We start from the raw sequence: 57,671 nt of genomic DNA on the forward strand, positions 1-57,671 counted from the left end.
AGCCGCGCTGGCAATTTTGGCGCGGCGGGATCACTCCAGAGCCGAGCTAAAATCAAAACTGCTCGGCAAAGGATTTGATTCTCCCGATGCAGATATAGCCATGGACTATTGTGAGTCCATGGGATATCTCGACGATGAAAGGTTTGCTGGACTGCTGATGCGCAGTCATATTGCCAAGGGCCACGGCCCGGCTCGTATAAAGCAGGCCTTTATCCAAAAGGGCGTACCCAGGGAGATCATGTCATCTGTGATTGATGGCAGCGATTGCGACTGGTACGAACTGGCAAAAGAGAAGGCCTGCCGCAAATATGGTGAGCCTGAAAAACTTGAGCATAAAGAAAAGGCCCGTCGTATCAGATACCTGATTGGCCAGGGCTTTAGTTATGACCAGGTAGCCTATGCGCTGGACTATGATCCCTATGTTGATGACTGAGTGGATAACTTAAGTCATCTCCGCCTGTTAATTCTCTCTCTTCCTCTATTCTTTTCCCTTGCTGCAGCAAATGTTAAACAAGGCTGGTTGTTGGCCTAATGTCTGCTTTATAATGCTGGGCATTTGTGGGCGAGTGTGTACACTTACTCATTTGCATTTTTCTAGATACCTATTCAGGAAGATTTCATGTACAAAACCACTGCAGAGCTGAGAAGCGCATTCTTGGCGTTCTTCGCCAAAAATGGTCATCAGGTTGTCGACAGCAGTTCGCTGGTTCCGGGCAATGATCCAACTTTGTTGTTCACCAACGCCGGTATGAACCAGTTTAAAGATGTGTTCCTGGGATTAGACAAGCGTAGCTACACCCGAGCGACCACTTCTCAGCGCTGCGTGCGCGCAGGTGGTAAGCATAATGATCTGGACAACGTAGGTTATACCGCGCGTCACCATACCTTCTTTGAAATGCTGGGTAACTTCAGCTTTGGCGACTATTTCAAGCATGACGCCATTCGCTTTGCATGGACCTTCCTGACTGAAGATCTGAAACTGCCAAAAGAGCGCCTGTGCGTCACTATTTATGAAACTGACGACGAAGCCTACAACATCTGGAAAGATGAAATTGGCGTTCCTGAAGATTGCATCATCCGCATTGGTGACAATAAAGGTGCACCTTATGCGTCTGACAACTTCTGGCAGATGGGTGACACAGGCCCTTGTGGTCCTTGTACCGAAATCTTCTACGATCACGGTGATCACATCTGGGGTGGTCGTCCAGGCACGCCTGAAGAAGATGGTGACCGTTTCATCGAGATCTGGAACATCGTATTTATGCAGTTCAACCGTCAGGCCGACGGTGCTATGGACCCGCTGCCAAAGCCTTCTGTGGATACAGGTATGGGCCTGGAGCGTATTGCCGCAATTCTGCAGGGCGTTCACTCCAACTATCAAATTGATATCTTCACCAAGCTGATCGCAAAAGCGGCTGAAACCATTGGTGTGGAAGATCTGAGCAACAACTCGCTGAAAGTGATTGCCGACCACATTCGTTCATGTGCCTTCCTGGTTGCCGATGGTGTGATGCCATCCAATGAGGGCCGTGGTTATGTACTGCGTCGTATTATCCGTCGTGCAGTACGTCACGGTAATAAGCTGGGTGCAACCGATACCTTTTTCTACAAACTGGTTCCGACTCTGATTGAAGTCATGGGTGATGCCGCCAAAGAGCTGAAAGCTTCTCAGGAGATTGTAGAGAAAGCGCTGAAAGCTGAAGAAGAGCAGTTTGCCCGTACTCTGGAGCGTGGCCTGGGTATGCTGGATCAGGCACTGGAAACCCTGAAGGGTGACACTCTGGATGGCGAAACCGTATTTAAGCTTTACGACACCTACGGCTTCCCAGTGGATTTGACCGCTGACGTTTGCCGCGAGCGAAATATCAATGTCGATGAAGCTGGTTTTGAGACCGCAATGGCTGAGCAGCGTCGTCGCGCCCAGGAAGCCGGTAAGTTTGGTACTGACTACAACGCAGTACTTAAAATTGATGGCGAAACTGAATTCAGTGGTTATGACAACCTGACCGGCAACAGCTCTGTTGTGGCTATCTATAAAGATGGCGAAGCGGTTGAAGTGATTCAGGCGGGTGACAAGGCGGTAGTCGTACTGGAAACCACACCGTTTTATGGTGAGTCCGGTGGCCAGGTAGGTGACAAAGGTCAGCTGCTGGCTGAAGGTATCGAGTTTGAAGTGACTGATACTCAGAAGTACGGTCAGGCGACCGGTCATCAGGGTGTACTGCACACTGGTGAGCTGAAAGTTGGCCAGTCTCTGATCACTGCCGTAGACAAGAAGCTGCGTCACCGCACTCAACTTAACCACTCTGTAACCCACCTGCTTCACGCTGCACTGCGTCAGGTTCTGGGTGCTCATGTGACTCAGAAAGGTTCTTTGGTTGACCCTGAGCGTCTGCGTTTTGACTTCTCCCATGTTGAAGCGGTTAAAAGTGCCGAACTGAAAGAGATTGAAGAGCTGGTTAACACGCAAATCCGTCGTAACCATGAGCTGAAAACAGAAGTGATGGATATCGATACCGCCAAAGAAAAAGGTGCCATGGCACTGTTTGGTGAGAAGTACGATAGCGATGTTCGCGTAGTCACCATGGGTGACTTCTCTATCGAACTGTGTGGTGGTACTCACGTAGGTCGTACCGGCGATATCGGCTTGTTCAAGATCACCTCTGAAGGTGGTATCGCAGCGGGTATCCGCCGTATTGAAGCGGTAACCGGTGCTGCAGCTATGGATTATGTAGCTCAGGAAGAGGCTGAACTGCGCGAAGCAGCAGGTCTGCTTAAAGCCGACGCCATGTCTCTGGTTGCCAAGCTGAAAGCTCAGCTGGACAAAGCTAAGCAGCTGGAAAAAGAAAATGCTCAGCTTAAAGACAAACTTGCAGCTGCTGCCAGTGCCGATCTGGCCGGTGACGCCGTAGAAGTTAATGGTGTGAAAGTACTGGTTAAGAAGCTGGAAGGCGTTGAGCCTGGTGCACTGCGTGGCTTACAGGATGAGCTGAAGCAGAAGCTAGGCAGTGGCGTTGTGGTACTGGGTATCGCAGGCGATGCCAAGGTTAACCTGATTGCCGGTGTGACCAAAGACCTGGTGGGTAAAGTCAAAGCCGGTGAGCTGGTTGCCATGGTAGCCGCTCAGGTCGGTGGTAAGGGCGGTGGTCGTCCAGATATGGCTCAGGCCGGTGGCAGTCAGCCAGAACATCTGGACAAAGCACTGTCTGACGTTATGCCTTGGCTGACCGAGCGTCTGTAAGAGGTCGTCAGTGCCAGAAGAGCAAAAGCTTAGCCAGTCTCTTTGTAAGAGTAAGCTTTACGTTAAAAAGTTTGGTGGCACTTCGGTGGGCTCAATCGAGCGCATCGAGGCGCTTGCCGAGCGTATAGCCAAGGCTTATCAGGCCGGTGAAAGGCAGGTGATTGTATGCTCCGCGATGGCGGGGGAGACCAATCGCCTGATCGCACTGGGCGGACAGGTCACTGCTTATGGTGATCCCCGTGAAATGGATATGCTTATCTCTACCGGTGAGCAGATCAGTATCGCCCTGATGGCCATGGCACTGCAAAAGCGTGGCATTCCAGCCCGATCCCTTACAGGTGATCAGGTACAAATCCATACCAACAGTCAGTTTGGCCGTGCAGCTATTGAACAGGTAGATACCGACTATCTGGAGCAATTGCTGGAGCAAGGCATTATCCCCGTCGTCGCAGGCTTTCAGGGACGTAACCCCAATGGGGATGTGACTACGCTGGGACGCGGCGGTTCAGACACCACGGCAGTGGCGCTGGCAGCGGCATTAAGTGCCGATGAGTGCCAGATTTTTACCGATGTTACCGGTGTATTCACCACAGACCCCAATCTGGAACCTGCTGCCAAACGTCTCGACAGTATCAGCTTCAGCTCAATGTTTGAGATGGCCCGCCTGGGTGCCAAGGTGCTGCACCCTGATTCTGTTGCTTACGCCGAAAGATATCGGGTACCACTGAGGGTGCTGTCCAGTTTTGAGAATGGCGAGGGCACTTTGATCTGTTTTGATGGTCAATATCATCAGGCAGGTAAAGTAGTCGGGATTGCCGTCAGTGCTGATTTGGCCATGGTCTCTTTCGATGAATTGGATGAATCCAGCGATAGATTGGCTGTTCTGTTCAAGCGCCTTGCCGAAATGGGAATTGAAACTGATCTGCTGAGCAAAACCCGTAGCAGTGCATCAACTGTCAGCTTTACTATTGCTCAATCCTGGTTGGAAAGAGTACTTGCCGAGCTGGACAGTGTTAGTCAAACTCTCAATATAGGTCCGGTTTACTTTGAACAGGATCTGGTCAGAGTCTCCCTGGTTGGGAACAATAATCTGGCTAAAACAGAGGTTGCTGCCAAGGTTTTCGATGTCTTGGGCAAACACGGAATACATGTTAAGTTGGTTTCTTCATCTGCAATAAAACTTGCATTGGTGATTCCGCAGAACCATCTAAGATCTGCAGTTTGCGCGCTACATCACGCTTTTGAGCTAAACGAGCTGTAAGTAAATAACCGATTTGGTAATGACTACTGTTAATTTGTACTATGCTGACCTTATAATAAGCATAAGTACCGGGTGTGTACCGAGTTATTGCTGAATTGGGAACTAAAGGAGCAAAAGAATGCTGATTTTGACTCGTCGTGTTGGTGAAACACTGATGATTGGTGACGAAGTCACCGTAACAGTGCTGGGTGTGAAAGGAAATCAAGTGCGTATCGGTGTAAATGCGCCGAAAGAAGTTTCTGTACACCGTGAAGAGATTTATCAGAGAATCCAATCTGAAAAATCTGGTTCAGGTAACGAGAGTGGCAATTTCTAATAGTTTTGACTATTGGTAATCAAGCGCAGTTGCCGCACTCATAATAAGAGAGTCAGTTGTCCACTGACTTTTTTATTGCCCAAAACCCTCGCATAAGCGGGGGTTTTTGTTTTAGTGCGGTTCTTTCTCAGTTGTTTTGCCACCTCACCAATTATTCCTCTCTGTAGCTCTGAACTATTGCCCTGAGCTGTTTCCTGAACTTTTGCCCGAACCGCAGCCTCCATCCACTCTGCTTACTCAATCCGGATATCACTTAGCCGTGATTGAATTCGTTTGCGACCCCAACTCCCTTCCATTTGACGGGATACCTAGCACATCTACTTAATATAGTGCTGCTGGTTATCTGCTGACGCTTAGGTTTTGCCCATCCATATAAGAGTTTGTCCTGGCTAAGCTGCTCGCTCCTGCCCAATACAGTCAGAGTACATCTGAAATTTTGCACTCAGGTGACACTCATTCAATTTGCCAAACCAGCTTAGCCGGCCAAATTGTCGTCAACTATATGAATGCTGCCATTTATTGCGCCTGATTTTGCCTCAGAGCTGCGAGGGCGACGTTAAGCTCTGATCGAAATAAAAGACCAGGAAGTGTGTAAAAACAGAGCGATAGGGGGCTTTATCAAGGCGGATTTGATGTATATCAGCGCAATTTGATTAAAATCAGCTCAAACGAATTTTCCTTTCCAAAAAGCGTTTGACTTATTTTCTTCAAACAGTAATATGTGCGCCAAGAAACACGGAGAGGTGGCCGAGTGGCCGAAGGCGCTCCCCTGCTAAGGGAGTATGGGCTTTATCTCCCATCGAGGGTTCGAATCCCTCCTTCTCCGCCATTTCTTACTAAAGCAAATAGATGTGCGCGTGTAGCTCAGCTGGATAGAGTACCTGGCTACGAACCAGGCGGTCGGAGGTTCGACTCCTTCCACGCGCACCAGCTTTTTGTTTTTTGCAGTACCGATACAATTCTATGCGCGTGTAGCTCAGCTGGATAGAGTACCTGGCTACGAACCAGGCGGTCGGAGGTTCGACTCCTTCCACGCGCACCATCTGCTTTAACGCCTTATCGCTTTATCGCTTTATTAAATTGTACCGACTTTTTTGATCCGCGCATGTAGCTCAGCTGGATAGAGTACCTGGCTACGAACCAGGCGGTCGGAGGTTCGACTCCTTCCATGCGCGCCAAAAAAAGTACTGCTGTTTTTCTTTGAACTGCGCGTGTAGCTCAGCTGGATAGAGTACCTGGCTACGAACCAGGCGGTCGGAGGTTCGACTCCTTCCACGCGCACCAAGAAAAACCTGTTATATTATTTTGAACTGCGCGTGTAGCTCAGCTGGATAGAGTACCTGGCTACGAACCAGGCGGTCGGAGGTTCGACTCCTTCCACGCGCACCAAAATAACGATAGACTAGATTTAAAAGCGCGTGTAGCTCAGCTGGATAGAGTACCTGGCTACGAACCAGGCGGTCGGAGGTTCGACTCCTTCCACGCGCACCATTTTAAGTCGGAGAGGTGGCCGAGTGGCCGAAGGCGCTCCCCTGCTAAGGGAGTATGGGCTTTATCTCCCATCGAGGGTTCGAATCCCTCCTTCTCCGCCATTTATTTCAAAGATACCGCGCGTGTAGCTCAGCTGGATAGAGTACCTGGCTACGAACCAGGCGGTCGGAGGTTCGACTCCTTCCACGCGCACCATCTTTCTTTGAAATCAATGAACAAAAAGCGCATGTAGCTCAGCTGGATAGAGTACCTGGCTACGAACCAGGCGGTCGGAGGTTCGACTCCTTCCATGCGCACCATATTGAAAAGCCACGGACGTCAAACTCCGGGGCTTTTTCATTTCCGTTATCCTGCTGTATTTACCCTTTGTCATTTCCTTTATCGGATCCAGGAGTCTCTCTGGCCTGTTCCGTCATCCCTTCGTTTATCGCCCTACTGCAGTATCCTTTACCTGGACCTTTGATCCCCACGAGTAAAAGCAGTAATCGGCAACTCCCGCTGATGCTCCTTTGAATGGCGGCTCCCCTTCCTGTTTGATTCATCCAGGGCTGGATTGTCGACAAATGCTCCAAATGGTAGATGTCGGCAGACACCTATTAGATATTCTTGATATGCATAACTAGTCAGTTATTAGCGTGTGTATCGGCCAGATCTCATTTTGGCTTCTTACAAAAGCAGAGGCTTAAAATGCTAATTTAACACTTTCTGAATTGAGTGTTTTCTACAATATTGGCTTTGTTGTTGATGAAATCTTAAAAATTGCGGCTCAATATTTTTATTTTCTCTGTTAGCAAGGTTTGATTTTACCAATATTGGTCAGACCAATTTACAATGGATTGGCTTTCTTGTTATAGATTGGTTATGGTCGTTAGCGGTTTTGTGATCATATTTATGCGATAACCGTTTTTCGCTTCAGATTGTGCCGGGTTGAATGGAGTACTTGAGTTCCCGGCGACAGAGTATGCGCAGTGATTGAATATCATAAGAGGACAAGATGGAAACCATTACTGAATCCTTGACGGTAGCGTTTGGCATTATGGCTATGGGGATGGTCATGGTGTTTGTATTTTTGGGAATTCTGATTGCCGGAGTCAATTTTGTGGCCTCCCGATATGGTCCCAAACCTGCTCTGGACATTGGGGAGCCTCAACCAGACTCGGCGCACGCCAATGTCGATCCCAAAGTATTGGCAGCTATCACTGCTGCTATCCATCAGTACCGTACCAAAGCCTGAATCCGATAACGGGCAAAGATATAACAAAGGGAGATAATTATGAGCCGAGCCTTAGCATTGACAGATGTTGCGCTCCGGGACGCCCATCAATCCATTCTGGCGACCCGACTTCGAATTGAAGATATGCTGCCCATTGCAGCCAAGCTGGATAAAGTTGGGTATTGGTCGCTGGAATCCTGGGGCGGCGCCACATTCGATGCCTGCATCCGCTACCTTGGGGAAGATCCCTGGGAGCGCATCCGTTTGCTGAAGCAAGCCATGCCAAATACTCCCCAACAGATGTTACTGCGTGGTCAGAACCTGTTGGGCTATCGTCATTATGCTGATGATGTTGTGACCCGGTTTGTCGAGCGTGCGAAAACCAATGGGGTTGATGTCTTCCGAATCTTCGATGCCATGAACGATGTGCGTAACCTGGAAACGGCTATCAAAGCAGTTAAAGCGGTGGAAGGCCATGCTCAGGGTACTATCTCCTATACAACCAGCCCGGTTCATACTCTGGATAACTGGGTAGATATGGCCAAGCGTCTTGAAGATATGGGTTGTGACTCTATCTGTATTAAGGATATGGCCGGTCTGCTGAAGCCCATGGAGGCCTATGAGCTGATCTCCCGTCTCAAGCAACAAACTGATCTTGTGGTTGCTATGCACTGCCATGCCACCACAGGGTTGAGTACCGCCACTTACCAAAAGGCTATTGAAGCCGGTATTGATGTGCTGGATACTGCTATCTCATCAATGAGCCAGACCTATGGTCATACGGCCACAGAAACCGTGGTTGCCATGGCAGAAGGTACCGAGCGTGATACAGGTTATGACCTGGGCGCCCTGGAAGACATTGCGGCCTATTTCCGTGAAGTGCGTAAGAAGTACGCTAAGTTCGAAGGCTCACTCAAGGGCATCGATTCCCGCATTCTCAAGGCTCAGGTGCCTGGCGGCATGCTGACCAATATGGAGAACCAGCTCAGAGAGCAGGGCGCGACCGATAAGCTGGATCTGGTATTGGAAGAGATCCCGCGGGTGCGTGAGGATTTGGGCTTCCTGCCACTGGTTACCCCAACGTCGCAAATTGTTGGCACTCAGGCAGTGATTAATGTGCTGACCGGCGAGCGTTACAAGTCGATGACCAAGGAAACCGAAGGTGTTCTCAAGGGCGAATATGGCGCCACGCCTGCTGCCGTGAATACCGAGCTTCAGGCTCGTGTGCTGAAGGGCGGCGAAGCGATCACCTGTCGTCCTGCTGATCTGCTGGCACCTGAATTTGATAAGCTGAAAGCCGAGTTGAGTGGTAAAGCCGGCAGTGAAGGCATCCAGCTGGCTCAGGCGGAAGGTCTGGATGACGATGTACTCACCTATGCTCTGTTCCCGCAAATTGGTCTGCAATTCCTGAAAAACCGCGGCAACCCTGATGCCTTTGAACCCGCTCCGGGCAATGAGCCTGAGCCGGTAGTTTCTGCGCCAGCCAAGTCTGCTGAGGCAGGTGAGACTTACACTGTCAACGTTCAGGGCCAGGCCTATGTGGTCCAGGTGACCCCGGGGGGGGATATCACTCAGGTCGCTCCGGTCGCTGCTCCCGCGCCGGCTGCTTCTGCTCCTGCGGTACAGGTTGCCGGTGGCGCAGTAAAGTCTGAAATGAGCGCACCTCTGTCCGGCAACATCTTCAAAGTGAATGTGGCACCGGGAGATACGGTGAAAGAGGGAGATGTTGTTATCATCCTGGAAGCCATGAAGATGGAAACTGAAGTGCGCGCCATTTGTGACGGTGTGATCGCCAAGCTGTTTGTTAAAGAGGGTGACAGCGTCAACGTTGGCTCTCAGTTGCTGGCACTGAGTTAAGGGGGCGTCGTGGAAGGATTAATGGCGTTTCTGGGTGAGACGGGCATAGCCCATTTCACCTGGCCTCAGGCGGCGATGATGGCCGTTGGCCTGCTGCTGATGTATCTGGCGATAGCCAAGAAGTTTGAACCTCTGTTGCTCTTGCCCATAGGGTTTGGTGCGATTTTGGCAAACATTCCCAATGCAGGGTTTAACGACCCCGGTGGATTGCTGTATTACATCTATGAAGTGGGTATCAAGACAGGTATTTTCCCTCTGTTGATCTTTATGGGTGTGGGGGCCATGACTGATTTTGGTGCCCTGATTGCCAACCCTAAGACCTTGCTGCTGGGAGCCGCGGCTCAGTTCGGTATCTTTGCCACCCTGCTGGGGGCAATCGGTCTGAATCTGGTTCCCGGTTTTGAGTTTACCCTGCAGGATGCGGCAGCCATCGCCATTATTGGTGGGGCTGATGGTCCAACGGCTATCTTTGTGGCCTCCATGCTGGCGCCTGAGTTACTCGGGGCGATCGCCGTGGCAGCATACTCCTATATGGCTTTGGTACCTATTATCCAGCCGCCCATTATGAAAGCACTGACCACAGAGGCAGAGCGTAAAATCAAGATGGAGCAGCTGCGTGAGGTGAGCAAGAAGGAGAAGATCCTGTTTCCGCTGATGGTGCTGGGGCTAACAATCCTGTTCCTGCCGGCCGCTTCACCCCTGGTGGGTATGTTCTGCCTGGGTAACCTGATGCGTGAATCCGGAGTGGTGGATCGCCTGTCTCAGACTGCACAGAATGAACTTATCAATATCGTCACTATCTTTCTGGGTCTGGCGGTAGGCTCCAAGCTGTCAGCAGAGGAGTTCCTGCAGATCCAGACTCTGGGTATTCTGGTACTGGGTGCGGTCGCCTTCGGTATCGGCACTGCCTCAGGCGTGCTGATGGCCAAGCTGATGTGCAAGCTGTCTGGTGGCAAGGTTAACCCGCTGATTGGCGCTGCCGGTGTATCCGCGGTGCCTATGGCTGCCAGGGTGGTCAACAAGGTGGGGCTGGATGCCAACTCCCAGAACTTCCTGCTGATGCACGCCATGGGGCCGAATGTGGCCGGTGTACTGGGCAGTGCGGTAGCAGCCGGTGTGCTGCTGGCGGTATTGGGTTAATCCAGTTCAGTTACTGCTGCGAATCACAGCTATTAAAACAGCTATCAAAAAAGCGCCGCTCGATAGTTATATAACAGGGGAGCGGCGCTTTTTTATTTGGAGTTTTTTGGGGACAGGAGATCAGGCGCTGGCAGTCTGAGGCTCAATTTCATCCTTGTTGAACTGGACTTCATCCAGCTGACCTTCCGACTTTCCTACCACCACGGCTGTCATCATATCGCCGGTGACATTGGTGCAGGTGCGGATCATATCAATCACACGGTCGATGGCAGCGATAAAGGCGATACCTTCCAGTGGCAGACCCACAGCCCCCAGAGTCACAGTCAGCATCACCATGGCGCTGCCCGGTACACCTGCGGTACCCACCGAGGCAACGGTGGCGGTAACCGCAATCAGCATATAGTCGGTCATATCCAGTGGGATGCCGTAAATCTGGGCGATAAAGATAGCCGCGATTGCCGGATAGATACCGCCACAACCATCCATATTCATGGTTGCCCCCATAGGCAGTACAAAGGCGCTGTACTGCTTGGATACCCCCATAGAGCTGGCGCAGCGGGTGGTTGCCGGCAGGGTACCAAAGCTGGAGGCGGTGGAGAAAGCGATCAGCTGGGCCGGCATTGCCTTGCGGAAGAACTTGAGCGGGCTCAGTTTGGCGGCAAACTTAATCAGGCCACCATAAACAAAGAGGATATGGATAAGTGCAGCCAGATAGATAGCGCCGATAAACTTGCTCAGCGGCAGCAGGGTTTCCAGACCGTATTTACCTATGACCCAGGCCATCAGACCAAATACGCCGATTGGGGTCAGTTTCAGTACCATGCGGGTTAACTGGAACATCACCTCAGCACCGGCTTCAATGGTTTTCTTCAGTGGCTCCGCTTTCTCACCCACAGTGTTGATCGCGATACCTACCAAAGCGGCAAAGACGATAATCTGCAGCACTTTACCTTCGGCCAGAGAGGCAAAAGGGTTGACCGGGATCATATCCAGCAATACCTGGGCAAAACCCGGTACATTGCGCTCACGTACTTCGGAGGTGACCAGTTCCATGGAGCCGCCCATATCGATCAGTGAGCCTATGGTCAGGCCGATCAGCGATGCTATGGTGCCGGTAAACATAAACATCCCCAACGTCTTTAGACTGAGGCGCTTAAGGTTGGCGCTGTTACCCAGAGAGGTAATGCTGACGACAATGGCGCAGAAAATCAGCGGTGCCACCAACATTTTAATGGCGGCGATAAACAGGTCGCCAAGAGGCTTGAGGCTGGCAGCATCCGGGCCGAAAATCAGGCCGACTATGGCACCCAGGCCAAAACCCGCAAGCACTTGCTGCCAGAACGGAATACGTTGAATCATCTTAATCATATCAGGTCACTTCCTGCTTTATAGACTGCCCCAACAAGGGCTTTTGGTGGCAAAACCCACCCTGAACAAAAAACTTCCGGACAGCACCAGAGGGCTGAAATTGCACGAAATATGCTCACAGAATAACTGCTGAGCATTGTATAGATAGACAGAGTTGGGAAACAAATCGTTTTTAATATAACTTATTGTAATAAGTGAGTTTGTTTTGATTATGTTAATGCATGTAAAGCGGGTGAGCAAACAAGCCCGTTTGAGGACAATAATGGAATGACCGAAAGTCTGTGGATCATGTTCAGTGGTGCCTTTCTGGCCGCGACACTGCTCCCCGGAGGTTCTGAGGTGCTGTTGGCTGGCTTATTGGCTGCAGAGCCCCAGGCCTGGCTGACACTCTGGCTGGCGGCCTCGGTGGGTAACACACTGGGGTCACTTACCAGTTTCTGGCTAGGCAGATTGGGACGGGTCGCCAAATCACCGGAAGAGCTTGCCAGCGGGGGTTATCGCAGGGCATTGGCGCTGGTGCAAAAGTATGGTGTTTGGAGTTTGCTGCTTGCCTGGACGCCGGTAATCGGTGATCTGCTTTGCGTGTTGGCCGGTTGGTTGCGTCTGCCAGTCCTTACCTCAACTCTGCTTATTCTGATCGGGAAAACTGTCCGATATCTGTTGATTGTGGCGGCTGTATTGCATTGGGCGATTTAATTACTTTTACTTGCCGTCTAAAAGATGAACAATTAACATCGCTCAAAAGTTAGCTAAATCAAATTGTTAGGAAAAGCTAAACTATCAGGGAGTGATGTATGAACCTGTTTCGTAAAGGTGGGCTGCTGCTGGCCGCCCTTGTCAGTTTCGTGTCTGTGGCAGCAACGCCGGATGTGAAAGATTTTGTCCGCCACAGTGAGTTTCATAATGTTAAAATATCCCCGGATGGAAAGCATCTGGCGGTACTGATGAACAACGACGGCGGTAAATCGCTGGCATTTCTGAATACCAAGACACTGCAGCCAGTATTTGCTTTGAAGGCGGACCGTAAAGATCTGCCGGAAAACTTCTATTGGGTGAATGATGAGAGGGTGGTGGTTCAGGTTGGCCGAAGCCATGGTTCTCTGGAAAAGCCTTTCGTTACCGGGGAGTTGTTTGCCATCAATTATGATGGTTCCAAAGCCAGAATGATTGCCGGTTATCGCTCCAAAGGCGGAATGGCCCTGTCGGCGGATGCCTACTTTTTGTTGGATAATCTGGATGGCGATGAAAAGCACATTCTGATGTATCGTCGAACCATAAACAAAAGTGGCGGAGCCTTACCGGAAGTGGTGAAGCTGAATGTATACAACGGGCGTGAGCGCAAAATTAAAAGAGCGCCCGTGCCATACGGCAGCTTTCTTATCGATAACCATGGCGTGCCCAGGTTTGCCACAGGCATGACCTCGGATGGTAAAACAAAACTCTATTACTCTCCTGCCAAAGGTGAAGACTGGGAGCTGTTTAAAGACGAGTTTGCCGGTGAGTTCGAGCCGCTGGGCTTCAGCTCAGACAACGACAGTGTTTATGTGCTGCAGAGTGAAGATGGCGGTACCAAAGGGCTTTACCAATATAATCTGAAAACCGGTAAGTCCTCAGAGCTGTATCGCAGCGAGATTGCCGACCCTACCTATGCTATCAGCTCCAACCTCAATGAAGTCTATGGTCTGCGAATGGATGAAGACTTCCCTACCTATCTGTTTATCAAGCCCGACACCAAAGAAGCTCAGGTTCATAAAGCTCTGGTGGGGGCCTTTAATGGCGATGCTGTGGAGATCACCAGCAAGACCCGGGATGGCAAACAGATGGTGGTTTGGGTTAACGGTGACCGCAACCCGGGAGCCTTTTATCTGGTAGACACAGATAAATTGAGCGCTCGCTTCCTGTTGGCAGCGCGCCCCTGGCTGAAAGCGGATCAACTGGCCATGACCGAACCCTTCAGGTTAAAAACCCCGGATGGTCTGCAGTTAAACGGTTATCTGACGCTACCTCAGGGCAAACAGAAAGATCTGCCGACTATTGTTATGCCCCATGGTGGCCCCCATGCCAGAGATTATTGGGGATTCCACCCCGATGCCCAGATGCTCGCCAGCCAGGGATATGCTGTGGTGCAGGTTAATTTCCGCGGTTCAACCGGTTATGGTCAGCGCTTCGAGCAGGCGGGCTGGGGAGAGTGGGGCAATAAGATCCAGGATGATATTACCCTGGCGACTCAATACGCCATTCAATCCGGTGTCGCAGATAAAGACAGGATCTGTATCTATGGCGCCAGCTTCGGGGGCTACAGTGCACTGCAAAGTGCTATCAGAGAGCCGGAACTCTACAAATGTGCCATAGGTTATGTCGGTGTATATGACCTGCCCATGCTGTATGACGAAGGGGATATTCGCAGCATCAAATGGGGAGATGCTTATCTTGATAAGACCCTGGGCACAGATGTCGCGTCCCAGCAAAGCCAGTCACCGGCCCGAAATGTTGATAAGCTCAAAGCCCCTGTGCTTATCGTGCACGGTGAGGATGACGAAAGAGCGCATATCGAACATGCCTATGCCTTGCGTGACGCGCTTGACAAGAAAGGCCACCCCTATGAGTGGCTGGTTAAAGATAAGGAAGGCCACGGTTTTTATAACGAAGAGAACATCCTTGAGATGTATCAAACCATGTTGCGCTTTCTTGATACCCATATAGGAAAGGGAACCCCGGCTAATTGAGCGGGTCTCAACAGAACAGAATTTTGACAAGGAGCTTTCAGTGAAGCGATTGTTATTGGCAGTAGCTGTATCTGCTGCATTGGCCGGGTGCGCCTCAGACACCCAAATATCCCGTCTGCCTGCGGGGGTAAAGCTGGTGGAGTCCAGTGTTACCCACAATGCAGGTATCAGTATTCCTTACAAGAAGTACCAGCTGGCCAATGGCCTGACAGTGGTGCTCCATGAAGACAAGTCAGATCCTCTGGTGCATGTGGACGTGACCTATCATGTGGGTTCCGGCAGAGAAGTACCTGGCAAGAGTGGTTTTGCTCATCTGTTTGAACACATGATGTTCCAGGGCTCAGAAAACGTTGCCGACGAAGAGCACTTTAAAATTATCACTGAGTCCGGTGGCACCTTGAATGGCACCACCAACACTGACCGCACCAACTACTTTGAGACTGTGCCGAGCAACCAGCTGGAAAAAGTACTCTGGTTGGAAGCCGACCGTATGGGGTACTTCCTGCCGGCGCTGACCGAAGAGAAGTTTGAAGTCCAGCGGGAAACCGTCAAAAACGAGCGTGCCCAGCGGGTTGATAACCGTCCTTATGGCCGCATGAATGAGCGTTTCTCAGAGGCGTTCTACCCCAAAGGCCACCCTTATTCCTGGCCCGTTATTGGCTGGCCGGAAGATCTGGAACGGGCAGATGTTGATGATGTTCGCGCCTTCTTTGCCCGCTGGTATGGTCCTAACAACGCCACTCTGACCATAGGCGGCAGCTTTGACCAGGCTCAAACCCTGGCCTGGGTGAATAAGTATTTTGGTGATATTCCCCGTGGGCCGGAAGTTGAGGATATGGCCAAGACGCCGGTGACCCTGGACAGGACACGTTATATCTCCATGGAAGATGCGGTGCACCTGCCATTGATACGAGTGGGTTTCCCGACCGTTTATGCCCGTCATGAAGATGAAGCTGCACTTGATCTGCTGGCCACTATTCTGGGTGGTGGTCAAACATCCCTGTTTTACAAGAATCTGGTGAAAGATGGCTTTGCCGTGCAGGCGGGTGTCAGTCACCCCTGTCAGGAACTGGCCTGTCAGATGTTTATGTATGCCCTGGCCAACCCCGCCAAAGGCGGCTCGCTGACAGATATAGAAAAGCGTATCAATGAGTCTATCGCTGAGTTTGAAACCCGTGGTGTGACCGACGAAGACCTGCAAAAAGCCAAGGTGCAGTCAGAGGCCAGAACCATATTTGGTCTGCAGAGTGTACGCGGCAAGGTGACGTCGCTGGCTTACAACCAAACCTTCTTCGGTAAGCCGGATATGATTGCCGAAGATCTTGAGCGATACTCCAGCGTCACCAAAGAAGATGTAATGCGGGTATTCAACAAGTACATCAAGGGCAAACCCAGTGTGGTGATGAGTGTTGTGCCCAAGGGACAGACTCAGTTGATTGCCCATGCAGATAACTATACGCCCGAGCGCGCCGAGCCTGTTGCCAGCACAGAGCAAACCGCGGCCGCCAAGCCAGCCAGTTCCAGCTTTGACCGTTCTGTTCGTCCTTCCGAAGGCGCTGCACCTGTGATGACAGTGCCTGAACTCTGGACTGGCGCGTTGGCCAACGGTATCCAAGTGATGGGTACTGAGAGTGATGAAACACCAACGGTTGAGCTGCTTATCTACCTCAATGGTGGCCATGAGCTGGTGCCGGTCGACAAATCAGGTCTGTCTGCGCTGACCGCTTCCATGATGAATGAGTCAACGGCAAAGCGCAGCACAGAGGAGCTTACTCAAGCGCTGGAGATGCTGGGTTCCTCCATCAGCTTTGGTTCCAGTGGCAACCAGAGCACCATCAAGGTGTCGGCGTTAACAGAAAACCTGCCACAGACCATGGCAATTCTTCAGGAAAAACTGTTTGAGCCTGGCTTTAAAGAGGCTGACTTCCAGCGTCAGAAACAGCAGATGCTGCAGGGGCTTCAGCACCAGCTCAATGAGCCTGATTATCTGGCCAGAACCAACTTTGCCAAACTGCTTTACGGTGACAAGAACCCCAAAGGAGTAGGCGCCAGCCTGGAAACCGTCTCCGGATTGACCCTTGACGATGTGAAAGCCTTCTATAAAGCACAGTACCGTGCCGGTAACGCTGAAGTCGTGGTGGTGTCGGATCTGGATAAAGCTCAGATACTGCCGCAGCTGGCGCCACTGGCTAAATGGCAGGGTAAGGCCACACCTATACCTGAGCAGGGTCCATTACCTGAGCTGCAGGGAGGCACTATATACATAGTTGATAAACCCGGCGCTGCCCAGTCAGTGATTATGCTGGGTAAAAGGGCGATGCCATTTGATGCCACAGGTGAGTACTTTAAGGCTGAGCTGATGAACTATCCTCTGGGGGGCGCGTTCAACAGCCGGATTAACCTCAACCTGAGGGAAGATAAGGGTTACACCTATGGTGCCCGCAGTGGCTTCAGTGGCAAACAGGATTCGGGCACTTTTGTCGCCAAAGCCAGTGTACGCAGCGATGTGACTGACAAGTCGCTGGTGGAGTTTATCAAGGAGATAAACCACTATCAGCAGCAGGGGATAACCGCAGAGGAGCTGGCCTTTATGCGCAGTTCAATCTCTCAGGGGAAGGCGCTGGATTATGAGACCCCTTATCAGAAAGCCGGCTTTATCCGCTCGATTCAAAAGTACGATCTCGCCGCTGATTACACCGCCAAACAGGCGAAGATTATCGACACTATAGGTAAGGCTGAGTTGGATAAACTGGCTAAAGATAATCTGAATCTGGATGAGATGGTGATGCTGGTGGTGGGTGACAAAGCCAGTATTCAGCCCGGACTGGAGGCGCTTGGGTACCCGGTTAAGGTGATTAAGTAAAAGTGAACCTATAACTAACTATCCGGGAATTTGTGATCCTGGATAAAAATTTGCGCCGGGCATTGTAATCATTATCATTGCCCTCATATATGCAAGACGGCGACAGTTAAGCACTGTCGCCGTCTGTTTTTGTAGGTGTCATCGTCAGTCGCTGATTTTCAGTAAAAGAGTTTTACGTTTTAGCTGAATAGAAATACTTGCTGGCCGTGTCTGATACTTATATTTTGAAGCATTGCGCAGGTTCATTGTCAGTCCGGGTTGGCCGAGCAGTCTATGAACCCAATTAGAGAGAAGGTTAACTTGAAGTCATTCAATGCGTTGATAGATTACCTGGCCACTGATGCCGGGCGTCGTGCTTTGGCAGGTATTCACAGAGGGATCGAGCGGGAAGCTCTGCGTGTTTTACCAGAGGGCGAGCTGGCACAGGATCCCCATCCAGTGGTGCTGGGCAGTGCCCTGACTCACTCGCGAATTACCACTGACTACAGTGAAGCTTTGCTGGAATTTATTACTCCGGTCAGTAAAAGCATTAATGAACTGCTGGATGGCCTGACTCAAACTCATGCATTTTCGGTACGTAACCTCAATGGCCAGCAACTGTGGCCGGTGAGCATGCCCTGTTTCGTTGGCGACGAGGCCGATATCCGCATTGCTCAATATGGCGACTCCAATATCGGTAAAATGAAGACCCTGTACCGTAAAGGGTTGACCTACCGCTATGGTGCCCTGATGCAGATCATCTCCGGGGTACATTTTAACTTTTCTGTGTCCGATGAACTGTGGACACTGCTGTACGAGAACAGTGACAAATCACTGAGCCGTGAAGATTTTATTTCAGAACGTTATTTCGGTCTGATCCGCAACTACCGCCGCAGTGTGTGGTTGCTGCCATACCTGTTCGGGGCGTCTCCTGCGCTGTGCAGCTCCTTTGTGAAGGGACGCGAGTCCGATATTCCTTTTAACAAAACGGATGACGGCACCCTGTATCTGCCCTATGCGACTTCGCTGCGCATGAGTGATTTGGGCTATACCAACCACGAACAGGATAAGCTGAATATCAGCTACAACTCCCTGGGCGAATACCTGACCGGTATGCGTGCGGCGATTCGTATGCGGTCGGATAAGTTTGCCCGTATTGGCGTGAAAGTGGATGGCGAATATCGCCAGCTTAACGACAATATTCTGCAGATTGAGAATGAGTTTTATGCCCCTATCCGTGCCAAGCGGGTTGCCGCCAGTGGTGAGAAACCCTCTGAAGCGCTGGAGCGTGGTGGCGTTGAATATATCGAAGTGCGGGCGCTGGATGTTAACCCATTCAGCCCGGTCGGTATTGAAGAAAGCCAGATCCGTATACTGGATCTGTTCCTGCTCTACTGTCTGCTGGCCTCATCAGAGCCCTTCGATAAGGTTGAAGAGCAGCAGGTATCACTGAACCTGAATGCTGTGGTACTGGAAGGCCGTAACCCTGAGCTAATGCTGAGCAACAAGGGCGAGGCGGTCAGTTTGCGCGACTGGGCCGGTGATATCTTCGATGCCATGGAGCGTCTGGCAACACTGCTGGACATTCAGGGCGATGAGTATCAACAAGCTGTTGCCCAGTGGCGACAGGCGGTTCAGGACCCGGACAAGACACTGTCAGGCAGAGTGATGCAGGCTTTGTCCGAGCCCGGCATGAACAATGGCCGTTGGGTGAAGGGGCTGGCCCGGGAATACACTCAGTATTTTACCAACTATCCGCTGACCCCTGAGCAGCTTGAGGATTATACTCAGGCCGCCGCTGAGTCGATTGCCCGCCAGCGGGATATCGAAGCTCAGGACAAAGTGGGCTTTGATGAGTTTCTCGCCGACTACTTCGGGGATATCAGAGATTGATGGCAGCAGGCAGAGTGAAAGGGTACCTGTTAGCCGGTGTCATGGCCGCAGTCCTGGCTGGCTGCGCCTCAGAGCCGAAGCAGGCTGAAGATTGCGGTCGCTTCTCTGCCTATCTTGAGCCGCCAGCCTCTGAAAACCTGTACCGGGCGCTGGTCACCCATATTGATGGCAAACCGGTTATCTCCCAGCCCAACTATAAACTGGCACCGGGGCGTTATACCCTGACGCTGGTGGAGTTGATCCATGCTCCTGGGATGGATGTTCCTCTTAATGCCCGTAAAACCAAGACCTTGTCGCTGGATTTGAAAACCGGTGAGCGACTGCATCTGGCGGCGAAATACCTGCCAGAAGGTCAGGGCGAAGGCTTCTGGGAGCCGGTTGTCTGGCAAACCGATAAAGCCAGATGTGTATTGCCCAAAGTACTGGTTAATCAATAGCAGAGTATTGCATCGCCCGATCGTGGCGGTGCTTCTGTATGCCAACCTTCTATGAGGATTGGTATTACCTCATCAAATTCAAGTATCTGCATTGCAACCTTGGCCCGGGTTTGTGACACTAACAATCAGTGTTAACCCTGATGACAAGCGATTGGTATATAACCATGAACTGGACCTTGCGTGCCATGATGGCATTGGCCTTACTGCAATTGGCTGGATGCGCCAATTCTCCCCCAAGAGAACCTGAAAATATCTGTGCGATTTTTACCGAGCACAGAGACTGGTATGACGCCGCCAAAAACACCCGTGAAAAGTGGGGCGTGCCTGTGCATGTGCCTATGGCCATGATGTATCAGGAAAGCTCTTTTAAGCATAATGCTGCGCCGCCGATGGAGTATTTCCTCGGTTTTATCCCTATCGGCCGGGCCAGCAGTGCTTACGGTTATGCCCAGGCCAAAACCATCACCTGGGACGATTACACCCGGGAGACAGGTAACTCCTGGTCCAGCCGCTCAAACTTCGACGATGCCATGGATTTTATGGGCTGGTTTATCTACAAGAGCCATAAGATCAACGGCGTATCAAAGTGGGATGCCAGAAACCAGTACCTGAATTATCACGAAGGCTGGGGCGGCTATAAGCGAGGCTCTTATAAGTCCAAGAAATGGCTGATCAATGTGGCCGCCAAGGTGGACGCCAGATCCCGTCGTTATGCTGCCCAGTACAATCAGTGTAAAGAGGATTTGGATAAGTCCTGGCTGTGGCGCCTGTTCTTTGGATAAATCACTTTGGGACAAGCCACAGAAAACAAAAAACCAGCCATTTGGCTGGTTTTTTTAGCTTTGGGCTCAGGCAATTTCTTGCGCCTTTAGCATTCGCTTCTGGGAGTACATGGCCCGATCAGCCTGTTTGAAGGCCTTGCTCCAGTTATTGACGAAGGGAGCCAGACCGGCACTGAACCTCACCGGATAGCCGGGTTGAGAGTCCAGACTGGCACGGATCTCACTGAGCTCCATGGTGACAGACAGGGGCGAACCATGGCGCAGCACAACAAATTCATCACCGCCAAAACGCGCCAGCAGTGCCTGCTCTCCCCAATACTGTTTGAGGGTGTCGGCCAGTTTAATCAGGGCTTTATCACCCGCCTGATGGCCGTGCTCATCGTTCAGGGATTTAAGATTATTCATATCGATCACCACCAACTGGCACTCCAGAGCATGGTCTTTGGACCAGGTCATCAACAGCTCCTGAAAGCGGGTGCGATTATAGAGCCCGGTCAGGCTGTCACGGCTGGCCAGCTCAGCGATTTGCCGTGACTTGTGATACAGGCTGATGGCGTTACTGGCCTCATGGGTCAGAATGCTGGCCAGACTCTGATCATAGCTGCCGTAGGCATCCAACTGGCTGCTGTCCAGATTCATCATGGCGTACAGCTTGCCGTTGACATAGATAGGGGAGGACAGGGTGGAGAGTATCGGCTTATGAGCCGCATTCATCAATGCATCCTGCTGGGCCTGGGTAAAGCTGGTTTCAGCATTCAGACCGCGCATATCATTGATGGTGACCACACGGTCGCACTTGCCCTCGGTCAATCGATAGGAGAATGAGTTGGCCAGCGGCAGCTGCAATGATTGCAGCAGGTCCAGATCCATACCTATGGCAGTCTGAAACTTCAGGGTTTGGGTCTCTTCATCCAGTATGATAATACAGCCCATCTCTGCACCGGGCACCAGATCCACCGATCGGCGCAGCAGAGCTTCCAGGAATTCAGGCTCATTTTCATAGTTACTGGACAGGCCCATGAGTTCATAGGTGGTTTGGTTCACCTGAACCACTTTTTCCAGGTGCTTGCACATGTCGTTCAACTTGCGTTGGCAAACCACATAATCCAGTCCCCAACACAACAGATAGCAGGCGATTGCTACACCCAGCAGTGTCCAGGGAATGTTTGTCGGGCCCAGTACCACCAAAAACAGGCCGACAAAAATCACCAACGGCATCACCAGATAAAACATATGGTGCCGCAGATCATTGTGCCTTAATTTGACCGGTTTGAGATTGTGCTTGTCCAACGAAAAAGTGCCCGCATAAGATAAAGGGAAATCGGGTGAATTATAGCGTCGACAAGGGGTTTTTCGGCTCGAGAGAAACATGATGTGCTGCACAGTTTCAGTCTGTGCGAACAAAAAAAAAGCAGCGCCCGGCGCTGCTTGTTCTGTGATGAATATCAATCCTGAAGTTCGTTCATAATCCAGGACAATGGTGCCTGATACTGCTCTGGCATCCAGGTTTGCAACGCCAGCAGTGCATCTATGACTTCAGCATTGTCAGATGCATCGAGATTCAGATGACCCACCTTACGGCCTGGACGAACCTCTTTGTTGTACCAGTAGAGTTCGGCACCGGGAATACTCAGCCAGTTGCTGTCATGGTCAACCCCAATCAGGTTCACCATGGCGATGGGCAGAGCTGGTTTAAGCTCAGGTATCGGCAGTTTCGCCAGTGCTCTCAGGTGCAGCTCGAACTGGCTGATATGACAACCCGCCTGAGTCCAGTGCCCTGAGTTGTGAACTCGTGGCGCCAGCTCATTAACCAGCAGCGTATCGCCCACACGGAAACACTCCATCGCCATCACGCCCACATAATTGAGGGCATCCATAATCCGGCTCAACATAGCTTCCGCTTTGGCTTGCAGAGGGCTTAAGCGGGTCAGGGGAGAGATAGAGGCCATCAGGATGCCATCCTGATGCAGGTTCAGCGCCAGTGGATAGAAGTGACACCTGCCATCTGCGCTGCGAGCGCCGACCAGAGACACCTCTTCATCAAAGTTGATAGCCTGCTCGGCAATGGCTTGATTGCGCCAGTCCGCGGGAATTGAGGTGTTTTCTGCCTGCTTCAGCCAGTGCTGACCTTTGCCATCATAGCCGCCGGTACGACGCTTCAGCAGGACCCGCTCACCATAGGCGTTATGCAGCTCGGCTTCCTCGGTCTGATCTTCAACCAGTTCCCAGGGCGCAGTGGCCACGGCCAGATCATCCAGCAGGCTCTTTTGGGTGTACCGGTCGGCCAGACGGCCAAATACCGGACCATTGATAAAGTTGGGGTGTTCACTGAGCTGGCGGCTCAGACAGGACTCAGGCCACTGCTCGCGCTCGGCGGTGATAATATCATCGGCGGCCAGCGGCAGCTTCTCTTCTGAGGGGGACATGATATCCACGGGGCGAACATCCAGTGCCAGGGGCATACCGGCATGACGCATCATAGCACCCAGCTGACCATCGCCCAGCACCCAAATCTTAGCTGTTGCCATCTGGATTACTCCTCCCGTGGGTCTGGATTGTCCAGGATGGTTTGGGTTTGCTCGGTGCGGAACACGTCTACACGGGCAGCCAGCTCCGAGTCGTTGTTGGCCAGCATCTGGCAGGCCAGCAAACCGGCATTGAAGGCACCGGCAGTACCAATGGCCAGGGTGCCTACCGCCACGCCTTTTGGCATCTGGACTATGGAAAGCAGGCTGTCCATACCGGACAGGGCCTTGCTTTGAACCGGTACGCCAAGCACTGGCAGGCGGGTTTTGGAGGCGATCATGCCTGGCAGGTGGGCTGCGCCGCCGGCGCCGCCAATAATCACCTGATAGCCTTTATCGGCGGCTGTTTCGGCAAAGCTCATCAGCTTATCCGGGGTGCGGTGGGCGGAGACCACTTCCACATGATAGGGGACCTGCAGCTTATCCATAATTTCTGCCGCGGCTTCCATGGTGGGCCAATCACTCTTTGATCCCATGACAACAGCTACCAAAGGTTGCATGTTCACTCCTTACTCAGGGTTTTTATATGTTTTTGGGGTACAGATGTTGGCATTGGCTGCAATGATTGCCTTCATTGCATCTCGCTTTGCTTTGGTGGCCGCAATGATAGTGCTTATTGCATGTCACCCAGCAGCGGCGTCGGCAATGCCCTGTTGGCGCGCAATAATATCATGTTGGTGATTTGATTTTGTTTTTTGCTGGAGAATAGAGTGTCCATATATTTGGACACTGACGTGTCGGTCTTGTTGTTGGTGCTGCGCACCAAGCTGCCTGCGGCAGGGGATGACCAAGCTTCGCTTGGCAGAACATCGTGGAGCTTCGCCCCAAACCCGACCAAGAGGGGATCAACAGCAATTCCCTCTTGGATCTCCCTTGCCGCCCCAACCGACACTGACGACTCCTCAGGCTCATTTCGAAAATTGGCTAACGCGACAAACGCTCGTCCATGATTCGATGTCGCTGCCTCGGCATCCATGCCTCGCTACGCCATTTTCTCAATCGCCTTCGGCAGTGTCGGACGGGGAATTGGTGTATTCCTTATCCTTTGAGTTACTTGTACTGAACTTTGGGTTGGGTGATTTCGTAAATGCAGAGGGAGTGGCGATAACAAGAATAACGGGGTCAGTATGAATCAGATAAATCCACGGAAGTTGCGTGGCAGCAAATGGACGGCGGTGACGCCGAGGAACAAAGAGAAGCACTTTTTGGTGTCTGATGTGGAGTACGACGAAGAGGGATCTGTTACTTCTTGCACTATCGAAGCTGTGATGTCGAAGAATGAATACCCCATCAACTGGCGCGAGCTGAAAAAACCCGAAATCTGGCGACAAGGGTGGAAGTAACTCATGCCCCAAAGTTACTTCTACGAGCCTGTTATCTCGTTAAACTGGAGATAACAGGAACAGCTCCTGTTATCCCAGAAAGACAGTTCACGGTTATCTGGCTGACAATCGATGAACCGTCGAATATTTAGCCTGTTAGTGGTAACGTTTATCCAATATGCGTGACTAGTGGCGCGAGATAACGAGTCGTCTCGATTTGCCTGTAAAGTTATCTATCCATAGAGACGTTAAGTGGCAGATTTTGTGACTAAGATTGAATTGATAGTATGGTCGCGCAGAAAGGGATAAACAGGCCGTCTCGTTATAAAAAGGTTATACGTCCGAAATGGAACAAGTTATCTTCAAACTTAAAAATAAAATATGGGAATGTGAAGTTGGTATTGACGACTATGGGAATATACCAATTAGAATCATGTCTCATGAAGAACGCCTAGATGAAGCCCTAGTCGTTGTTGCTGACGAAGTTATTAACAGAGTCAACATTCTGAGGAATGAAAGCGTAGAGTATGCAATGGAATCAAGGTATAGAGATGACATTGAAGAAAGCGGTGATCTATTTATCCAATCTATACATGTTGTAAATAAGACGCAATTTGATATTTGGTTTACTTTAGGGTTTACGGGAAGGTATTTGGCCGTAAAGTACAAAGAGGGAGTAATGTATGAAGTACACTGTGATGCTCCCTAAAACGTATAACAAAAGGTTCAAAGTAACTTATCCCCAAAGTTACTTATACGCGCCGGTTATCCCGTTAAATCACTGATAACCGGAGGGCTGTTCTCGGATAATCGGCTGAAGGTCAATAAATGACCGATTGTTCAGCCTGTTAGTGGTAGCGTTTATCCAATACGTGTGACCACTAGCGCGAGATAACGTGACGTCTCGTTTTGCTTCTCCTGGCTTCACAGCCGCAAGGTTTGCAGGCGGTTTTTCTCGCGGATTGAACCTTTGGCTGGGATGAGCGCTAAGAGTCCATTGGCAGGCAATCTCGCTATTATAAAATGTGACAACCGAAGAGGAAGTTTAGACTGTTATGGATGTACAGGAAGAATTGAGTGACGAGGCGAGGATTCAACTCAATTTCTGGTCAGAACCAAGCCGCAAAGCCAGCAAATTTATCAACACTTCAGAGCAGTAAAGTTTCTGCCGGAGCTTGCACCCGGCGACTTGGCAAGGTAATCGCCTTGCAGGCGATATATATCGAAGCATGTGCATCCATGCGCTTCGGACTGGGAATTGGTGTATTCCTCGAGCTCGGAGTTGCTCCATTCCTTCTTGGAGGGATACAGCTTGCGAGTTACCTGCAGGATTGCCTTACTTATCGAAGCCAGGATCTCGCTCCGGTCAAATCTTCAATTTCAACGTATTCAACGAACGGAATAATTTTCAGTCCATTCGGGTAATAAAGGTTTGCTCGTCATCCACAAAAGCCACAAAACCGCCGTGATAGATAAACACCCGACCACGCCCTTCAACCAGGCAAGCAAGCATTGGGTCCAAATCTTCTTCGTTATCCTGACTTTGAAAAGTGCCAGTGTCAGTGATTACGCCCCTGAGTGTGGGCAAATATCCATAAGAACGCCTGGCTTGGTCAATCAGGCTTAATTCGCTGGCGGTAGAGAAGCAAGAGGGGATCGTACCGGCTTCTTCAATAAAGATAGTTTTCAGTTCTTCAAAAGCTGTGATCACCAGCCAGTCGATGTCGTTAACATGATGGATAAACATAGAGTTTCTCGGTAATTCTGATGCGGAGATTTTATCACTATCAGGAAAGAAGGCAGTAATAGTTGAGATTCGGCGGTCAAAGGGGGGAACACTGTACCATTGGGATTAATAAATGAAGCATTCAAAATGCTTCATTTGAAATCGTTGCCTTGTGGTGGTTCAATGGTGTCAGCGAATCCCGTAGTTCCTTTAACCAGAGGATGGCATTATGCAAAAGATTCAAATTCCCGTCGGCTGGAAAATCCAACGCTCAACTCAGGTGTTCACCAAGAACAATGTCCCTTCAGCACTCTTGAGTCATCACAACACCGCAGAGGGGGTATATGGTCAAATCTGTGTACTCGAAGGCGTCGTCACTTACTTTGGTTTTAACAATGAACACGCTGACACGCCTGACACAGAAATCGTCATAAACGCAGGCCAGTTTGCCCTCAGCCCACCACAATACTGGCACAGAGTTGAACTCAGCGACGATGCTAGATTCAACATCAACTTCTGGTCAGAACCCGGCCGTAAAACCAGCAAATTTATCAACACCTCAGAACAGTAAAGTTTCTGCCGGAGCTTGCACCCGGCGACTTGGCGAGGTAATCGCCTTGCAGGCGATGAAAGTAATGGAGCACGAAAAAATTATTTTTAGGTGCTCCGTAATTGGATAGCTATTTAGTCATTTGCTACTGCGGTTAAATTAGGATCCGCATGCGTATGCTGTTGAGTTGTTATGCTCGGTTTATTTTTAAGTTTAGTGCGAGCAGCAAATGTACTTGCTTTGTCTGCTAAGTCTGGAACCATATCTAAAGCTTTTTTAAACGCTTCAGAGTCAATAAACTCATGCCAAGGGCTATTATAGTCTTTCCCCTCAACAAGGCGTAGAGGCATTTCATCAAGTCGATCTAAAGTAGAGTTAAATAGTCTTTCAGCTGTTTGTTCGTCGAATCTAGTTGCATGCTTACTGAAACCAGTATAAGACTTGGCGACTGTAGCTTTGTAGGCGTAGTCTTCAGATAGTTTGAATCTCTGGTTGATTTGTTGAGTAGCGAGCCACGCAAACCAAAGAGGTCCACCAATTGAAAATAATGCTAGAACGATATTTATTATAGCGAACCCTGCACCGACCTGCTGATTTGAATCTAATATTGCGGAAAGTTTTTGAACTTGTTCGCCACCAAAATAGGCTCCTGAACATAGTGCGGCTATTAAGCCAATCACCCAATACTTAATTGAACTTGAGAGTGACTGTGCTTTTTGGTCGAACCCAGCGGCCAGACCTTGAGTAGTAGTAATTTGAAGATTATCGTCACATTTTGCTCTTAGTGAATCAGTTTCCTCCGCATTGTTTCTGACTGTCTGTAGACACTGGCGGTTATCTTCTAAACTACTTTGTGCAAATCGCTCTGCGTCTTCAATTTTTTCTAGAATAGTTTTGGCTTCAGCTAGCTTAGCTTCAAGGTCTTTTTTACCATCATGAATTTCTTGTAGATATGTAGGTAAATTTTCAGCGGCATCATATGCGTCTTGAATTTTGATGATCTTACTTTCGATATCCTCGCTGACTAAATTTAGGTTGGCTATTCTAGCTTCAGTCGCTTTGACACGTCTGGATAACGACTGTGGGAGGAACTTTGTTCCTTGGAGTGCTTCCCATTTTAAGAACGTTTCTTTGAAATCCATGCTTAATGTTAACAATGTAACAATTGTATTCGAACCTGCATAAAGTAGGTTGTTAGCGTCGTCAACCAGATGTGCTTTAACGTTTTGGTTTAGTTTTTCAACATGTTTAGCCGTCGTTTGTAGATACTGCTGAAGTCTAGAGACCTGATCGTCGAAATGCTTATCCGTCACTATTTCAACGTCGTTTAAGAAGTTCTTCGCAAGATATTCTATATAATCCTTGTCTAAAGAAAGCTGATTCCAACCATGATCTTGGAATGAATCTCGTGTTACATTTGATGCTGAAATAGTATCAATTAAGGACTCAATATTTTCTTTTAATTGTTGTAAGTGGGTGTTCATTGTCTTCTCATAACTCTATGAATATTTTGATAATATGGTGTCTGGTTTGAAACTTTTCAATATGTCGATAGACATAGATAACAGAATGTTCAAAATAAATTTGTAGTACATTGGTATCTTTATTCCACGCTGGATTTAGTTGCGACTTTGCGTTGTTCAACACTTGGTAAAGGGCTACATGGAGTCTTTCCTAAAGCCAAAGTAACTCTTATCCCCATGTGGGCTACTGTGAAGCGGCAGATTACATCTATTCCCCATCCGAAGTTGCCGGAGGGAAATGGCTTCAATAGCAAGTCCCGTCATGGATGACGGGGCAGCCACCGCTGAACCATGGATGGTGAATCGGTGGCGGTTGCGTAATTGAAGTCATTTAACGATGGATAACAACTTCGGTTGGGGCGGCAAGGGAGATGCAAGAGGGAATTGCTGTTGATCCCCTCTTGCCCCGTGTGGGTGGAACCCACGACGTTTTGCCAAGCGAAGCTTGGCCATCAACACCGACTGTGGAATCGGAATCCACAAAACCACAAGTCCCCGCAGGGGCTCCAAGCAACCCAGCCATGCGCCAGCTTGACCTAAAGCAAATGCGCCAAAGGCGCCACCACCCGCCCCATCACTCCTTGTAACTTAGATATAGCAACACCATAATTGGTCATCGCCACACCCCGCCGTTCGCACTCCCGGATACGACGTATCATCTCGGTGCGATTGAGCATGCAGGCGCCGCAGTGGATCACCATGGCATACTTCTCCAAATCGTCCGGGAAGTCGTGGCCTGATACCACATCAAAAGTCAGTTGTTTACCGCTGACCTGACGAATCCAGTTTGGCAGTTTCACCCGGCCGATATCATCTTCCTGCACGTTATGACTGCAGCCTTCGGCAATCAGGATCTGGTCACCATCTTTGAGTTTATCCAACTGCTCAGCACCTTTGACCAGGGGGCCTATATCCCCTTTGAAGCGGGCGAACAGGGTGGAGAAGGTGGTGAGGGGAATCGACTCAGGCACTATTTCGGCCACCTGCTTGATCACCTGGGCGTCGGAGATGATCAGCGCCGGCGGCTGGCTGAATTTATCCAGAGCGGCGGGCAGCTCTGTCTCTTTGACCACCATGGCCATGGCATTGCAATCCAGCGCCTCCCTGAGTACCTGTACCTGTGGCAGGATTAACCGGCCCTTGGGGGCGGCGGCATCTATGGGTGTCACACAGATAATGGCGTCACCGGGCTGATACAGATCGCCCGCCAGTACAGGCTCAGCCTTCAGCTCTGCCGGGGCCAGTTCTACCATGATGCGCTTGAGCTCTTTGCCGCCCAGGCCTGAAGTGGAGGACACGGCAATACAGGGCAGTTTGCGGGCGCGGCAGAAGGCGATATCTTCCGCTTTGGGTGAACAGATATCGGCTTTGTTGAATACCACCAGAGTGGGCAGCTTCATCTGCTGCATCTCATCCATCAATTCGGTTTCGCAGGCGGTCAGGCCCTGCTCGTCAATCACCAGCAGCGCCATATCGGCGCGGATCATCACTTTGCGGGTGGCCTGAATGCGCAGGGCACCCAGCTCACCCTCATCATCAATCCCCGCGGTATCGTAAAAGGTGACCGGGCCAAGTGGCAGCAGCTCGTATGGTTTGGCCACCGCGTCTGTGGTGGTGCCTTTGGTGTCGGAGACGATGGAAATCTGCTGACCAGTAAGCATGTTCAGCAGAGACGATTTTCCGGCATTGCGGCGGCCCACCAGGACGATTTGATAACGCATGCCCCTGGGGGTTGAAGATAGGAGCGCTTGTGAGTTGTTTGCCTGCTCGGCAGGGTTAATACCTTGGCACATATGGGTTCCTCAAGGCATCACCCCGGGCATTGGATGCAACCAGCCCAAGGTGAGAGATTTGTTGTTTTAGCGCGCTCAGTCGTGCCTGCAGGGTATCGCTGGCGCTGTTCTTGCCCGGGTAGATGTTGTAACTGGCGTACACCTGCTGCGGGGTGAATGAGGGCATCACCACATTGCAGCCCCGTGTCAGCCCCTGCAGACGGGCGCCAGGTTGAATGGCATCCAGCGAGCTGGTGGCAGGAATATTGGCGTCCGGGTTCATGAGTCTGAGAATGGCGCTGACTCTGTGGCTTTTAAGGACATCACCATTGGGGCTCTGGTGCAGTGGGGTTTGCTGGTGGGCGACAAAGGGGCCACAGGCCAGCATGTCGAGTTGCATCCAGGTAAGGGTTAGCAGATCCCGGGCGAGGATCTCATCTGTCATGCCGGGCAGATCGGTAATTACGCCTGAGCCGGTTTGGTAGCCCAGTTGTTGAATGCGTTTAAGCCGGGCAAGGCGCTCGTCATAATCCGCACCGGTCCGGCTGTTGGCATCAGGACGGCTGGCGGTACCAGAACGGCTGGCGGCAAACAGCTCCCGGTCGAAGGTTTCCATCTTCAGCAGGTATCTGTCAGCCCCGGCTTCACGCCACAGCGCCAGCTCATCATGGTGTCGGTCTCCCAGCGACAGGGTAACAGCCAGCTGGTACCGGGACTTTATCTGACGGATCAGTCTGGCGATGATATCGGCTTTGTAAGTGAAGTCGTCACCGGACTGGAGCACCACAGTACCCATTCCCGATTCCGCTATCAGGGCAACGGCGCTGAGGATCTGTTCAGAGGTCAGTCGGTATCTTTCCACCTTACGGTTGGCGGCCCGCAGGCCGCAGTAATGGCAGTTGTTGCGGCAGAAGTTGGAAAACTCCACGATTCCCCGCAGATACACCTGGCGGTTAAAGGCCTGGCGGTTAACTCTGGCAGCTGCAGCAAACAGCCAGTCATCATCGTCGCCTTGCAGCAGTCTGACAATCTCGCTCTGGCTGAAGGCCTGACTCTCAGTGAATGTCTTGCCCTGTGACTCAGTCCGATAAGCCTCTTTCTCATCTGCTGACTGGCTGGGGGCCTCAGCCACGTACGAGGAGCTGGATAGTATCATGAAGCCTGCTCTCGGTCCGGCGTCAGCATCCAGATATCGTGAGCCGCCTGGCGACACTCTTCCAGATAACGGCTGACGGCAATCAACCAGGGGGAGGCATCAAGCTCCTCAGGGGCAATACCTGACTTGAACCACAGCTGCAGTGTGCCCGGCTTAAGGCCAAGTGCCACAGTATCCAGTTCCAGCCAGAGACCTTCTGCAGAAGTGTGTCTGCTGTGGGCATACTGACCGGCCAGCAGGGTGTCGCCAATCAGCATGACAGGTTGCAGTGGCAGGGCCTGGCAGGTGTGCAGATCGACCGTCGTTGGCGAGAGCAGCTTTAACTCACTGCACCACTGGCGTGACTGGCGGAACAGTTGGTCCACCTGCTCGGAGTAGAGTCCGGGGCGCAGAATGCGGGCGAACTCATCCCTCCACTGGGACTGGGCTTCCAGTTTAATCAGGGTCAGGTGTTTAAGGTCTCCGCCGAGCAGCCTGTCTCTGAGCAGCTCATCGACAGCGCCGGAGGCGAAATTACTGTAGAGGGCGGCGTGCATCACAATATCTTCGGCGCTCTGCAGTAGTGTCAGCAGGCGTTCCGTATCCAGTCCAGGGGTTAATTTAACTCCGGCAATCATGTTTAAACTTTCCATATTACAAATAGATATCCCGCTGACCGGCATCGGTTTTATCCAAACATCCTTTGACGTTGCGGGCACGTGCCGGGCTCATTTTGGCCAGCTCACGTTCAATCAGCTCATTGCCCGCCTCACGGGTTTTGTCGCAGGCGTAGTCATTCAGATATTCACGGAAGGTGATCAGCGCATTGGGCTGGCAGAACTTGCCAATAAACTGCTGCTTGGCCAGGCCCATAAAGTGGTCACCGGTGCGGCCTTTACGATAACAGCCGGTGCAGAAAGAGGGCACTGAATCGGACTGGGTGACCAGTTCATAGATGATCTCTTCCATCTCCCGGTGATCCCCCAGGCTGAACTGTTCGGCGTCATGCTGAGACGCTTTATTACGGGTATCCTGACTGGCTTGATAGCCACCGGGTGCGGTGCGGCTGCCGGCACTGATCTGGGAGACACCCAGCTCCAGCAGCTCTTTACGCAGCTCTGCGCTTTCACGGGTGCTCATAATCAGGCCTGTGTAGGGTACGGCCAGGCGGGTGATGGCAACGATGCGCTTAAAGCACTCATCATCCACCTCATAGGGTGGCTTCTCACTAAGCTCTGAGCCGTGAGCCGGTTCAATACGCGGGAAGGAGATGGTATGGGGGCCGACACCACAATCCTGCTCCAGCTGCTGCACATGGGTGAGCATGGCCAGCAGTTCAAATCTGTGGTCATACAAGCCAAACAGGGCACCGATACCCACGTCGTCAATATCCGCCTCCATGGCTCTGTGCATGGCGTAAAGACGGAACAGATAGTCCTTCTTTTTGCCTTTCAGGTGAACCTGCTCGTAGGTCTCTTTGTGGTAGGTTTCCTGGAAACACTGATAGGTGCCAATGGCGGCGGTTTTCAGCACCTTGAAATCTTCAGTGCTCATAGGCGCACAGTTGACATTGATGCGACGGATCTCGCCGCCCTTGCCATCTTTGACGCTGTACATTGTGTTGATACTGTCGACGATGGAGTGCACATTGTTGCGGGGGTGCTCGCCGTACACTGCCAAAATGCGCTTGTGCCCCATCTGTTCGAGGATTTCCACCTCTTTGCGGATCTCATCTTCCTTCAAGGTCTTGCGCTTGAGCTCATGGTTGTCGGCATTAAAACCACAGTAGCTGCAGCTGTTGGCGCAATGATTGGAAATATAGAGCGGGGCAAACAGTACGATGCGGTTACCATAGATGATGTTCTTTATCTCCCGGGCAACGGCGAACATCTCTTCATCCAGGGACTTGTCCTGGTTCTGCAGCAAAATTGCTGTGTCTTCTATGCTCAGCCCTTCGCACTGGCGGGCTTTGTCCAGTACAGCCCGAACCTGGTTGGCAGAGGGGGCTGAGGCTCGGTTAATGGCATCCCAAATCGCGTTATCGTCGATAAAGCTGGTATTGGGGTCATAGTCGCGGATGCAAATATCGTGGTGATGTGAAGTCATAACCGATTAATAACTCTTGCTGGGCTTGGAAACTTGCCGACATCCCCGGCAATCGCCAGAGATGTCGGCAAATTCCCACAGCAACAGCAGGCTAATATCAGCCTGCTGTTGCTTGAGATGCTGATTACTTACCGGTAGCGGGTTCACCATTGGCCGTTACAGGCACGATCTCTTTTTCCACCCACAGAGGGGTGTACTCGGCCGCATCATGGTATGGCACATTGCCGTGAACCATCATCGCCTTGAAGTCGTCGAAACGGTAAACCGCCAGGAACAGGTGCACAGGCAGGAAGGCTGTCAGCACCAGACCGGAAATCAGGTGTGCCTGACCTAGGAAGTACACTACGTCGCGTGGCGCAGCATGTGGGATCAGCCAAAGTACCAGGCCTGACAGGATCAGAATGGTGCCGCCAATCAGTACGCAGGCACCGAACAGCTTCTGACCTGAGTTGTACTTGTTCATTGGAGGAACAGGGACTTTCTTGCCCAGCAGGAACTTCTGTGGGTAACCGCCCAGCACCATAAACCACTTCACATCACGGCTGGAGAAGCTGAAAACACGGGATACAAACAGTACCACGCGGTCAAAAGCCATCAGGGTGAAGGCTACGGCATCCAGCGCCATCACCACACCGGCGATAATGTGAATGTCATAGGTCAGTTGCATACCGGCCTGGGACAGAGGCTTGAAGTACAGCAGCAAGCCGGTCGCTGCCAGCGGCAGGAAGCTGAGCAGCAAAATGTAGTGGAAAATACGAACATTCAGCGGGTGCTTCTGAATGGGTCTCATATCATGTTGGTGAGTCATCCTGGTTTCTCCAATCAAGACAGCTTGGTACGGTCAACAAAGTGAGTGTGCAGCAGGTCGTGGGACAGGTGTCCCAGTGGCTGACCGCCGAACTCTTTGTAGTACTTTTCAACGGCCGGGTTGGCGTGGCTTACCCGCAGCTTGGCAATGGCATCGTCCTTGTACAGGCCTTCAGTACGGGCTTTGATGTACTCGTTACGACGTTCCAGCTTGCTGGAGAACCAGCCCACAGGCAGTGCCAGCGCCGCGGCAAAGGCTGCACCAATGGCAATAAATTTACGACGGGACAGGAAGAAGCTGTCTTCGGCGAACAAATAGCTTTTTTTGCTCATGAGAATTCCTTATCAGATATTGCCAAGCCAGGAGGAACCTGTGCCTTCAATAGGTTGACCACCACCATTGATACAGCCACCGGCGCAGTTCATCACTTCGATAAAGTGATACTTGGAGGTGCCTGCCATCACGTCACGCAGCACGGGCTCAATGTTGTTGCCCATGTCGTGAACCACGGCCACGTTAACTGTGACGTTCTGGCTCAGTTCATTATCAAACAGGGTGACTGAGGCTTCTTTAACGCCCTTGAGGCCACGAACAGGTTCAAATTCCAGCTTGGCCATTTCGGAGCCGGTCAGCACCTTGTATGCAGTACGCAGCGCCGCTTCCATTACCCCGCCGGTCACACCAAAGATGGTGCCTGCGCCTGTGTACTCGGAGAACAGGCTGTCGCCTTTGTACTCAGGGGTGCTGGCCAGATCGATATCCAGCATTTTGAACAGCTTTGCCAGTTCGCGGGTGGTCAATACTGCATCCACATCCGGATACTCGGCAGCGCGGGAACCCTGCTCTTTGTGGTATTTCCAGGCATCGTTGAATTCAGGGCGGGAGGCTTCCACCTTCTTGGCGGTACATGGCATCACAGAGACAGTGAAGATCTTCTCGGGCTCCATATCGTAAATCTTGGCGCCATAGGTCTTGGCCACGGTACCTGCCATCTGCTGAGGAGACTTGGCTGTAGACAGATTAGGCAGCAGGCTAGGGTAGTTGGTTTCCAGATAGCGCACCCAACCCGGGCAGCACGAGGTGAACTGTGGCAGGGCTCCGGCATTTGGGTCGCCCTTTACCGTGGCATGCAGGCGGTGAATAAACTCGCTGCCCTCTTCCATAATGGTCAGGTCGGCGGCGAAGTTACAGTCAAAGATTCTGAAACCGGCTTTGTTCATGGCGCCGTACATCTTGCCGGTCACCAGAGAGCCGGTACCCAGGCCAAACTCTTCACCAATCGCTACCCGCACAGAAGGGGCGGGAATAGCAACGACAGTGATGTTCTTGTCGGCCAGTTTCTTAATGACGGTTTCAATGGCGCTGTGGGTTTCTTCAATGGCATTGAATGGGCAGTTCACCAGACACTGGGCACAACCAACACACTTGTCCTGATCGATGGAGTGGGCAGCACCGGATGCGCCTTCAATCGCATTGGTCGGGCAGAACTTCTTACAGGCATCACAACCTTTACACTTAGATGCATCAATCTTGATCAGCCCCTGGATTTCACCGGGTTGATAGGTGGTAGCAGTCATAGTCTTTTGCGTTCCTCATCCACAACCTCAATTGCAGGAATTGAAAGGTTGTTTAGTGTTTATGACAACAGCTGTTTTATTGTTTGTTTTTATAAAGCGAGCTGAATATAGGTGAGCACAAAAAAATCAAAATTGAGTTAGGTCAATATTTAAGCCTGTTCATATTTGTTTTAGGATTAATTCATATTTTTTTGTGACTCTTATCGTTAATACTTATTTTTAAATTAGTAATGCATGAATTTTCGTTCTTGCATCTTATTGATTTTTAATTGGTTTAATTGGGTTTGATATTCTTTATTAGAATCTGTGAACTAACGCTTGATTCTGCCATTATGTCAGTGGTTTAGAGTTTTTTTTGGATAAGGCTGGACAAGTTGTCTGACCAAAATGTCCCAGTTGAATATATAAATAAAAGGCCGGTTATATAACCGGCCTTATAAATTTCATTTGCTGCAATATTAACGTTTAGTATTAAATATCCTGCAGCGCCTCATCCAGAGTTGGGAAAAACTTAATAACACCTTCTACAGGTTGCACTCCGGCTTTTGCCAGTGTTTTTAATGGCTGGAACTGAAGTTCACAAACCAGCAGACGGGTACCGTTATGGCGACACTGCTGAATAAGTTTGGTCATGGCTGACAAACCACCTGCATCGAGCAGATGTACCGCATCCATTTGCAGTACCAGAGTGTTGCAATCAGAGGTCAGTGCGCTGATTTCACCAAATACATTTTCGGCGGCGGCAAAGAACAGTGGGCCTTCGACTCTGAGCACCTTGCTGCCCTCGGGCAGTTCACCGCTGACATATCTAGGGGTCTGGCTGATATCTCTCACCCGGGTCATCTCTGCCACTTCTTTCATAAACAGCAGGGCTGCCAGCACCATACCTACACTGATGGCGATCACCATGTCGAATACCACGGTCAGAGTAAAGCACACCAGGAACACCAGAATATCACTGCGTGGCGCAGTTTTAAGCAGATGCACAGCCTTGGGCGCTTCACTCATATTCCAGGCCACAACCAGCAGCAAGGCAGCCATGGCTGACATAGGCACATAGGCGAGGATCTTGGTCAGGGCCACCAGAGCAAGCAACACGACGGCTGCATGCACCATGGCGGAAATCGGGCTGGTGGCACCGGCTTTAACGTTGGCAGCAGAGCGGGCAATGGCGGCTGTGGCAGGAATACCACCAAAGAATGGCGCCACTATATTACCTATCCCCTGGCCCAGCAGCTCACTGTTGGCACTGTGGCGGGTATTGGTCATGCCATCCAGCACCACGGCGCACAGCAGAGACTCGATGGCACCCAACATGGCGATGGCAAAGGCCGAGGGCAGCAGCGCCTGCACCATGGACCAACTCAGCCCCAGTGGCTGGCCATCGGCACCGGCCTGCATCCAGGGGAACATAAATTCCGGTAACACAGGAGGAATACCAAAACCTGTGGTGCCATCGTCCAGGGTGTAGCTGAAGCGGCTGCCAATAGTGTCAATCACAAAGCCGTGATGGTTAAGATACAGGCCAATAAGACTACCAATCACTACGGCGGGCAGGTGAGCCGGTACCGGCAGTTTCAGTTTTGGCCACAGCAGCATGACGGCCAGCGTCACCCCGGCAACCAGAATACTGGGCCAGTGGGCACTTGGGGCCGAGTTCACCAAAGTGGCGACTTTATCCCAGTAGTGCTCAGGCATCTCGCTGATATTCAGTCCAAAGAAGTCCTTTAGCTGCAGGGTGGCAATCACCATACCAATACCAGCGGTAAAGCCCAGAGTAATGGACTCAGGAATGTATTGAATAAGACGCCCCAGACGCAGCAGAGACATCAGCACCAGAATAATGCCGGACATCACAGTGGCCAGCAGCAAGCCAGCCAGGCCAAACTGCTCGGCGATGGGGAACAGCAGCACCACAAAGGCTGCTGTCGGCCCGGAAATACTGAAGCGGGAACCGCCCAACAGGGCGATGATAAAGCCGCCGATAACGGCAGTGTACAGACCATACTGAGGGGGCACGCCACTGGCAATCGCCAGCGCCATCGCCAGAGGAATGGCGATAATACCGACAGTGATGCCGGCCAGCAGGTCTTTAAAGAGTCTTTGCTTGGTGTATTGCTCTGTAAAGCATGACTTTATCAGTGCGTAACCTGGTTTAAGCGAAAAAAGGTGGGCTCTGTGTGGCACGATATGAGTTTCCGCGAGATGAATGTTTTGTGAAGAGGACGCTATTTTAGGTCTTGAATCCATTCTATGTTGTGAAGCTGATCACGCAAGATGCCTGTACAATATTTAATCTGCTTTAGCGGTACATCTCCCTGCGGGCGCTTAATAAAAAAATCCTGCCTCAGATAACCCCTTTTCCAATCACTGACGTTGATAGGGAGTAAGTGGAATAGAGGAGAGCAAGATGAAGAAGATCAACATATGGCCCGGTTCAGGGCTGCCACTGATATCCATTGTCACTTTAGCCCTGCTGACCGCCTGCAGTCCCGGCAGGGACAACGACCCTCAAACCAGGCCTGCCTCATCTGAAAGTAACAGAGACCAGAGTGCCCATGAGGTCACGCTGGCTGAGGTTGAAGCCGCTCCTGTGCAGGCGACGGCTCAGAAGAAGGCCAGAATCGCCGATTATCATGTTCAGGGCATGAGTATGGATATGGCAATGCAAGCTCATATTTTGCCTCCCCCTGTGGTGGGGAGGCCGGAGGTGAGTCGGGAGGAGCTGCAAAGGCAAGAACCCGGCACTGTGATAGCGACCCGTCAGCAGCCTTTATCGACATTCGCGGTGGATGTGGATACCGGCAGTTACAGTCTGCTGCGCAGCTATCTGCAGCAGGGGCGTCTGCTGCCACCCGGTACGGTCAGAACTGAAGAGATGGTTAATTACTTTGAATATGAGGTTCAGGGGGACCGTATCTCAGATGAGAAATTCACCCTGGCGACTGAGCTGGCGCCTTCCCCCTATAACTCAGGCAAGCAACTGCTCAAGGTGCAGCTGGCCACCCAGTCCATGCCGATGGAGGAGCTGCCCGGTGCCAATCTGGTGTTTCTGGTGGATGTCTCAGGCTCTATGCAGGATGCCAATAAGCTGCCTTTACTGCAGCAATCGATGCGGATGTTGGCAAAACAATTGGACAGTGATGACAGGGTGTCACTGGTGACCTATGCCGGTAGCAGTCGCGTGGTATTTGAGGGTATAGCCGGTGACAGCCCCTCGCTGGATGCTGGCATTGCAGCGCTGACCGCAGGAGGCAGCACCCATGGCAGCGCCGGTATTCGTGACGCTTATCGCCTGGCTAAAGCCCACTTTATTGCCGATGGCATCAACCGGGTGATTCTGGCTACCGATGGTGACTTTAATGTTGGGGTAACAGATAAAGCTGCACTGCTGGATATCATCAGTCAGGGCAAACAGAGCGATGTATTCCTGTCTGTGCTGGGTTTTGGGCGCGGCAATTTACAGGAGCATACCCTTGAGCAGCTGGCAGACAAAGGCAATGGTCATTACGCCTATATCGACAACTTCTCCGAGGGACGTAAAGTGCTGGTTAACCAGCTTTCCTCTTCACTTGCGGTGATTGCCAGAGAGGTGAAACTGCAGTTGGAGTTCAACCCGGCGCTGGTGGCTGAGTATCGTTTGATAGGGTATGAAAACCGTCAGCTGAACCGTGCCGACTTCAATAATGACAAGGTAGATGGTGGCGAAGTTGGGGCCGGGCATCAGGTCACTGCCCTGTATGAACTGGCGCTGGTGAATGGCAGGCGGGATATGGACCCGCTGAGATATGGCGGCCAGGGCGATGATAGCGGGCCTGATCATGATGAGTTGGCATTCGTGAAACTCAGATATCAGCCTCCACAGGGCGGCCAAAGCAAGTTATTGACCAAAGCTGTGAGTTGGGGAACTGCATACGAGTCATTGAGTCAGACCAGTCAGGATATGCGCTTCGCCGCGGCGGTTGCGGGGCTGGGGCAATTGCTGAATGGCGGCACTTATATAGGCAACGCCGACTATGGCGACATGATAGCACTGGCAAATTCCGCTGTAGGGCAGGATACTTGGGGTTACAGAAGAGAATTTATCAACCTGGCCTTGTCTGCACAGGCATTGGCGCTGATAGAGGCTCCGGCGTTATCTCAACATACAGTGACGCCTGAGCCAGGAGCTTATCCATAGCGGCCAGGTTACTGGGGGATGCAATTGAGTATGGCATTGGCAAATGCCGCCGACAGCGGTGGCAGCGATGAACAACTGATGCTCGATTATGCCGCTGGTGACAGCGGCGCATTTGAGCAGTTGTATCTGAAACATAAAGGCCCTTTATACCGATACTTTGTTCGTCAGATTGGGGACAGGCCTCTGGCTGAAGATCTGTATCAGGAAACCTGGAGTCGGGTGATCAAGGCGGCCGCCGGATACCAGCCACAGGCTAAGTTCACCACCTGGTTATATCGCATCGCCCATAATCTGTTGGTCGATCATGTGCGGGCCGTTAAACCTGTTGATCTTTTCACTGAAGTGCAAACCGATAATGACAGCCCTGATATTGGCGCCGATGAGGGGGAGCCGGGAGTGTCTTTGGAAGAGGAGCAAAAGGCTGGTCTGCTGAAAGAGTGTGTCAGTTTGCTGCCCCAGGTGCAGAAGGAGGCGTTTTTGCTCAATTGCGAAACCGGCTTCCCTGCCAGGGTGATTGCCGAGATTGTTGGTGTCAGTCTTGAGGCCAGCAAGAGCCGGATACGCTACGCCTATCAAAGCCTTAAAGAGTGTGTCGCCAGTAAGTGGGAGGCGAGTCGTGAATAACAAACGTTCAGAGCAGGATATGCAGGAAATTCACCACCTGTATCTGGTTCAGGCCAAAGAGGAGCCACCAAAATCAGTGGATGCTGAGATTCTGGCGTTGGCCCGGAAGCGAAGTGTGCCTCAGGCGACAACCCAGGCCAGCAAGAAGTCCGGGCGTTCTCCCTGGATATGGTCCAGTGCAGCATCAGTATTGCTGATTGTTGGCTTGAGCCTGTACTGGCCAGAATTACAAAAACCTGCAATTGACGGCCCGGCTATGCCAGAGCCTGTGTTGATGCGCAGCCCTGAACCTATGGGGGCGACAGAGCAAGAAGCGCTGGCCGATATGCCTGCGCCTTCAGTTCAGAAAAAGCTCAGGGTCAGCAGCGAGCCCGGCATGATGAAATCCGCTGAGCCTGCCGCCGATAATGCAATGTTGGAAATTCAGGGGATGCGGAAGCAAGCCATCATGGATAACACTGAGCTGGTTCAGGCACTGCAACGACTCAGCACTTTGGTAGAGCAGGGTAAGCTTGCTGACGCCAGAGTCGAATATCAGGCACTGGCTGAGACCATGGCCCGCTTGCCCAAAGAGGACCCAAGGCGAGTCCGATATGAAGACCTGGGTAAATTGCTCAACCAATAAAAAAATCCCGGCTCAGGCCGGGATTTTCATTTGTACTATGGGGCGTCGGACTTACTCAGTCGGCTCCAGGCCGCCCAGCGCATTGATGCTGGACTCCAGCAGGGCAACCAGTTCACTGCTCATCATGGCGAAGTCGGCATCCAGACGAGCCATAGGATCATCATTACCCAGCTCATCATTACCGGCACGGAACTCCTCAGAGAACTTAAGGCGCTTGAGTGTGACATCTGAGCCCAGCAGGAAAGCGACTGACTGACCAAAGTGCAGTGCCAGCTTGTGAACCTGCTTACCTGTTTCCAGGTGAGCCAGTACTTCATCTTCCTGCAGATCCTGCTGCTTAAAGCGAACAATGCCACCTTCATCGGCAACGGCTTTAAGTTCAGCTTCATCCTGAATCTCAAATGGCGCAGGGGCGCTGCCCGCTTTCAGCCAGTCTGTCATCTGCTGCTCAAGTGGCGTGGCAAATGAGACAGGGATAACCGGCAGGCTGCCCAGGGCTTTACGCAGCAGCGCCAGCAGCTCTTCGGCCTTGGTGGCGCTGGAGCTGTCAACCAGCACCAGTTGCTGCTCAGGCAGGATCAAAGCCTGGATCTGACTGCGACGGGAGAAGGCGCGAGGCAGCAGAGTGGTCGTGATCTCATCTTTCAGCGCATCTTTCTCTTTCTTGGTCAGTTTGCGGTTTTCTTCGGTTTCCAGCTGACCAACTTTTTCATCCAGCGCTTCTTTCACCACAGAAGAGGGCAGAATTTTCTCTTCTTTAGTGGCAGAGATCAGATGACGGTTATTGGCTGAGTGCACCAAAGTATCACCGTGTTTTCCCATGGCGTTGGAAAAACCGAATTTACTTATATCCTGACTGCCGCATGGGGAAAATCGAAAATCCGCCATGGCTTTTTCCAGAGTTTCGGTATCGACGGAGAATGGCTTATTGAAACGATAGAGGGTGAGATTTTTAAACCACATATGGCTGACTCTGCTGAGGAATGAAAAGTAGGGCAGTTTAAGGCATAGCATGGTCAGGGTAAAGGAAGGCACAAAATTGAGTTTGCCCAATTGGGTTATTGCGCTTTGTGAGATATTCCCGGGCGGCGTCAGACTTTTTTACGAATAAAAGGCGAGCTTTCGACGGTAAGAGGTAACCCTATGGTATTAAACACTTTGCATTATAGTGGGTGACCGATTCATCCAAATTTACAATTTCATGACAGTTTTTCGTGCTGAAGTCTTAAAATTTGTTGAAATATTCATCAATTCAGCGTTCAAAGTTGCAATTTTTAAAAAAGCATACATTAATTTAGGAAGTTGAAATAAAACTGCAACATAAAGGTAGGACACTTGCCTCGCTGCAAAAACAACACTGGTCTTTAAAACTAGACTTATTGCCTTTAAAGGATGAAATGATGAACACGCTCACTAAAACTTTGATCGCTTCTGCTATTGCTACCGCAATGGTATCCGGTGCCCAAGCTGCCGATGCGGTAACTGTATACGGTAAATTGAATGTCACTGCTCAGTCCAATGACGAAAAGGGCGAATCCAAAACTGAAATCCAGAGCAATGCTTCACGTCTGGGTGTAAAGGGTGCTTTTGACCTGGGTAACAACTTGGAAGCCTTCTATACCATCGAATATGAAGTTGATACCGGTGCTGACACCAAAGACAACTTTGAAGCCCGTAACCAGTTTGTTGGTTTGAGAGGTGACTTTGGTTCTGTTGCTATGGGTCGTAATGACACCATGCTGAAAAAGTCTCAGGGTAAAGTGGATCTGTTCAGCGATTTGGATGGCGATATCAAGAAGCTGTTCAAAGGCGAAAACAGAATGGCACAAACCGCGACCTACATGTCGCCTAACTTCAGCAACTTCACTTTTGGTGTGACCTATGTTGCCGAAGGTGATTCTGATCAGGACTACACCTACACCAATGGTGCCGGCGAAACGATTCTGAAAGAGACTGATGGTTTCAGTGCCGCGGCCATGTATGGTGACGCCAAGCTGAAGAAGACCCCTATATTTGTTTCCATTGCCTATGACTCAGAAGTTAAAGGCTATGATGTGTTGCGTGCCACTGCTCAGGGCAAGATCGCAGGCTTTAAGATTGGTGGTATGTATCAGGAGCAGGAAAAGAGCCAGAACGGTAAGTCCAAGTCCGGCTATATGTTCAGTGCCTCTTACGATATCCAGGCTGTGACTCTGAAAGGCCAGTATCAGGACATGGAAGACCTGGGCAGCTCCTGGTCTGTAGGTGCAGACTACAAGCTGGCCAAGCCTACCAAGCTGCTGGCTTTCTACACCAGCCGCGAGTATGACAACTCCTCTTACGACGATGAATACATCGGCGTAGGTATCCAGCACTCGTTCTAAACCTAAATACTGGATAATTGATTTAAAAGGCGCCAGTTGGCGCCTTTTTTGTGTTTTGATGGCGGATACAGTCAGTTTTTTTCACTGAAAACGTTCAGGAAAGTTTCGGAGATTATTGATTATTCGATTAATATTTATAGTGTTTCGTTTGATTTCTACCCTGTATCATAATTTTGTAATAAAACTGACCAATAATGACGTCATGCAAAATAGAGTTCACTGACAGACGCATAAACTATGACTGCTAGGATACTGATTGTTGAAGACGAGTTGGCCATCCGCGAGATGCTGACATTTGTACTGGAACAGCATGGTTTCACCGCCTATGCCGCTGAAGATTATGACTCAGCTGTGGCGCTGATGACTGAGCCTTACCCGGACCTTATTCTGTTGGATTGGATGTTCCCCGGTGGCAGTGGAATTCAGCTGGCCAAGAAGCTAAAGCAGGATGAGTTTTCAAGACAGATCCCCATTATAATGCTGACAGCCAGGGGTGAAGAGGAAGACAAGGTGAAAGGCCTTGAGGTCGGCGCTGACGACTATATTACCAAGCCTTTCTCACCCAAGGAGCTGGTGGCCAGAATCAAGGCGGTGTTGCGCCGCGCTGCGCCCACCCGGTTGGAAGAGACCATAGATGTTCAGGGATTGACTCTGGACCCTGTGAGTCACAGAGTGACTGTGGGGGAGTTGGTGCTTGATATGGGGCCGACCGAGTTTCGTCTGCTGCACTTCTTTATGACTCACCCGGAGCGCGTATACAGCCGCGAGCAGCTGCTGGATAACGTTTGGGGGACCAATGTGTATGTGGAAGACAGAACCGTTGATGTTCATATCCGACGCCTGCGTAAGGCTGTGGAAGTCTCGGGTCATGACAAATTGATTCAGACTGTTCGCGGTGCAGGTTACCGATTCTCGACCCGGGGGTAGCCCAGTCGATAAAGGGACGCTGAGAGCGTTCCTGGAGTAATTTCTCAGACATGTTTAATGCTTATTCCGGATATAGGCTGTTCTCCCGCCTCAGCCTGTATGTGATTGCAACAATTCTGCTTGGCTTGTTGCTGGATGAAGTAGTACTGGTTTCTCTGGTGGCTGCAGTAGTGCTGTTGGTCTGGCACTATCGTCAGCTGCTGAGGCTATCCAACTGGCTATGGCATGAACGACGTCTGACCCCGCCCCACGGCAGTGGCAGCTGGGAAGGGGTGTTTAACGGTATTTACCGCTTACAGGGCAAAAACCGTCGCAAGGTAAATCAATTGATTGGCCTGCTGGGGCGTTTCCGTCAGGGCGCTGAAGCTCTGCCTGATGCTGCCGTGGTATTGGACAGTGAGCACAATATTGTCTGGTGTAACAAGCTGGCCCAGTTGATGTTGGGTCTGGTGTGGCCCCAGGATTCAGGCCAACGCCTGGATAATCTTATTCGTCACCCTGACTTTATCGCCTATCTTCATAAAGCTCAGTTCAATACTCCTCTGGAATTACCATCGCCTGTTACTGAAAGACGACTGCTTGAGATCCGGCTTATGTCCTATGGCGACAGGCAGCTTCTGCTTATCGCCCGGGATATCACCCGTATTCGCCAGTTGGAAGTGATGCGCAAAGACTTTGTGGCCAATGTGTCCCATGAGCTGAAGACGCCACTGACTGTGCTGCAAGGCTATTTGGAGATGATGGGCTCCATGGCTGAGCCGGACTCTATGCAGGCCAAACCCATAGAGATGATGCAGCAGCAAACCCGGCGTATGCAGTCCATGGTGGAGCAGTTGCTGGCACTGTCGCGCATTGAGGATGCCATAGATATCGATCTGGAGCAGAAGGTGAATATGGCCCAGATGATGGAGATCCTCAAAGATGAAGCTCAGGCCTTGTCTCAGGGACAATATCAGATTGATTGGTACTGTGAACCCGGCCTTCACTCCCACGGTAATGAGCTGCAACTGCGCAGTGCCTGCTCTAATCTGATTGCCAATGCAATTCGTTATACTGAGCCCGGTGGCCAGATCAGCGTGCGCTGGGAATCTATTGGCGGCGGTGCCAGATTCAGCGTTAAAGATAATGGCATCGGCATTGCGGCGGAACATATCGCTCGCTTAACAGAACGTTTTTATCGGGTTGACAGTGCCCGTTCAAGGCAGACGGGAGGCAGTGGCCTGGGGCTGGCTATCGTGAAGCATGCGCTGGGTCATCATCACAGCGAACTGAATATTGTCAGTGAGCCCAATAAAGGCAGTACCTTCAGCTTTATTATTCCCACTCATTTAGTTGCCCATTCATCTGTCGCCTGAGTCTGAGACGGGTACATCTTTCTGTAAGAGGATTGTCATACTTGAACCTGGTGTTCAGCGAGGGCGATCCCAAAATCAATGAGTTGCTCCGCTTTTGTCACTTTAATGTAACAAACGGGTCATGGGGATGTCATAAAGCGGGTGGATACTGAGCACCGTCAACTACAACAAGTTCGTAAAACTTCGGAGATGAAAATGAAACTGAAGCAACTCGTCGGCGCGATAACCCTGACTGCTGCAGGAATGTTCGCGGCCTCCGCTTCTGCGGCACTGGACCCACAGCTGCCCAGCTACGAAAAAACCAGTGGCGTATCAGGTAATCTGTCCTCTGTCGGTTCAGATACCCTGGCTAACATGATGACACTGTGGGCTGAGGAATTTAAGCACATCTATCCAAACGTCAACATTCAAATTCAGGCTGCCGGTTCTTCAACTGCACCTCCAGCCTTGACCGAAGGGACTTCTCAGTTCGGCCCTATGAGCCGCAAGATGAAGCCTAACGAAATTGAAGCTTTCGAAAAGCACTTTGGCTATCAGCCAACGGCTATTCGTGTTGCTATTGATGCTCTGGCTGTATTTGTTCATAAAGACAACCCAATCAAGGGCATGAACATGGAGCAGGTAGACGGCATCTTCTCTTCCACCCACAAGTGTGGTGACAAGAACATCGACCGCTGGGGTGAACTGGGCCTGACCGGTGCATGGCAGAAGCGTGATATTCAGCTCTATGGCCGTAACTCTGTATCCGGTACTTATGGTTACTTCAAGAAGAAAGCCCTGTGTAAGGGTGACTTCAAGAGCAATGTTAACGAGCAGCCAGGCAGCGCTTCTGTAGTTCAGTCTGTATCTCAGTCTCTGAACGCCATTGGTTACTCAGGCATAGGTTACAAGACTGCCGGTGTAAAGGCTGTGGCTTTGTCCAAGAAGGGTGATAAGTATATCGCTGCCACCAATGAAAACGCAGCCAACGGTACTTACCCTCTGTCCCGTTACCTGTACGTATACATCAACAAGCATCCAAACAAGCCACTGGCGCCAATGGATCGTGAGTTCATCCGCTTCATTCTGTCCAAGCAGGGCCAGAAAGTGGTAGAGAAAGATGGTTATGTGCCTCTGCCAAAGAGCGTAGTAGCCAAGGATCTGGCAAAAGCCGGTATCCGCCTGTAACGTAAAGTTACTCGCAAAAGGCCTCCTTCGGGAGGCTTTTTTGTTTTTGTAATACCCAAAGTTGGCAATAAAAAAAGCGACCCATTTGGGTCGCTGAAACTTCAATTCGGAAGTTGAACGATGGTTGCGCTAAACACCATCTGAAAAGGGAGGATGATGAACGATGAAACACTATGCTAAATGTTCGGTTCATAAAGTCAGACCGGCCTTTGCTGGAAAAGTTCAGCCACAATGACAAAAAGATCAGATTTTTCTAAATCCGGTTTTTGACAGGATAAGCCCTGCGGCTTAGGCATAAAAAAAGCAGCCACCATATGGGGCTGCCCGGAGATCAATTTTGATCAAGGGGACTGCGCTAGAAGTCCCAGGGAGAATGATGAACGATGAAACACTGTCTACATGTTCGGTTCATAAAGTCAGACCAGCCCTTGCCGAAAAAGTTCTGCCAGCGCTGAAAAAAGATCAGGTTTTTCTAAATTCGGTTTCTGATGGGATAAGCGCTGTGGCTTAGGCATAAAAAAAGCAGCCACCATATGGGGCTGCCTGGAGATCAATTTTGATCAAGGGGACTGCGCTAGAAGTCCCAGGGAGAATGATGAACGATGAAACACTGTCTAAATGTTCGGTTCATAAAGTCAGACTGGCGTTTGCCGGAAAAGTTCAACCGCAGCGATAAAAAGATCGGATCTTTTTTCAGTGTTGGTAAAGATATAAAAAAAGCAGCCACCATATGGGGCTGCCTGGAGATCTATTTAGATCAAGGGGACTGCGCTAGAAGTCCCAGGGAGAATGATGAACGTGAGAACTAAATTCCTGTGTTCACTATGTTAGAGGGTAGCAGTGATTGAAAGTTCCTGCCGGGATCGAAAAAAACAGAGAGATTTTTAAAGTCCTTATATATCAATGCATAAAGTGAGCGTACTTTTGAGTTTCAGGGATCCCGGATCCTTAGCTGAATCCATTAGTCAGGTGACGCCAGGCAGAGTACTCTTGTGTTGGCTCGTCTATCCGACTGGAGTTTGTACAGCTGGCAAGTGATTTTCACTGGTGGTGGCTGTTTTTTGCGTCAAAGCTGTTATTATCCCGCTATTACAACCTTTCCTTGTTTAGTCCATTCCATGACTGATTTAGCTTCTGCATTTATCTATAAAGTGACCAGTGAACCGGCTCACCTGAAAGCCGCCGCTAACCTGGTGGATACCCGGGATGATAATGCCCATCCCCTGAACCATGAATCCTTTTTCCGTTCCCGATCTGTGGTGATCGCCATGACCAATGAGGGCGGCTTGATTGGCTGCGCTGCCATCAAGGAAGGCGAGGGTGAAGTAGCGGAAATGGGTTATCTGATGGTGTCTCCTGCTTATCGACGTCGCGGTGTTGCCCAGCGTTTGACCGAGGAGCGTGTTGAGGTGGCCAGGCGTGATGGTATTAAACTGCTGTGGGCTACTGTACGTGATGAAAACAAGGCCAGTCAGGCCAACTTGCTGAAAAACGGCTGGCACTTCTGGCGCAATTACCTGAGTGTTCGGGGTACCGGCAATACAATCGGCTGGTACTACATGCCGCTGGTTGAAGACCTGGATGTTGATGCCATGATGGAAAAGCTGGTGGGTGATCGCGTAAGAGCTGATTGATAACGCTGAATTTATTCACTTATTCAGGTGAATATAGAGTATTATCCCGACTCATTTTATCCATGAAGTTTTGAGGTATTCATGCGTAGCGCTTCCACTCTTGTTTCCCTGTTGTCCGCTTCTGCTTTGCTGGCTGCTGCCGCCAATGCGGCCGAATTCGAACTGGGTCTGAATGACGACGTTGTTTCTACTCAGGTGACAGGTCAGTTGATGCAGGGCTTGAATGGCTCTGCAGCTTATATCTATTCCGAGCCTGAAGGTCATCTGGCGCAGCTTGGATTGGCGCTGACCCATGATGCCGGTGCCCACCATCTGCAGTTTGGCGGCAAGCTGACTCACGTATGGGCCGATGATCGTCCGAATGGCACAGTCTTGAGTGTAGGTGGTAAGTACCAGCTGAACCTGGGCTCCAACCTGTACTGGCAGAACACGGCTTACTACACCCCATCAGTATTGGCTTTTGGTGATATGGAAGGTCATTATGAGCTGGGCAGTGGCGTGGGTTACGACCTGACCCCGCAGATGGGCTTCTATGCGGGCTACCGTTATATCCGCTTTGAGTATAAGCACGCCCGCAATGAAACCTTTGATACAGGTTTCTACCTTGGTGTGAAGGCGCGCTTCTGATAAGCGCTTATAGGAAAAAAGCAGGCTAAATGCCTGCTTTTTCAGTTATACCGGGTTCTTGTCTGTTCAACTCCATTTGTCGACATGCGCAATCAGCGCGTCATCATCATTGCTTCTGCGTTTGTTATCCCGCCGGCGTAACTTGGTTTTTTTGGCCTTTGACTTTCTGGGGTCATCATCCCATTTATCAAATTTGTGGCTGTGTGACATAGTGCGTACATTTCCTTTGTTTTCACTAAGTCGCAATTTTTAGCTCAATTGCCTGAGCAGAGAAAGCAAAATATTTTGCCCATTAAGGAAAAATTTCCTTATGGAGTAGTGAGTTATGCTTTTCTCGTCATTCTGGCCACAAACATACCGTCACTGTCGGCCTCATAGGGCCAAACGGTAATCTGGCTTTGGGTCTCGCCGGTAAAGGGATGCACAGAATCAATGGCTTCAAATTCAGGGTTGGCTGCCAGGAAGGCATCTACAACATCACCATTTTCCGCCTGAGCAAGAGAGCAGGTAGCGTAAACCAACACACCCCCTACTTTAACCGCTTGACTGGAGCGGGTCAGGATATCCAGTTGCAGCTGGGGCTTGTCGGTAATGGCGGAGGCATCGTCCAGCCAGCGCATGTCCGGGTTGCGACGCCAGGTGCCGGTACAGGAACAGGGAGCATCTACCAATACGCCATCAAACTCAGCGGTTGCCACTGGCAATGCATCGGAGCGCCATGGGGCCACCTGAATATTGCGCAGACCCGCACGCCTGGCGCGCTTTTGCAGCTCTTCCAGTGCCTGAGGACGGATATCCGATGCTGTCAGGGTTACGGCTTTACCCTTAGCCTGGGATAGAGCACTTAACTGCAGGCTTTTTCCGCCGGCACCGGCGCAGGTATCCCACCACTTTCCGCCCGGCTTGGGCGCACATACCTGACCAATCACCTGAGAGGCCAGATCCTGGATCTCCAGCTTGCCATTTCGGTAAGCGGCAAGATCATTCAGATTGATACTCTTGTGCCCCAGACTCAAAGCGTCATCAAAGACCTTATTGGCCACGGCAGGAATGCCCTCTGCCTGCAACTCTGTCACCAGTTTGTCGCGACTGATACCCTGTACACGGGCCCATATCGGTGGACGTTGGCTCAGACTGTCTGCCAGCTGCTGAGCCTGTGAACTGTCGGTAAACTGCCAGAACCAATCGGGCAGCAGGGCTTTGCTGTCAAAACTCAGCGCCGGGAAGCAGGTCTGGATTCTGGTGAGGGGAGCCCCACTGTCTTCGGCATTAATGTCCACGCCAGCCAGGTGAGCCCAGGCCATGGCAATATCCTGCCATTTGTGATTTTCAAGCATGGCTGCGGTTGCCAGCATAGCCAGCCAGGGCTGCTGAGTATCAGTCGTCGCCAGTTTATTTAACCATCCCCACCATCTGAACAGAGCGAACAGGGTTTCCCGCAGCAGACGTCTGTCCTTGGAGCCATGCTTCTTGTGTTCACGAAAGTAGTTGGCCAGCATTTTGTCAGCCGGCAGCTTACCCTGTTGAATGTCAGACATGAGTTGATGCAGGGTGCGGGCATAGCTCAGCGCCCGGACTTCCTGTGAGCTGCTGACGGTAATGGCCTGCGCATCGAATGCAGGCAGTGTGATTGGGGAATGTGCCATGGGTGTTGTCCGGGATACTCTGGCCTGGAGAGGAGGCCGCTGCTCAAATTGGCGCGAAGTGTAACAAAGAAAACGCCGGAAGTTGAGCATTCCGGCGTTTACGCATAGAGAGGTTTGAGTGTGACTTAACGTGTAACCATTTTGCGTATCTCTTTGGCCCTGTCCTCATCGCTGGCTTGCGATGGTGGTGGTACAGTCATCGCTTTCTGGCAGGCGGGCCGCTGTGCGATGTCATCCAGCCAGCGCTGCAGGTGAGGCAAACCTTCAATACTGATGCCACTCCAATCGTGGATGCGAACCCAGGGCCAGGTCGCCATATCTGCAATACTGTACTCATCTCCCCCCAGATAGCTTGCTTCTGCAAGGCGGGTATCGAGCACTTCAAATAAGCGTCGGCCCTCTTTTTGATAGCGTTCAATGGCAGCGGGGATCTTCTCCGGAAAATAGCGGTAGAACACATTGGCCTGGCCCATCATGGGCCCTACACCGCCCATCTGAAACATCAGCCATTGAATAACCCGACTTCTGGCGTCGGGATCAGCAGGCAGGAATTTACCTGTTTTTTCTGCCAGATAGAGCAGAATGGCTCCGGACTCAAATACCGCGAAATCCCTGTTGTCCCGGTCGACAATCGCGGGAATACGACCATTGGGGTTGATAGCCAGAAACTCAGGTTGTTTCTGGTCATTGGCCATCAGGTCCAGGTGATGCAGCTGATATTCCAGTCCCATCTCTTCGAGGGCGATGGCTACCTTATAGCCATTTGGGGTAGCGGCTGAATAGAAGTCGATCATCCTTTTATCCTCAGTAGTCTAAATCCAGTGCAAAACAGAGGTATGACATCAATTTTTGGGTGGCGCTGAATTTTTCAAGGCAGAGTGCAGCAACATCCAGCTCAATCAATGCCTGCCGCGACAGTGGCATCACAGCAATAAAGTCTTTGCGCTTTAACTCTTCAATCAGAGCGTGGCTTGTATCAAACCCCTTGGGAGGGCGAATAAGGCTGTCACCTGTCATTTCAAACCCTGCGGCGGTTAAGCTCTCTAAGGCTTTGAGATAGCCTCTGGGATTTTCATCGATACAGTTACGTATTGCCCTGAGCGCGGGAGCATCAGGATGCCAGATACCGGCTCCCAGAAAACACTCTTCCGGGGAGAGGTGCACATAGAGTCCGGGGGCATGCACATCCTTACCCTGAAAGTGGCGAAACTGTATGCCCACATTGGTCTTGTAAGGGCGTTTGTCCTTACTGAAACGCGTATCCCTTTGGGGGCGCATCATGCTGCCGCCCACTTTTTTGGCGACAGCGGTCAACCTGGGCGACAAAGCCTGAATACCCGGTGCCATCTGTTCAATAAACTGCAGCGCGGGCGTTCTGACCCTGGCTTCATATTCATCCTGGTGCTGTTTAAACCAGTCGCGGCTGTTGTTGTTCTCCAGCTGGGCCAAAAATGTGAATGTATCGGCAGAAAACACTCTCTGTTCCCCCAAGTTATCGCAGTGATATGTCAGTAAATAGACAGTAGCGGCTCGCGTCAATATACAGACCGGAGCAGGCATTAAAAAAGCCCACCGTAATTGGTGGGCTTTGTCATAAAACAGAAGGTTTGGATATCAGCCATCCCGTTTCACTGATTCACGCAGCAGATCCGACAGCTGATTCAGGAAGCCCTGAGTGTCTTCCGACAACTGGTTAATCTTGTTGGTGGACTCGGAGGAGCGAGACGCCAGTTGGCGTACTTCATCAGCTACCACGGCGAAGCCCCTGCCATGTTCACCGGCCCGTGCTGCTTCGATGGCTGCGTTCAATGCCAGCAGGTTGGTTTGGCTGGAGATACCGTCAATCACCTTGGAGATGTCCGCGATTTCACCGGAGGATTTAGCCACGTTTTCCATGATGACATTCATATCTTCCCGTTGGTTAACCTCTTTGGTGATATTACGGACAAAGGCGGTATACATGATCTTGCCATCCAGACGGATTTTAGACAGTGACAGCAGGCCCCAGTCCTGTCGGCCATCCTTACGGAAAACGGGGACTTCGCGTCGGGTGCCAACAATCTTATCCTGACCTGTGGTGCGGTTGCTGTTGACATAGCCATCATGGTTGGCCTGATGTTCAATGGGCACCAGCATCTTAACGTTCTGACCTATCACCTCGGCGGGAGAGTAGCCCCAGAGCTCTTCAGCCGCTTTGTTGAAGAAGGTGACAATATTTTTGTCATCAATAGTGACCACGGCATCCAATGCCTGGGCCAGGGTTTGGTTAACCGACTCCTGGGTTTCCCGCTGGGCGGTAATATCTCTGACAAAGGCTGTGTAACCTATACTGCCATCTATATCCACTTTGGACAGGGAGAAGGCCACAAAGATTTCGCGTCCATCTTTGGTTTCCAGCTTGAGTTCGCGACTGGTCCCCACAATCTTATTGTTGCCTGTACGGCGGTTGCGATTGACGAATTCGTCATGGTTTGGCTGGAACTCTTTGGGCACCAGCATCTTGACGTTTTGTCCTATCACCTCTTCCTTGGTGTAGCCCCAAAGTGCCTCGGCTGCAGGGTTATAAAAGGTGACAATATTATTGGCATCGATACTGACAACTGCATCAATAGCCTGCTGCAGAGTCTGGTCGATCTCTTCCCGCTTACGACGCTCTGCGGTGATGTCCCGGATAAAGGCGGTATAGCCAATCTCATCCCCAACAGTGGTACGGTTCAGCGCCAGGTTGACCCAGGTTTTGGTGCCATCCCTGCGGGTAACCTCAATCTCCCGCTTGGTACCAACAATCTTGTTGCGACCTGTGCGTCTGTTGGTATCGACATAGTTGTCATGATTCGGCTGATGTTCAACCGGCACCAGCATTTTGACGTTTTGACCAATCACTTCATCGGCATTGTAACCCCACAGATTTTCTGCGGCGCTGTTCATAAAGACGACTTTATTTTTGCCATCGATAATCACCACGGCATCCAATGCCTGCTCGAGGGCCTGCTCCATCGCCTGATGCAGAGGGCTTTCGTTGGTTTGTGCTGGAGGATTGCTGAATTCAGGAGTGACCTGCTTGTTGTCACTGCCTTCATTTGCCCGGAATTTGCTGAAAAGTCCCATGTCTCTTTCCTGTCAATTAGGCTGCCTGGAAACTGCACCACCGATTTAGGTGCTCTGGTAAAGAATAAGTGTAGATACTTATTTTCAGTTTGCCTGACAATCCTTTGGTTTCTTTGTTGGTTTTTTGTTGTTCACCATATCGGGCAGCGCAATTTCAGAAGTTGACTCCGCTCATCATTTAACGGTTTTTGTGACTATGACTCGACGCGTTCCCATTTAATATTTTTGTATCTATATGAAATTAATGCCCATTTTTGATTGTTTGTTATTTGTTGTCAGAGTTGCATTCAGTCAGTGTCAGAGCAACCGACTGAGTAATAGATGTTTCTTGTTTGTTGTCGCTGGGCGGCTGGAACAGTCTGATGGGTCTGTTTGCGTTTGGTTTGTGTCGGTTTTTTGATGGAGACGGGCAATTTCTTCCCAGGCTTCGATGTGCCCATTGTGATGCCGGTCACAATTTTGTGGATTTTGTGCGTTGCGTAAATGTAAATCCCGGTGGTGCAGATAATCCTGGGTGGTTAAGTCTCAACCAGTGTGATCAGCTGATATTGCGAGTGGAACTCATCCAGATTATCAGCTTGATATCGGACTGGCTTTATTTGGTGTTCATTCTCGCAACATTCGGACTTGTTGGTTAACGGCTTGTGGTTTGACGGTGTTTTTTTTGACCAAGAGTATCGGGGACGGTTTCGGCATTTCCTGATAGAGCTGCAAGGTGCCGGACAGACAGAAATTACAAAGGAAGTGCCGTGATTGCACCTCCAACCAACAAGGAGTCCCTACATGATGAGCAACAAGAGCAAGTTGGCCACCCTGGTCGGCGCCGGAATCGTAACAACTGCCACTCCCGGAGTTGTTATGGCACAAGAGGGTGCAGATGTAGAACGCATCGAGGTGACCGGTTCCCGTATCCAGCGGCAGGATATGGAGACGGCATCGCCAGTCACTGTGATTGATGCCAGTGCGATCAGGGCGGAAGGTTACACCTCAGTGGATGAAATTCTGCAGGCTCAGCCCGCGATGGCCGGTATGGCCGTGGGCTCAACCACCAACAACGGTGCTGATGGTATTGCTCAGGTGGATCTGCGCGGCATGGGCGCCAACCGAACTCTGGTACTGCTGAACGGTCGCCGTATGGTCAACTCCGGCTCAGGCGCTGACAGCGCGGTGGATCTGAATACTATCCCGGTTGCCATGATCGCCAGAGTTGAGATCCTCAAGGATGGCGCCTCTGCGGTATATGGCTCAGATGCCATTGCCGGGGTAGTAAATATTATTACCAAGAAGGACTTCGAAGGTTTCCAGTTTGATATTACCGGCGGTATGACAGACAAGAATGATGGTGAAAACCTGGAGTTGAGCGCGCTTTATGGTTTTAGTACGGACAATGGCAACTACACCTTTGGCCTGGCCTATGCGGACCGACAGGGAGTGATGCAGGGTGACAGAGATTGGGTTGAGCCAGGTGCCAGCTCCTTTTTGCCAACGGGATCTCTGGATGGCAAGGTGCTGGATGAGGACGGCAACTGGGTAGACCGCACCACAGGTTATGACTACACCCAGGACAGCTGGTTGCAAACCCCAAGCACCAAGTACAGTTTTTTTGCCAACGCCATTCATGAGTTTGCCAATGATGTGACCTTTACCGGTGATTTCCTGTACACCAAGCGCCAGTCCGAGCAGATGATGGCTCCTCAGCCAGCTTCTGTGATGCTGGATGTCTGTGGTGAGGTGAATGTGCCTGAAAAAGATTGCATCACCTTAACGCCGGAAATGATAGCAGGAGGCATTGCCCCGGATGAGCGCGGTAAAGTGGAGTATCGCCGTCGTACCAACGATGTGGGGAATCGCGTCTATGAACAGGATACTGATACCTTCCGTATTTCTGCCGGTTTGGCAGGTAGTCTGGATGTGCATACCGGAATGGATTGGGATCTCTCCTACACCTATGGCAAGAACAAGGCAGAGACCTGGGGCCACAACTCTATCAATGCCACTAAGATGGAGCAGTCTATCTATGACAATCAGGATGCCTGGTTCAGCGGCGATCCTCTGTCAGATGCGATCATCAATGATATCAGCTATCTGGAAACTACTGATGGCGGTAACGAGCAGCATATTGTCTCGGGTATTCTCAATGGCGAGTTGTTCGAGCTGGATGCCGGAGCGGTCGCTTTTGCCATAGGGGCTGAGTATCGTCATGACAGTGGTTACTACAATCCGGACCCAGTGATTGTGGCAGGTGACGGTACGGCGGCTCAGCAAGACCCGACCGATGGCAGCTATGATGTGCTGTCTGTCTATCAGGAGGTCGCTGTGCCTTTCACCGACAAGCTGACAGGTGAATTTGCCCTGCGTTTCGATGACTACTCCACCTTTGGTAAAGCGACCACCTGGAAGATAGGCCTGACCTATGAAGCCACAGATGATCTGATGTTGCGCACTGTGGCCGCCACTGGTTTCCGAGCGCCCAATGTCAGCGAGCTCTATGGCGGTAACTCCGGCTCTTACGACTATTTGACCGATCCCTGGGGTAACGAGCAGGACCCACAAATTCTGGTGAATTACACCTCGGACGAAAACCTGAAGGCGGAAGAGTCTGAATCATATACCGCAGGTCTGGTGTACTCCCCCGGCTATATCGATGGCATGTCGATAACCATGGATTACTGGCGCTTTAAGATTAATGACGCCATTGCTCGACTGGATGTCCAGGCGGGTTTGAACGCCTGTTATGACGGGGACCCTACCGCCTGTGAAACCTTCAACATTGGCCCTGATGGCAACCTGGATAACCTGACCAATCCGCTGACCAATGTGGGCTACCAGGATACCAGTGGCGTGGACTTTAACCTGCAGTACAGCTTTGAAGCCGTTGGGCTGGACTGGAAGGTCAACAATGATCTGACCTACCTGATTCAGTTTGAGCAGGATGGGGTGGACTATACCGGCACCATAGGCGGTATGTTCGGTGGCTATGCTGATGTGAAGAACAACTTCAGCATTCAGGCCGGGCAGGGGGACTGGAGTCTGATTTACTCCAACCGTTATATCGGTGAGATGGAAGATATTAACTATGGCGATAAGGTCGATGCCGTGCTGTATCACAACCTGTCAGCCAGATACCACTTCAACAATATCTATACCGCCACTTTTGGGGTGAAGAATCTGACGGATGTGGAGCCTTCAGCAGTGCCCAGCGGTAATACTGCCGGTACTGTACCTGAGGTGTATGACACCATAGGTCGCCAGTTCTATGCAGGTGTCACCTTTAAGTTCTGACGCCAGCAAGATAAGTAGCAAAAAGCCACCTCAGGGTGGCTTTTTTCATTGGCAATCGGGAGCGCTTTACTTGTTACTATGGTCCTTACGGTACAGCTCCCATGCATCCCAGGTTTGCCCCTGATACAGGCACTCTCCAGCCTGACCCTCCGGGGTGTCGATAATTCGATACTGGCCACCCAGCTCAATACAGTGGGTCGCAGACGGGTTGGCCATGCCAACGGCTTTCTCATTCGGTTGGGGAGATTGAGCGCAGGCGGAGGTCAACAGGCTTAACCCAACACAAATCATCAGCGGATAACTCTTCATACAAACTCCATTGGTGCGCAGTTGAGAGGCTATTGATTATGTCGGCTCTGACGCAAATAAAAAAGCGCCCTCAGGCGCTTTTTAACTTATCTGAAAATCAGAATGTGTAGTTGGCTCGAACGTAGTAGAAGCCACCGTTAATTCCCATTGGTGAGGTCGCTGGATAAAGAGAGCCAACGATATCTTTCCATGGGTTAACATCCGGGGTATTGT

General features: G+C 51.0%; 49 protein-coding genes and 10 tRNA genes (1 of these 59 only partly in view). 36 read left to right on the forward strand and 23 right to left on the reverse strand.

The genetic code is table 11. From position 1 onward, the window contains the following. The first annotated feature begins 7 nt into the window (after positions 1–7). The 4 genes from L2725_RS03520 (at position 8) to csrA (ending at position 4,818) form a co-directional block, all read left to right on the forward strand. Positions 8–433, forward strand: a complete 426-nt coding sequence (locus L2725_RS03520; protein WP_428985268.1) for a regulatory protein RecX — start codon at positions 8–10, stop codon at positions 431–433. Positions 434–619: 186 nt separating this feature from the next. Then, entirely contained in the window at positions 620–3,241 is a 2,622-nt protein-coding gene (alaS, locus tag L2725_RS03525) for an alanine--tRNA ligase (RefSeq protein ID WP_249247670.1), read from the forward strand. 10 nt (positions 3,242–3,251) lie between these two features. After that, entirely contained in the window at positions 3,252–4,502 is a 1,251-nt protein-coding gene (locus tag L2725_RS03530; RefSeq protein ID WP_249247671.1) for an aspartate kinase, read from the forward strand. 118 nt (positions 4,503–4,620) lie between these two features. Further along, entirely contained in the window at positions 4,621–4,818 is a 198-nt protein-coding gene (gene csrA, locus L2725_RS03535; protein WP_115135310.1) for a carbon storage regulator CsrA, read from the forward strand. Between the two features lie 38 nt (positions 4,819–4,856). On the opposite strand, the gene L2725_RS03540 is transcribed toward csrA, so the two are convergent. After that, complete coding sequence (locus L2725_RS03540) at positions 4,857–5,042, reverse strand: hypothetical protein (protein WP_249247672.1); 186 nt, start codon at positions 5,040–5,042, stop codon at positions 4,857–4,859. A 513-nt stretch (positions 5,043–5,555) separates the two neighbouring features. Between L2725_RS03540 and L2725_RS03545 the strand changes: the two genes are divergently transcribed. The 13 genes from L2725_RS03545 (at position 5,556) to L2725_RS03605 (ending at position 10,519) form a co-directional block, all read left to right on the forward strand. Then, positions 5,556–5,647: transfer RNA gene (locus L2725_RS03545), tRNA-Ser, on the forward strand. 24 nt (positions 5,648–5,671) lie between these two features. Further along, a tRNA-Arg gene (locus L2725_RS03550) sits at positions 5,672–5,748 on the forward strand. A 35-nt stretch (positions 5,749–5,783) separates the two neighbouring features. After that, positions 5,784–5,860: transfer RNA gene (locus L2725_RS03555), tRNA-Arg, on the forward strand. Positions 5,861–5,919: 59 nt separating this feature from the next. Beyond that, a tRNA-Arg gene (locus L2725_RS03560) sits at positions 5,920–5,996 on the forward strand. 29 nt (positions 5,997–6,025) lie between these two features. Next, positions 6,026–6,102, forward strand: a tRNA-Arg gene (locus tag L2725_RS03565). Positions 6,103–6,130: 28 nt separating this feature from the next. Continuing rightward, positions 6,131–6,207: transfer RNA gene (locus tag L2725_RS03570), tRNA-Arg, on the forward strand. A gap of 25 nt (positions 6,208–6,232) precedes the next feature. Next, positions 6,233–6,309 (forward strand) — tRNA-Arg (locus L2725_RS03575). 9 nt (positions 6,310–6,318) lie between these two features. Then, positions 6,319–6,410 (forward strand) — tRNA-Ser (locus L2725_RS03580). A gap of 17 nt (positions 6,411–6,427) precedes the next feature. Then, positions 6,428–6,504, forward strand: a tRNA-Arg gene (locus L2725_RS03585). A gap of 27 nt (positions 6,505–6,531) precedes the next feature. After that, positions 6,532–6,608, forward strand: a tRNA-Arg gene (locus tag L2725_RS03590). A gap of 695 nt (positions 6,609–7,303) precedes the next feature. Then, positions 7,304–7,543 carry an OadG family protein gene (locus L2725_RS03595; protein WP_249247673.1) on the forward strand — a complete coding sequence of 80 codons (240 nt, stop codon included), beginning with the start codon at positions 7,304–7,306 and terminating at the stop codon, positions 7,541–7,543. 39 nt (positions 7,544–7,582) lie between these two features. Then, a complete protein-coding gene (gene oadA / locus L2725_RS03600) occupies positions 7,583–9,379 on the forward strand; it encodes a sodium-extruding oxaloacetate decarboxylase subunit alpha (RefSeq protein ID WP_249247674.1) in 1,797 nt (598 codons plus the stop codon). Positions 9,380–9,388: 9 nt separating this feature from the next. Next, positions 9,389–10,519: a sodium ion-translocating decarboxylase subunit beta gene (locus L2725_RS03605; RefSeq protein WP_248934471.1), complete on the forward strand. Its 1,131-nt coding sequence runs from the start codon at positions 9,389–9,391 to the stop codon at positions 10,517–10,519. 120 nt (positions 10,520–10,639) lie between these two features. Here the strand turns inward: L2725_RS03605 and L2725_RS03610 are convergent, their stop codons facing one another. Further along, on the reverse strand, positions 10,640–11,887 hold the full coding sequence (locus L2725_RS03610; RefSeq protein ID WP_248934472.1) for a dicarboxylate/amino acid:cation symporter: 1,248 nt from the start codon (positions 11,885–11,887) through the stop codon (positions 10,640–10,642). Between the two features lie 267 nt (positions 11,888–12,154). On the opposite strand from L2725_RS03610, the gene L2725_RS03615 reads away from it, so the two are divergent. The 6 genes from L2725_RS03615 (at position 12,155) to L2725_RS03640 (ending at position 20,567) form a co-directional block, all read left to right on the forward strand. Beyond that, complete coding sequence (locus tag L2725_RS03615; RefSeq protein WP_249247675.1) at positions 12,155–12,583, forward strand: YqaA family protein; 429 nt, start codon at positions 12,155–12,157, stop codon at positions 12,581–12,583. 98 nt (positions 12,584–12,681) lie between these two features. After that, positions 12,682–14,613, forward strand: a complete 1,932-nt coding sequence (locus L2725_RS03620; RefSeq protein ID WP_249247676.1) for an alpha/beta hydrolase family protein — start codon at positions 12,682–12,684, stop codon at positions 14,611–14,613. Positions 14,614–14,653: 40 nt separating this feature from the next. Continuing rightward, positions 14,654–17,476, forward strand: a complete 2,823-nt coding sequence (locus tag L2725_RS03625) for a M16 family metallopeptidase (RefSeq protein ID WP_249247678.1) — start codon at positions 14,654–14,656, stop codon at positions 17,474–17,476. A gap of 273 nt (positions 17,477–17,749) precedes the next feature. Next, on the forward strand, positions 17,750–19,348 hold the full coding sequence (gshA, locus tag L2725_RS03630; protein WP_249247679.1) for a glutamate--cysteine ligase: 1,599 nt from the start codon (positions 17,750–17,752) through the stop codon (positions 19,346–19,348). Continuing rightward, positions 19,348–19,785 (forward strand): hypothetical protein, encoded by a 438-nt coding sequence (locus tag L2725_RS03635; RefSeq protein WP_249247680.1) that lies wholly within the window; start codon positions 19,348–19,350, stop codon positions 19,783–19,785. Before gshA ends, L2725_RS03635 begins: the two co-directional genes overlap by 1 nt. Before the next feature lie 164 nt (positions 19,786–19,949). Beyond that, complete coding sequence (locus L2725_RS03640) at positions 19,950–20,567, forward strand: transglycosylase SLT domain-containing protein (RefSeq protein WP_115135300.1); 618 nt, start codon at positions 19,950–19,952, stop codon at positions 20,565–20,567. A 66-nt stretch (positions 20,568–20,633) separates the two neighbouring features. Here L2725_RS03640 and L2725_RS03645 read toward each other — a convergent pair whose 3' ends face one another. The 4 genes from L2725_RS03645 to L2725_RS03660 all read right to left on the reverse strand — a co-directional run bounded on the left by L2725_RS03645 (position 20,634) and on the right by L2725_RS03660 (position 24,068). Continuing rightward, positions 20,634–21,857, reverse strand: coding sequence for a sensor domain-containing diguanylate cyclase (locus tag L2725_RS03645; protein ID WP_162807059.1), 1,224 nt, complete (start codon positions 21,855–21,857; stop codon positions 20,634–20,636). A gap of 155 nt (positions 21,858–22,012) precedes the next feature. Next, positions 22,013–23,095 carry a 5-(carboxyamino)imidazole ribonucleotide synthase gene (gene purK, locus L2725_RS03650; protein WP_249247681.1) on the reverse strand — a complete coding sequence of 361 codons (1,083 nt, stop codon included), beginning with the start codon at positions 23,093–23,095 and terminating at the stop codon, positions 22,013–22,015. 5 nt (positions 23,096–23,100) lie between these two features. Beyond that, the gene (gene purE / locus L2725_RS03655) at positions 23,101–23,592 is read right to left on the reverse strand and encodes a 5-(carboxyamino)imidazole ribonucleotide mutase (RefSeq protein ID WP_249247682.1); all 492 of its coding nucleotides are present in this window, start codon (positions 23,590–23,592) and stop codon (positions 23,101–23,103) included. 113 nt (positions 23,593–23,705) lie between these two features. Continuing rightward, the gene (locus L2725_RS03660; RefSeq protein ID WP_249247683.1) at positions 23,706–24,068 is read right to left on the reverse strand and encodes a hypothetical protein; all 363 of its coding nucleotides are present in this window, start codon (positions 24,066–24,068) and stop codon (positions 23,706–23,708) included. Positions 24,069–24,219: 151 nt separating this feature from the next. Between L2725_RS03660 and L2725_RS03665 the strand changes: the two genes are divergently transcribed. Both L2725_RS03665 and L2725_RS03670 read left to right on the forward strand, forming a co-directional pair. Further along, positions 24,220–24,435, forward strand: coding sequence for a TIGR02450 family Trp-rich protein (locus L2725_RS03665; protein ID WP_249247684.1), 216 nt, complete (start codon positions 24,220–24,222; stop codon positions 24,433–24,435). Between the two features lie 325 nt (positions 24,436–24,760). Continuing rightward, positions 24,761–25,123, forward strand: a complete 363-nt coding sequence (locus tag L2725_RS03670) for a hypothetical protein (protein ID WP_249247685.1) — start codon at positions 24,761–24,763, stop codon at positions 25,121–25,123. A gap of 699 nt (positions 25,124–25,822) precedes the next feature. Here the strand turns inward: L2725_RS03670 and L2725_RS03675 are convergent. After that, the gene (locus tag L2725_RS03675; protein ID WP_249247686.1) at positions 25,823–26,161 is read right to left on the reverse strand and encodes a cytosolic protein; all 339 of its coding nucleotides are present in this window, start codon (positions 26,159–26,161) and stop codon (positions 25,823–25,825) included. 208 nt (positions 26,162–26,369) lie between these two features. Here L2725_RS03675 and L2725_RS03680 point away from each other — a divergent pair, with 208 nt between their 5' ends. Continuing rightward, a complete protein-coding gene (locus L2725_RS03680) occupies positions 26,370–26,711 on the forward strand; it encodes a TehB family protein (protein WP_249247687.1) in 342 nt (113 codons plus the stop codon). Between the two features lie 113 nt (positions 26,712–26,824). On the opposite strand, the gene L2725_RS03685 is transcribed toward L2725_RS03680, so the two are convergent. From L2725_RS03685 to dauA, 9 genes are all read right to left on the reverse strand, one after another. Next, complete coding sequence (locus L2725_RS03685) at positions 26,825–28,174, reverse strand: coiled-coil domain-containing protein (protein ID WP_249247688.1); 1,350 nt, start codon at positions 28,172–28,174, stop codon at positions 26,825–26,827. Positions 28,175–28,749: 575 nt separating this feature from the next. Then, positions 28,750–30,006 (reverse strand): [FeFe] hydrogenase H-cluster maturation GTPase HydF, encoded by a 1,257-nt coding sequence (hydF, locus tag L2725_RS03690; protein WP_249247690.1) that lies wholly within the window; start codon positions 30,004–30,006, stop codon positions 28,750–28,752. Next, on the reverse strand, positions 29,990–31,141 hold the full coding sequence (gene hydE / locus L2725_RS03695) for a [FeFe] hydrogenase H-cluster radical SAM maturase HydE (RefSeq protein WP_249247692.1): 1,152 nt from the start codon (positions 31,139–31,141) through the stop codon (positions 29,990–29,992). The genes hydF and hydE overlap by 17 nt, the downstream gene beginning before the upstream one ends. Continuing rightward, the gene (locus L2725_RS03700) at positions 31,138–31,773 is read right to left on the reverse strand and encodes a hypothetical protein (RefSeq protein ID WP_249247694.1); all 636 of its coding nucleotides are present in this window, start codon (positions 31,771–31,773) and stop codon (positions 31,138–31,140) included. The genes hydE and L2725_RS03700 overlap by 4 nt, the downstream gene beginning before the upstream one ends. A gap of 1 nt (position 31,774) precedes the next feature. Then, a complete protein-coding gene (gene hydG / locus L2725_RS03705; protein ID WP_249247695.1) occupies positions 31,775–33,226 on the reverse strand; it encodes a [FeFe] hydrogenase H-cluster radical SAM maturase HydG in 1,452 nt (483 codons plus the stop codon). Positions 33,227–33,350: 124 nt separating this feature from the next. Then, the gene (locus tag L2725_RS03710; protein ID WP_249247696.1) at positions 33,351–34,034 is read right to left on the reverse strand and encodes a cytochrome b/b6 domain-containing protein; all 684 of its coding nucleotides are present in this window, start codon (positions 34,032–34,034) and stop codon (positions 33,351–33,353) included. Positions 34,035–34,048: 14 nt separating this feature from the next. Further along, positions 34,049–34,366: an iron hydrogenase small subunit HydB gene (gene hydB / locus L2725_RS03715; RefSeq protein WP_115135286.1), complete on the reverse strand. Its 318-nt coding sequence runs from the start codon at positions 34,364–34,366 to the stop codon at positions 34,049–34,051. Positions 34,367–34,378: 12 nt separating this feature from the next. Next, the gene (gene hydA, locus L2725_RS03720; protein ID WP_249247697.1) at positions 34,379–35,611 is read right to left on the reverse strand and encodes an iron hydrogenase large subunit HydA; all 1,233 of its coding nucleotides are present in this window, start codon (positions 35,609–35,611) and stop codon (positions 34,379–34,381) included. 471 nt (positions 35,612–36,082) lie between these two features. Then, complete coding sequence (gene dauA, locus L2725_RS03725; RefSeq protein ID WP_249247698.1) at positions 36,083–37,798, reverse strand: C4-dicarboxylic acid transporter DauA; 1,716 nt, start codon at positions 37,796–37,798, stop codon at positions 36,083–36,085. A gap of 223 nt (positions 37,799–38,021) precedes the next feature. Between dauA and L2725_RS03730 the strand changes: the two genes are divergently transcribed. From L2725_RS03730 to L2725_RS03740, 3 genes are read left to right on the forward strand one after another with little or no spacing between them, the layout of a single operon-like run. Continuing rightward, on the forward strand, positions 38,022–39,791 hold the full coding sequence (locus tag L2725_RS03730) for a vWA domain-containing protein (RefSeq protein WP_249247699.1): 1,770 nt from the start codon (positions 38,022–38,024) through the stop codon (positions 39,789–39,791). Positions 39,792–39,809: 18 nt separating this feature from the next. Further along, positions 39,810–40,415 carry a sigma-70 family RNA polymerase sigma factor gene (locus L2725_RS03735; RefSeq protein WP_249247700.1) on the forward strand — a complete coding sequence of 202 codons (606 nt, stop codon included), beginning with the start codon at positions 39,810–39,812 and terminating at the stop codon, positions 40,413–40,415. Beyond that, a complete protein-coding gene (locus L2725_RS03740) occupies positions 40,408–41,040 on the forward strand; it encodes a hypothetical protein (RefSeq protein ID WP_249247701.1) in 633 nt (210 codons plus the stop codon). Before L2725_RS03735 ends, L2725_RS03740 begins: the two co-directional genes overlap by 8 nt. A 51-nt stretch (positions 41,041–41,091) precedes the next feature. On the opposite strand, the gene rdgC is transcribed toward L2725_RS03740, so the two are convergent. Then, positions 41,092–42,003: a recombination-associated protein RdgC gene (gene rdgC / locus L2725_RS03745; protein WP_249247702.1), complete on the reverse strand. Its 912-nt coding sequence runs from the start codon at positions 42,001–42,003 to the stop codon at positions 41,092–41,094. 434 nt (positions 42,004–42,437) lie between these two features. Between rdgC and L2725_RS03750 the strand changes: the two genes are divergently transcribed. The 6 genes from L2725_RS03750 to L2725_RS03775 all read left to right on the forward strand — a co-directional run bounded on the left by L2725_RS03750 (position 42,438) and on the right by L2725_RS03775 (position 49,113). Further along, positions 42,438–43,403, forward strand: coding sequence for a porin (locus L2725_RS03750; protein WP_249247703.1), 966 nt, complete (start codon positions 42,438–42,440; stop codon positions 43,401–43,403). Between the two features lie 237 nt (positions 43,404–43,640). Continuing rightward, on the forward strand, positions 43,641–44,330 hold the full coding sequence (gene phoB / locus L2725_RS03755) for a phosphate regulon transcriptional regulator PhoB (protein ID WP_115135280.1): 690 nt from the start codon (positions 43,641–43,643) through the stop codon (positions 44,328–44,330). Between the two features lie 50 nt (positions 44,331–44,380). Next, positions 44,381–45,685 (forward strand): phosphate regulon sensor histidine kinase PhoR, encoded by a 1,305-nt coding sequence (phoR, locus tag L2725_RS03760; RefSeq protein ID WP_248934501.1) that lies wholly within the window; start codon positions 44,381–44,383, stop codon positions 45,683–45,685. A 195-nt stretch (positions 45,686–45,880) separates the two neighbouring features. Continuing rightward, positions 45,881–46,852 (forward strand): PstS family phosphate ABC transporter substrate-binding protein, encoded by a 972-nt coding sequence (locus tag L2725_RS03765; RefSeq protein ID WP_115135278.1) that lies wholly within the window; start codon positions 45,881–45,883, stop codon positions 46,850–46,852. 1,118 nt (positions 46,853–47,970) lie between these two features. Next, positions 47,971–48,486: a GNAT family N-acetyltransferase gene (locus L2725_RS03770; protein ID WP_115135519.1), complete on the forward strand. Its 516-nt coding sequence runs from the start codon at positions 47,971–47,973 to the stop codon at positions 48,484–48,486. Between the two features lie 81 nt (positions 48,487–48,567). Then, positions 48,568–49,113, forward strand: a complete 546-nt coding sequence (locus tag L2725_RS03775; protein WP_249247704.1) for a YfaZ family outer membrane protein — start codon at positions 48,568–48,570, stop codon at positions 49,111–49,113. Positions 49,114–49,436: 323 nt separating this feature from the next. Here the strand turns inward: L2725_RS03775 and L2725_RS03780 are convergent, their stop codons facing one another. From L2725_RS03780 to L2725_RS03800, 4 genes are all read right to left on the reverse strand, one after another. After that, entirely contained in the window at positions 49,437–50,759 is a 1,323-nt protein-coding gene (locus tag L2725_RS03780) for an RsmB/NOP family class I SAM-dependent RNA methyltransferase (protein WP_249247705.1), read from the reverse strand. A gap of 125 nt (positions 50,760–50,884) precedes the next feature. Then, positions 50,885–51,553 carry a glutathione S-transferase family protein gene (locus L2725_RS03785; RefSeq protein WP_249247706.1) on the reverse strand — a complete coding sequence of 223 codons (669 nt, stop codon included), beginning with the start codon at positions 51,551–51,553 and terminating at the stop codon, positions 50,885–50,887. Positions 51,554–51,563: 10 nt separating this feature from the next. After that, a complete protein-coding gene (locus tag L2725_RS03790) occupies positions 51,564–52,235 on the reverse strand; it encodes a DUF2461 domain-containing protein (protein ID WP_249247707.1) in 672 nt (223 codons plus the stop codon). A gap of 138 nt (positions 52,236–52,373) precedes the next feature. Continuing rightward, positions 52,374–53,867 carry a PAS domain S-box protein gene (locus L2725_RS03800; protein ID WP_283164159.1) on the reverse strand — a complete coding sequence of 498 codons (1,494 nt, stop codon included), beginning with the start codon at positions 53,865–53,867 and terminating at the stop codon, positions 52,374–52,376. Between the two features lie 786 nt (positions 53,868–54,653). Between L2725_RS03800 and L2725_RS03805 the strand changes: the two genes are divergently transcribed. After that, on the forward strand, positions 54,654–57,149 hold the full coding sequence (locus L2725_RS03805; RefSeq protein ID WP_249247989.1) for a TonB-dependent receptor plug domain-containing protein: 2,496 nt from the start codon (positions 54,654–54,656) through the stop codon (positions 57,147–57,149). Between the two features lie 66 nt (positions 57,150–57,215). Here the strand turns inward: L2725_RS03805 and L2725_RS03810 are convergent, their stop codons facing one another. Both L2725_RS03810 and L2725_RS03815 read right to left on the reverse strand, forming a co-directional pair. After that, positions 57,216–57,458 (reverse strand): putative hemolysin, encoded by a 243-nt coding sequence (locus L2725_RS03810; RefSeq protein ID WP_249247708.1) that lies wholly within the window; start codon positions 57,456–57,458, stop codon positions 57,216–57,218. A gap of 97 nt (positions 57,459–57,555) precedes the next feature. Next, positions 57,556–57,671 carry the 3' end of a TonB-dependent receptor plug domain-containing protein gene (locus tag L2725_RS03815; RefSeq protein ID WP_249247709.1) on the reverse strand. Its footprint extends 2,479 nt past the window's final position, so 116 of the gene's 2,595 nt are visible here — the last part of the coding sequence; its start codon lies off the right edge, out of view; it ends in the stop codon at positions 57,556–57,558.

This window comes from Shewanella corallii (assembly GCF_023349125.1).
In the GTDB taxonomy this organism is placed as follows: domain Bacteria; phylum Pseudomonadota; class Gammaproteobacteria; order Enterobacterales; family Shewanellaceae; genus Shewanella; species Shewanella corallii.

What these genes read in the sequence shown, in the direction of transcription:
- alaS (WP_249247670.1), top strand. Translation starts at nt 620, where the DNA reads ATGTACAAAACCACTGCAGAGCTGAGAAGCGCATTCTTGGCGTTCTTC.
- csrA (WP_115135310.1), top strand. Translation starts at nt 4,621, where the DNA reads ATGCTGATTTTGACTCGTCGTGTTGGTGAAACACTGATGATTGGTGAC.
- L2725_RS03540 (WP_249247672.1), bottom strand. Translation starts at nt 5,042, where the DNA reads ATGGAGGCTGCGGTTCGGGCAAAAGTTCAGGAAACAGCTCAGGGCAAT.
- L2725_RS03595 (WP_249247673.1), top strand. Translation starts at nt 7,304, where the DNA reads ATGGAAACCATTACTGAATCCTTGACGGTAGCGTTTGGCATTATGGCT.
- oadA (WP_249247674.1), top strand. Translation starts at nt 7,583, where the DNA reads ATGAGCCGAGCCTTAGCATTGACAGATGTTGCGCTCCGGGACGCCCAT.
- L2725_RS03610 (WP_248934472.1), bottom strand. Translation starts at nt 11,887, where the DNA reads ATGATTAAGATGATTCAACGTATTCCGTTCTGGCAGCAAGTGCTTGCG.
- L2725_RS03615 (WP_249247675.1), top strand. Translation starts at nt 12,155, where the DNA reads ATGACCGAAAGTCTGTGGATCATGTTCAGTGGTGCCTTTCTGGCCGCG.
- L2725_RS03620 (WP_249247676.1), top strand. Translation starts at nt 12,682, where the DNA reads ATGAACCTGTTTCGTAAAGGTGGGCTGCTGCTGGCCGCCCTTGTCAGT.
- gshA (WP_249247679.1), top strand. Translation starts at nt 17,750, where the DNA reads ATGAACCCAATTAGAGAGAAGGTTAACTTGAAGTCATTCAATGCGTTG.
- L2725_RS03635 (WP_249247680.1), top strand. Translation starts at nt 19,348, where the DNA reads ATGGCAGCAGGCAGAGTGAAAGGGTACCTGTTAGCCGGTGTCATGGCC.
- L2725_RS03640 (WP_115135300.1), top strand. Translation starts at nt 19,950, where the DNA reads ATGAACTGGACCTTGCGTGCCATGATGGCATTGGCCTTACTGCAATTG.
- purK (WP_249247681.1), bottom strand. Translation starts at nt 23,095, where the DNA reads ATGGCAACAGCTAAGATTTGGGTGCTGGGCGATGGTCAGCTGGGTGCT.
- purE (WP_249247682.1), bottom strand. Translation starts at nt 23,592, where the DNA reads ATGCAACCTTTGGTAGCTGTTGTCATGGGATCAAAGAGTGATTGGCCC.
- L2725_RS03660 (WP_249247683.1), bottom strand. Translation starts at nt 24,068, where the DNA reads ATGGATGCCGAGGCAGCGACATCGAATCATGGACGAGCGTTTGTCGCG.
- L2725_RS03665 (WP_249247684.1), top strand. Translation starts at nt 24,220, where the DNA reads ATGAATCAGATAAATCCACGGAAGTTGCGTGGCAGCAAATGGACGGCG.
- L2725_RS03670 (WP_249247685.1), top strand. Translation starts at nt 24,761, where the DNA reads ATGGAACAAGTTATCTTCAAACTTAAAAATAAAATATGGGAATGTGAA.
- L2725_RS03675 (WP_249247686.1), bottom strand. Translation starts at nt 26,161, where the DNA reads ATGTTTATCCATCATGTTAACGACATCGACTGGCTGGTGATCACAGCT.
- L2725_RS03680 (WP_249247687.1), top strand. Translation starts at nt 26,370, where the DNA reads ATGCAAAAGATTCAAATTCCCGTCGGCTGGAAAATCCAACGCTCAACT.
- L2725_RS03685 (WP_249247688.1), bottom strand. Translation starts at nt 28,174, where the DNA reads ATGAACACCCACTTACAACAATTAAAAGAAAATATTGAGTCCTTAATT.
- hydF (WP_249247690.1), bottom strand. Translation starts at nt 30,006, where the DNA reads ATGTGCCAAGGTATTAACCCTGCCGAGCAGGCAAACAACTCACAAGCG.
- hydE (WP_249247692.1), bottom strand. Translation starts at nt 31,141, where the DNA reads ATGATACTATCCAGCTCCTCGTACGTGGCTGAGGCCCCCAGCCAGTCA.
- L2725_RS03700 (WP_249247694.1), bottom strand. Translation starts at nt 31,773, where the DNA reads ATGGAAAGTTTAAACATGATTGCCGGAGTTAAATTAACCCCTGGACTG.
- hydG (WP_249247695.1), bottom strand. Translation starts at nt 33,226, where the DNA reads ATGACTTCACATCACCACGATATTTGCATCCGCGACTATGACCCCAAT.
- L2725_RS03710 (WP_249247696.1), bottom strand. Translation starts at nt 34,034, where the DNA reads ATGACTCACCAACATGATATGAGACCCATTCAGAAGCACCCGCTGAAT.
- hydB (WP_115135286.1), bottom strand. Translation starts at nt 34,366, where the DNA reads ATGAGCAAAAAAAGCTATTTGTTCGCCGAAGACAGCTTCTTCCTGTCC.
- hydA (WP_249247697.1), bottom strand. Translation starts at nt 35,611, where the DNA reads ATGACTGCTACCACCTATCAACCCGGTGAAATCCAGGGGCTGATCAAG.
- L2725_RS03730 (WP_249247699.1), top strand. Translation starts at nt 38,022, where the DNA reads ATGAAGAAGATCAACATATGGCCCGGTTCAGGGCTGCCACTGATATCC.
- L2725_RS03735 (WP_249247700.1), top strand. Translation starts at nt 39,810, where the DNA reads ATGCAATTGAGTATGGCATTGGCAAATGCCGCCGACAGCGGTGGCAGC.
- rdgC (WP_249247702.1), bottom strand. Translation starts at nt 42,003, where the DNA reads ATGTGGTTTAAAAATCTCACCCTCTATCGTTTCAATAAGCCATTCTCC.
- L2725_RS03750 (WP_249247703.1), top strand. Translation starts at nt 42,438, where the DNA reads ATGATGAACACGCTCACTAAAACTTTGATCGCTTCTGCTATTGCTACC.
- phoB (WP_115135280.1), top strand. Translation starts at nt 43,641, where the DNA reads ATGACTGCTAGGATACTGATTGTTGAAGACGAGTTGGCCATCCGCGAG.
- phoR (WP_248934501.1), top strand. Translation starts at nt 44,381, where the DNA reads ATGTTTAATGCTTATTCCGGATATAGGCTGTTCTCCCGCCTCAGCCTG.
- L2725_RS03765 (WP_115135278.1), top strand. Translation starts at nt 45,881, where the DNA reads ATGAAACTGAAGCAACTCGTCGGCGCGATAACCCTGACTGCTGCAGGA.
- L2725_RS03770 (WP_115135519.1), top strand. Translation starts at nt 47,971, where the DNA reads ATGACTGATTTAGCTTCTGCATTTATCTATAAAGTGACCAGTGAACCG.
- L2725_RS03775 (WP_249247704.1), top strand. Translation starts at nt 48,568, where the DNA reads ATGCGTAGCGCTTCCACTCTTGTTTCCCTGTTGTCCGCTTCTGCTTTG.
- L2725_RS03780 (WP_249247705.1), bottom strand. Translation starts at nt 50,759, where the DNA reads ATGGCACATTCCCCAATCACACTGCCTGCATTCGATGCGCAGGCCATT.
- L2725_RS03785 (WP_249247706.1), bottom strand. Translation starts at nt 51,553, where the DNA reads ATGATCGACTTCTATTCAGCCGCTACCCCAAATGGCTATAAGGTAGCC.
- L2725_RS03800 (WP_283164159.1), bottom strand. Translation starts at nt 53,867, where the DNA reads ATGGGACTTTTCAGCAAATTCCGGGCAAATGAAGGCAGTGACAACAAG.
- L2725_RS03805 (WP_249247989.1), top strand. Translation starts at nt 54,654, where the DNA reads ATGAGCAACAAGAGCAAGTTGGCCACCCTGGTCGGCGCCGGAATCGTA.
- L2725_RS03810 (WP_249247708.1), bottom strand. Translation starts at nt 57,458, where the DNA reads ATGAAGAGTTATCCGCTGATGATTTGTGTTGGGTTAAGCCTGTTGACC.